General features: G+C 53.2%; 39 protein-coding genes (1 of these 39 running past the window's edge). 20 read left to right on the top strand and 19 right to left on the bottom strand.

Going from position 1 to position 42,914, the window contains the following annotated elements:
* Window positions 1–232: the end of an NAD-dependent epimerase/dehydratase family protein gene (locus QEH53_RS12645; protein ID WP_309023564.1), read on the top strand. The gene continues 815 nt to the left of window position 1, outside the view; 232 of the gene's 1,047 nt are visible here — the last part of the coding sequence; its start codon lies beyond the left edge, outside the window; the stop codon is at window positions 230–232.
* Here QEH53_RS12645 and QEH53_RS12650 read toward each other — a convergent pair.
* From QEH53_RS12650 to QEH53_RS12670, 5 genes are all read right to left on the bottom strand, one after another.
* The gene (locus QEH53_RS12650; protein ID WP_309023565.1) at window positions 202–1,362 is read right to left on the bottom strand and encodes a glycosyltransferase; all 1,161 of its coding nucleotides are present in this window, start codon (window positions 1,360–1,362) and stop codon (window positions 202–204) included. The genes QEH53_RS12645 and QEH53_RS12650 overlap by 31 nt on opposite strands.
* 98 nt (window positions 1,363–1,460) lie before the next feature.
* The gene (locus QEH53_RS12655) at window positions 1,461–2,513 is read right to left on the bottom strand and encodes a hypothetical protein (protein ID WP_309023566.1); all 1,053 of its coding nucleotides are present in this window, start codon (window positions 2,511–2,513) and stop codon (window positions 1,461–1,463) included.
* 25 nt (window positions 2,514–2,538) lie between these two features.
* On the bottom strand, window positions 2,539–2,910 hold the full coding sequence (locus tag QEH53_RS12660; protein ID WP_309023567.1) for a hypothetical protein: 372 nt from the start codon (window positions 2,908–2,910) through the stop codon (window positions 2,539–2,541).
* 182 nt (window positions 2,911–3,092) lie between these two features.
* Complete coding sequence (locus QEH53_RS12665) at window positions 3,093–5,150, bottom strand: class I SAM-dependent methyltransferase (protein ID WP_309023568.1); 2,058 nt, start codon at window positions 5,148–5,150, stop codon at window positions 3,093–3,095.
* Between the two features lie 8 nt (window positions 5,151–5,158).
* Window positions 5,159–8,143 (bottom strand): hypothetical protein, encoded by a 2,985-nt coding sequence (locus QEH53_RS12670; RefSeq protein ID WP_309023569.1) that lies wholly within the window; start codon window positions 8,141–8,143, stop codon window positions 5,159–5,161.
* Window positions 8,144–8,488: 345 nt separating this feature from the next.
* On the opposite strand from QEH53_RS12670, the gene QEH53_RS12675 reads away from it, so the two are divergent.
* Window positions 8,489–9,961 carry a hypothetical protein gene (locus QEH53_RS12675; protein ID WP_309023570.1) on the top strand — a complete coding sequence of 491 codons (1,473 nt, stop codon included), beginning with the start codon at window positions 8,489–8,491 and terminating at the stop codon, window positions 9,959–9,961.
* Window positions 9,962–10,019: 58 nt separating this feature from the next.
* Here QEH53_RS12675 and QEH53_RS12680 read toward each other — a convergent pair whose 3' ends face one another.
* Window positions 10,020–10,157, bottom strand: a complete 138-nt coding sequence (locus tag QEH53_RS12680) for a hypothetical protein (protein WP_309023571.1) — start codon at window positions 10,155–10,157, stop codon at window positions 10,020–10,022.
* Window positions 10,158–10,269: 112 nt separating this feature from the next.
* Here QEH53_RS12680 and QEH53_RS12685 point away from each other — a divergent pair, with 112 nt between their 5' ends.
* The 6 genes from QEH53_RS12685 to QEH53_RS12710 all read left to right on the top strand — a co-directional run bounded on the left by QEH53_RS12685 (window position 10,270) and on the right by QEH53_RS12710 (window position 15,411).
* A complete protein-coding gene (locus QEH53_RS12685) occupies window positions 10,270–10,917 on the top strand; it encodes a hypothetical protein (RefSeq protein WP_309023572.1) in 648 nt (215 codons plus the stop codon).
* A gap of 40 nt (window positions 10,918–10,957) precedes the next feature.
* Window positions 10,958–11,893 (top strand): STELLO glycosyltransferase family protein, encoded by a 936-nt coding sequence (locus QEH53_RS12690; protein WP_309023573.1) that lies wholly within the window; start codon window positions 10,958–10,960, stop codon window positions 11,891–11,893.
* A 331-nt stretch (window positions 11,894–12,224) separates the two neighbouring features.
* Window positions 12,225–12,800: a hypothetical protein gene (locus QEH53_RS12695; RefSeq protein WP_309023574.1), complete on the top strand. Its 576-nt coding sequence runs from the start codon at window positions 12,225–12,227 to the stop codon at window positions 12,798–12,800.
* A gap of 124 nt (window positions 12,801–12,924) precedes the next feature.
* Entirely contained in the window at window positions 12,925–13,707 is a 783-nt protein-coding gene (locus tag QEH53_RS12700; RefSeq protein WP_309023575.1) for a hypothetical protein, read from the top strand.
* Window positions 13,707–14,996, top strand: a complete 1,290-nt coding sequence (locus tag QEH53_RS12705) for a tetratricopeptide repeat protein (RefSeq protein WP_309023576.1) — start codon at window positions 13,707–13,709, stop codon at window positions 14,994–14,996. The genes QEH53_RS12700 and QEH53_RS12705 overlap by 1 nt, the downstream gene beginning before the upstream one ends.
* 25 nt (window positions 14,997–15,021) lie before the next feature.
* Window positions 15,022–15,411, top strand: a complete 390-nt coding sequence (locus QEH53_RS12710) for a hypothetical protein (RefSeq protein ID WP_309023577.1) — start codon at window positions 15,022–15,024, stop codon at window positions 15,409–15,411.
* Window positions 15,412–15,447: 36 nt separating this feature from the next.
* Here the strand turns inward: QEH53_RS12710 and QEH53_RS12715 are convergent, their stop codons facing one another.
* The 10 genes from QEH53_RS12715 to QEH53_RS12760 all read right to left on the bottom strand — a co-directional run bounded on the left by QEH53_RS12715 (window position 15,448) and on the right by QEH53_RS12760 (window position 25,564).
* Entirely contained in the window at window positions 15,448–17,205 is a 1,758-nt protein-coding gene (locus tag QEH53_RS12715; protein ID WP_309023578.1) for a SpoIIE family protein phosphatase, read from the bottom strand.
* A 200-nt stretch (window positions 17,206–17,405) separates the two neighbouring features.
* Window positions 17,406–17,774, bottom strand: a complete 369-nt coding sequence (locus QEH53_RS12720) for a response regulator (protein WP_309023579.1) — start codon at window positions 17,772–17,774, stop codon at window positions 17,406–17,408.
* Window positions 17,775–17,938: 164 nt separating this feature from the next.
* Window positions 17,939–18,625, bottom strand: coding sequence for a response regulator (locus QEH53_RS12725; protein WP_309023580.1), 687 nt, complete (start codon window positions 18,623–18,625; stop codon window positions 17,939–17,941).
* A gap of 1 nt (window position 18,626) precedes the next feature.
* Window positions 18,627–19,142, bottom strand: coding sequence for a hypothetical protein (locus QEH53_RS12730; protein WP_309023581.1), 516 nt, complete (start codon window positions 19,140–19,142; stop codon window positions 18,627–18,629).
* Between the two features lie 158 nt (window positions 19,143–19,300).
* A complete protein-coding gene (locus QEH53_RS12735; protein WP_309023582.1) occupies window positions 19,301–20,143 on the bottom strand; it encodes an HDOD domain-containing protein in 843 nt (280 codons plus the stop codon).
* Window positions 20,144–20,145: 2 nt separating this feature from the next.
* Complete coding sequence (locus tag QEH53_RS12740) at window positions 20,146–20,667, bottom strand: chemotaxis protein CheD (protein WP_309023583.1); 522 nt, start codon at window positions 20,665–20,667, stop codon at window positions 20,146–20,148.
* 166 nt (window positions 20,668–20,833) lie between these two features.
* On the bottom strand, window positions 20,834–21,337 hold the full coding sequence (locus tag QEH53_RS12745; protein ID WP_309023584.1) for a chemotaxis protein CheW: 504 nt from the start codon (window positions 21,335–21,337) through the stop codon (window positions 20,834–20,836).
* A 222-nt stretch (window positions 21,338–21,559) separates the two neighbouring features.
* Window positions 21,560–22,828, bottom strand: coding sequence for an HD domain-containing phosphohydrolase (locus tag QEH53_RS12750; RefSeq protein WP_309023585.1), 1,269 nt, complete (start codon window positions 22,826–22,828; stop codon window positions 21,560–21,562).
* A 52-nt stretch (window positions 22,829–22,880) separates the two neighbouring features.
* On the bottom strand, window positions 22,881–24,473 hold the full coding sequence (locus tag QEH53_RS12755; protein WP_309023586.1) for a HAMP domain-containing sensor histidine kinase: 1,593 nt from the start codon (window positions 24,471–24,473) through the stop codon (window positions 22,881–22,883).
* A 164-nt stretch (window positions 24,474–24,637) separates the two neighbouring features.
* Window positions 24,638–25,564: a protein-glutamate O-methyltransferase CheR gene (locus QEH53_RS12760; RefSeq protein WP_309023587.1), complete on the bottom strand. Its 927-nt coding sequence runs from the start codon at window positions 25,562–25,564 to the stop codon at window positions 24,638–24,640.
* 216 nt (window positions 25,565–25,780) lie between these two features.
* Here QEH53_RS12760 and metH point away from each other — a divergent pair, with 216 nt between their 5' ends.
* Window positions 25,781–29,509, top strand: coding sequence for a methionine synthase (metH, locus tag QEH53_RS12765; RefSeq protein ID WP_309023588.1), 3,729 nt, complete (start codon window positions 25,781–25,783; stop codon window positions 29,507–29,509).
* A 296-nt stretch (window positions 29,510–29,805) separates the two neighbouring features.
* Here the strand turns inward: metH and QEH53_RS12770 are convergent, their stop codons facing one another.
* The gene (locus QEH53_RS12770; RefSeq protein ID WP_309023589.1) at window positions 29,806–30,699 is read right to left on the bottom strand and encodes a LysR substrate-binding domain-containing protein; all 894 of its coding nucleotides are present in this window, start codon (window positions 30,697–30,699) and stop codon (window positions 29,806–29,808) included.
* A gap of 72 nt (window positions 30,700–30,771) precedes the next feature.
* On the opposite strand from QEH53_RS12770, the gene QEH53_RS12775 reads away from it, so the two are divergent.
* The 9 genes from QEH53_RS12775 (at window position 30,772) to folK (ending at window position 37,946) form a co-directional block, all read left to right on the top strand.
* Window positions 30,772–31,476, top strand: a complete 705-nt coding sequence (locus QEH53_RS12775) for a YggS family pyridoxal phosphate-dependent enzyme (RefSeq protein WP_309023590.1) — start codon at window positions 30,772–30,774, stop codon at window positions 31,474–31,476.
* A 28-nt stretch (window positions 31,477–31,504) separates the two neighbouring features.
* Window positions 31,505–32,605 (top strand): Gfo/Idh/MocA family oxidoreductase, encoded by a 1,101-nt coding sequence (locus QEH53_RS12780; RefSeq protein ID WP_309023591.1) that lies wholly within the window; start codon window positions 31,505–31,507, stop codon window positions 32,603–32,605.
* A gap of 80 nt (window positions 32,606–32,685) precedes the next feature.
* A complete protein-coding gene (locus tag QEH53_RS12785) occupies window positions 32,686–33,201 on the top strand; it encodes an NUDIX domain-containing protein (RefSeq protein WP_309023592.1) in 516 nt (171 codons plus the stop codon).
* 5 nt (window positions 33,202–33,206) lie between these two features.
* Window positions 33,207–33,776, top strand: coding sequence for an aminodeoxychorismate/anthranilate synthase component II (locus tag QEH53_RS12790; protein WP_309023593.1), 570 nt, complete (start codon window positions 33,207–33,209; stop codon window positions 33,774–33,776).
* The gene (gene pabB, locus QEH53_RS12795) at window positions 33,773–35,080 is read left to right on the top strand and encodes an aminodeoxychorismate synthase component I (protein WP_309023594.1); all 1,308 of its coding nucleotides are present in this window, start codon (window positions 33,773–33,775) and stop codon (window positions 35,078–35,080) included. The genes QEH53_RS12790 and pabB overlap by 4 nt, the downstream gene beginning before the upstream one ends.
* Window positions 35,073–35,909, top strand: a complete 837-nt coding sequence (locus QEH53_RS12800; RefSeq protein WP_309023595.1) for an aminotransferase class IV — start codon at window positions 35,073–35,075, stop codon at window positions 35,907–35,909. The genes pabB and QEH53_RS12800 overlap by 8 nt, the downstream gene beginning before the upstream one ends.
* Window positions 35,902–36,750 (top strand): dihydropteroate synthase, encoded by an 849-nt coding sequence (gene folP, locus QEH53_RS12805; RefSeq protein WP_309023596.1) that lies wholly within the window; start codon window positions 35,902–35,904, stop codon window positions 36,748–36,750. Before QEH53_RS12800 ends, folP begins: the two co-directional genes overlap by 8 nt.
* Entirely contained in the window at window positions 36,743–37,120 is a 378-nt protein-coding gene (gene folB / locus QEH53_RS12810; protein WP_309023597.1) for a dihydroneopterin aldolase, read from the top strand. Before folP ends, folB begins: the two co-directional genes overlap by 8 nt.
* Window positions 37,113–37,946, top strand: a complete 834-nt coding sequence (gene folK / locus QEH53_RS12815) for a 2-amino-4-hydroxy-6-hydroxymethyldihydropteridine diphosphokinase (protein WP_309023598.1) — start codon at window positions 37,113–37,115, stop codon at window positions 37,944–37,946. The genes folB and folK overlap by 8 nt, the downstream gene beginning before the upstream one ends.
* Window positions 37,947–37,950: 4 nt before the next feature.
* Here the strand turns inward: folK and QEH53_RS12820 are convergent, their stop codons facing one another.
* Entirely contained in the window at window positions 37,951–38,421 is a 471-nt protein-coding gene (locus tag QEH53_RS12820) for a type II secretion system protein (protein WP_309023599.1), read from the bottom strand.
* A gap of 202 nt (window positions 38,422–38,623) precedes the next feature.
* The gene (locus QEH53_RS12825; protein ID WP_309023600.1) at window positions 38,624–40,477 is read right to left on the bottom strand and encodes an ATP-binding cassette domain-containing protein; all 1,854 of its coding nucleotides are present in this window, start codon (window positions 40,475–40,477) and stop codon (window positions 38,624–38,626) included.
* A gap of 163 nt (window positions 40,478–40,640) precedes the next feature.
* On the opposite strand from QEH53_RS12825, the gene QEH53_RS12830 reads away from it, so the two are divergent.
* Window positions 40,641–42,557 carry an AMP-binding protein gene (locus QEH53_RS12830; protein WP_309023601.1) on the top strand — a complete coding sequence of 639 codons (1,917 nt, stop codon included), beginning with the start codon at window positions 40,641–40,643 and terminating at the stop codon, window positions 42,555–42,557.
* Window positions 42,558–42,729: 172 nt separating this feature from the next.
* Window positions 42,730–42,914: hypothetical protein (locus QEH53_RS12835; protein WP_309023602.1), on the top strand; the 185-nt coding region annotated here is incomplete at its 3' end.

A 42,914-nucleotide genomic window follows, 5' to 3' on the forward strand; every position in this document is an offset into this window, starting at 1 on the left:
CATCGGGGGCGGCAAAGCTAACAGTTGCTCTATCTTGGAAGCTTTTGCTCTCGTAGAGAAATTTTCGGGTAGAGCGATGAAGAGGCGTTATTCTGACGAGAACCGAATCGGCGACCATATCTGTTATTACAGTGATCTTAGCAAAATGCGGAGGGACTATCCGAGTTGGGACATTTCCGTCTCGTTGGAGGAAACGGTTCGTCAGATCGTTGATGCTTGGGGCGAACGCTGAGCGGGTTTTTTCAAGCGCGTCCGCGCTTCTTCGAATTCTCTGAGCAACGTTCTTAGATAATCGGGCTGGGCGAATTCCCGAACTGCGAGGTTGCGGGCGTTTTCGGAGCAGCTCTGGCGAAACTCTTGGTCGTTTAGGAATTCGAACAAGCGTTTGCGCGCGGTCCCGATTTCTTCTACAGCGATCGATATGCCGATTTGGTTTTCTTGAACGAAACGAGCTGTTTCTGTTTCTTTGGTACCAAGGCAAAGCACGGGTAGGCCGGCGGCGCAGTATTCAGTAAGTTTGGACGGAAGCGAATAAAGGCTGTAGTCTTTGTGGTAGGTATATTCGTCTTCGGGTCTTGTGTAAGGTCTTTGATTGAAAGGCAGCACCGCGAGATCCGCATCGGACAGTAGTTTTGCTAGTTTCGATGCACGGGCGAAACCTTTGAACCGGATGGCGGAGTCGAGCGGGACGCTCGCAACGGACTGTCGGGCGAAGGTATTGCTATACCAATCGATTGGCGGAAGGCCGAGAATGCGATCCTGAGCCAATTGCCAAAGCCTTACTGTCTCGCACACCATCTCTGGTAGCCAAACATTGCCAGTTAGTATCGGCTTCGAAGGACAGATTGTTTGTCCGCGACCCGGTTTGAAGAATTCGATGTCGCAGGAGAAAAGCGGGAAGTGTCGGGTTGGACGTCCGACGATTTCGTCTATGCAGGGTACAAGACCTTTAGCGAGTGACCATACCTCGGTGAGGCGGTGCTCCAGTCTTCGCAGCGACTGCTCTATGGCGGGACGTTGGTACAGCGGATGGAAATCCAAGAAATGCTGAACGACAGGTATTTCGGGTGGTAGGTAGCTTAAGACATCCTCTAGTAGCCAGAGCCCGTTTATATCGCAAGCGGTGCTGTAAACGACATCTGGCTGGAAACGTGTCACCGCCGCTTGGATACTGCTCCTACTCGCGATTGATTTGCCGGAGGCTAGGTTGGCTTGTCTTCCGATTGAGCGAACTTTTGCTTTCCACTTGTATAGCGATCGCCGGAAGGCTGGATACTCGTGTCTAGGGCCGATAGATAGCTTGCTCGCTTGCAGGTAATTATCGAAGCTTGGCTCTCCGAGATCGCACCAAAAGAGATTCATGAGATGCTCTTGCGGGTAGCTTGCTAGGTTTCGGCAGAGGCAAGCTCCTGTACCATGGTATGGGTTTAGCCCCGAATCAGATAGAAGCAGGATTTTCACTATGTTTCACGTAGAGCCCAATTGAGGCACTTGTTTAGTTCGGTTTCTGCTTCTAAGAGGTTCTGGAGGTCGTTGACAGAGTCTCGTACATGTTCGGCGCCCATCTTGCGGAATCCGGCCCATTCAACGACTGGGAAAGTGAGGGTGGGGTGGCGTAGCCTCGGGTTGAGGCAGTACAGTGGTTTTCTGGTTGAAAAGGCGATCGCATCCAGCATCCCGCTGCGTAGACCAATACTTTTTTGCGCAAGAGTAGATACTGCTACAGATTCGAGGAAAGATTTATGACCGATAGTCTTGTATTTCGGCGACTCTGGAATGAGCGGTTCCTGGGTGTTGTCGAGAATCGTATATCCCTCTTCGATGAGGTTGAGAGCTAGCTTCTTCCAGAAACGTTCAGAGAAGCTACCTGAATGTACGGATTTAGCTGCCCGGAAAAGGCAAATGAATGGGGTGTCTGGAATGGACTCTTTAGCTTTATGTATCCAAAAGCTAGGTACGATGAGTCGAGGGTATATTTTCTTGTCATCTCTTAATCCGGCGAGTTTGTGCTGCATGGCGTAGAGATGGGTGCGCACGAGGTATTGATCGCACCAGTTTGTCGGTTGGCAGATTATGAGTTGGTCCTGGTCAGGGCAGAGGACGGAGCAAATTTCGCGAATTTCTTGATAACTGAGCTTCCAGATGTCCTTTTCTTTGTAAGGACTAGGAAAGGTGGAAATTTTATCATAGTCTGGGTTCAGCAGTCCTCCCTCTTTGAACTTTGGGTGGGTTACTAGCGTTATTTCGCTTTCGGGATACTGGATTTTGAGTTTGGCCGTGATACCTGAGTTCATGGCGATATCGCCAAAGGACCCTGAAATATAGATCGTGATCTTGGGGACGGTTTTGTTATTGGTGAAGTAGATGCGGCTCGGACGCAGTCGAGTCTTATGAAGTGTCCAATTGAATCGATTGCGACCGGTGATGCGAAACGAGCCTAGAGGATGCCCTGGATCCCTTGTGGCACGGTACAGCCTTTGCAGGATGGTCGGTGAGAATTCGTAGCGATTCATGAAAGGCGCCGTGCGGGGACTATTGTCAGAGGACTATTATCGCCGCGACAACCGCTGCGAGTAGGGCGATGGTTGCGAAGACTCCCCATTTAAACGAAGAGGGGACTTCGTAGTTGCCTAGGATTATGTCGTAGTCCGCGACTTCTATTTTCTTTTGATCGATACCAAGTTCTACAAGCTGTTGGAAAATCTGGGGGGCGTATTGGCTCGCTATAAGTATTCCGTCGAAATTTCCCTCGGCTAGGCTCACGGGAGACATGATCTTCTTACCCAAAAACATTTCACCCTGTCTGTTGGGATTGTTATCTGCGAATGCGATGACTTTATCGCCTCGGCGAAGGCATTGGTTTGCTCGTCGGCCTCCCAGCCCTGCTCCGAATATGATGATTTTTCTCATGCTATTGTGAGATTGATCAATCTTGGACTCGTTTTGATCAATCGTGAATTCTGATTAGGTCCGACTGCTTTTGCGAGTGTGTGGCTTGGAGGCTTGTTTCGTTCAACGAGGATACCTTCAATCCAAGGATTTTGTCTGATAGGAGGGTCATGTCTGGTCTGCTTGGGCGACCGATTGATCCATCAATCTAGATGAATGAAGCGATCTGGATGAAACTGGGAATTTGGATGGTTTTTAACGGACTGATCAAGGGAGGCACGGGTTAGGCCTAAAGCCCCACGATATTGTTCAGCCGCAACGAGAGTGACTTTATCCAGTCTTCGAATTTCGTCGAAAGATGCAAGCCAGGCCGGGGAGTCTTGCTTCCATGCGAAACATAGGTGATTCGCAGTGTTACAGATCGCAGCTTGCCATCCTTGGGCCAACAGGAGAACAAGGGCATCCCTCACGTCCGGTATCCAAAGGTCGTGCAGGGCGATGACGGCACCTGAGGAGAGTTTTGGGAGAATGCCGATGACATCTTTGCTCGGTTGTCCTGCCTGATGCCAACCGTCGATGAAGGCAAAGTCGACTGAAGGGGGGAAATCAGGCCTGTCGTAGGCGGAGGGTGTTGATTCGCTGATCAGCTTGAATTTATGGTCGAGCCCTGCAGCGTTCATGTTTGAAAGAAAACGTGAGCGAACGCTGTGCTCCGGAGTCGATAACGGATGCTCGTCGTCGAGGAAGGGATCGATGCAGACTATGGGATTCTTCGAGGGTGATGCTATATGAGCGCTGCTCCATCCGATGTAGGAACCGACTTCTACGATGGTTTGGGGCTTGGCGATCGTAACGAATGCTTCGAGGAGATAAGCTTCCGCACAGGTGCAGGTCAGTGGCCCACGAAATTCTGTATCTTGAAAATGGATATCAGTTATGCCGGAGTAACCAGGATGCGGGAGCAGGTTATTGAAGGATTTGACTAATTTGCAACTCGTCGGGAAGTTTGCTTGCAGGTTGAGTTTCGCGGGACCTAACGACGAATCTAGAGTTTTTCCAAAGAGACTGTCATGAGTACCTGGATATTGAGAAGCGTTGCTGTTCGCTGATTGGTGTATTGCGAGCTCCGGTTTACCTAAGCGATGTAGGCAGTTGCTCAATCTGACAGCATTCATGGCGAACGCAGTGTTTGGAATTTCGAGATAGTCGAGTAGTTCCAGCGCCATTTCTTTCTGGTTTGTTTCGACCCTGTAGCAAAAGATTAAATAGAGGACCCTCTGGTCGAGGCCGCCAAATTTCGAGATGGAGTTGAACTGAAATTCTGATTCGGAAAATCTACTCGCCAAGTACAAGGCGTGAGCGATCTCAGCTGTGTTGGATGGACTACGGGGCAATTTCCTCACCATCAATTCTGCAGACTTCGCAATTGAACCCCAATTTTGAGTGAGTACCAGAAGGTCCAAGTATCGTTGTATCCATCCTGCGGATGCTTGGTCTGTGAATATATCGCGCTCGAAAAGTTCTGTTGCTTCTTTGAATCGCTTGAGTCGCATGCTCATATCGGCTAGCCAGCAAAACGCGTCGAAGGTTCCCGGCTCATCCTGATACACTCTGGACATTGCTTCGACGGCACTTTGCGTGTCGCCTTTGGCGTGGAACATCAGGCTGCTCAGCCGGAGGTACGCATAATTCGAGATTTGCTCGACTGGGTTAGGTAGTTCCTCGCTGTGGAGTCTGAGAAGGATCTGAATCCCCCAATTGTCGGGCTGTATCGCTGCGAGAGCCCTTAACGTCTGTAAGGCGGCCCCAGGTTCGTTTAGGCGAAATACGATAGATTCGGCGAGGGCAAGGAGCTCGTCATCAGAGTTTGATCTATGTTGACCCGCCTCGGTCAGGAGGGTCTCTAGACGATTTGTCGGAGGCTTAAGAGCGGCCAGACGTTCGTACTGTAGTCTGAGAATGAATCCGACTGGGTCGTTTGGATCCGGGTCCGCTTTGGAATCCCTCGATCGGTAGACTTCTAAACACTTTTTCAATGTGGTGGCGGATGCGACGTGATCCGCGAGTCTTTCCACGAGCTGTTCAGCGTCTGCCAGTCGCGGGTCCCCCTGGTGCTTCCAAACAGCGTTTGCGAATTCGAGGGCCAGTTCGCATTTGGAACTGACTCCTTCCAATCCGATTGGATTGTTTGGAATCGTGCTGCACCCTAGCTGCCGAAGTAGGGTTGCCAGCTTACGCATGCGTTCAGTGCGTGACTGCATTTTGTTGGTCACTGATGGGAGTTCGGGTAACCGAGAGATTTGTAGAATTTTGCGTCAGCTTCCCGCTCATCGGCGCTGGGGTAGTCGAAGAAAGGGATCGATTCTCGCATATTGTCCGATCCACCTGTTTCAAACCGATCCAAGAGTGGTAGATACGGGGTCGCTGGCGAGTTTGAGTATTCATTTTCGATGAGGTTTCGGAGCTCGTGGTAGGAGCTCTCGGCCCCTGTCGCTTTGGAAATGCCGGCAAGCCAAAAGAGCGACATAACGTCTGCTTCCGGGCGGTAGAAATAGTCAGGGTTTATGGACTTGAGGTAAGTTAGGGCTTCCTTAGCTTTTTCTTCCCTATCGATTAACAGCCCGAGTCCTGCGTAGCACAGAAGCCAATTGGAGTTGTCGACAAACTGCCAAACGAAGAGGTCGAAAAAGTGTTGGGCATCCTTTTCTCTACCGAGAATAACCATGTCGAACGAATGGTAAAGGCATGCTCCCTGATCGCCGGTGGGAAGGCGGGTGGAATTTGCATAATAAAGGGCTGCTAGAGCACTGTCTCCTTGGTACAGGTAGCACCGCGAGAGGGAATGTGTCTCGAAATAGCCCAAGTTTCTTTCGCGACTCTGTTTTTCAATCCATTGCTTCAGATAGGCAGTCTTTTGCAGCGAGGCTTGGGTATTGTCCGGATTCAGAGTTTCCTCTTGTATGCTGGCGAGGATACGGAAAGTCAAATCTCCGGAAGCTGTAATTTTTTCTTCGAAATTGAGAGGTTCGCTTCGTCGCTCGTATTCTGAAAGAGTGGACGGCAGATCGCCGAGGGATCTGTAGTGTGAAGCGCAATACAACGGAAGGTCTAAATAGGAAGGTAGGATTTCCGCGTCCAGAACTTGTGTTGAATCTTCTAGGGATACTCCTTCCTCAAGCATGCAGGCTGCGACCCTATATCTTGAAGGTCGCAAATTGAGTGGTTCAGACGGCTTGAAAATTTCCAGCGTTTGTTCTATGGATCGATGCTGTTGCCAGTGCAGACATGCTGCTGTATCCAAACCTTCCTGACTCAATCTACCGGCGTTGAAGTCTTTTAGGAGCTGGGCTAGCGCTAGGTCTTTTCTTTGCTTTTGAATAAGGTGTAGAGCGCTTAAGTAGCGTCCGTCTCGCGCTGCTTCGAATTTTTGGTAGGTTTCCAGAAGCACCGTCTCCTGTTTCTCAAGTTCGCCGATTTGCAAATGGAGGTGGGCTTGGAAGATGAGATGGTCTGCTTTTGATTTACCGACATCGTAATCGGCTTGATGAAGTTCTAGTACTTCCTTCGCGAGCTCGGTCCTTGAAGTTATGTCATAAGTCCTGGCGAGGTTCCATGTGTAGTGGGCGATCGCAACTTCACCAAACAGACCAGATTGTTCGGGGTGATTTTTGTAGCAAAGTTTGATCGTCTCTTTTGCCGTTTCGGTGTCGCCCAATGCGCATCGGGCAATCGCTTTTGCCAGTAGCGCTTCCGGCTTGGTGCTGATGGCGACCGCTTTCTCGGCATAGTCTGAGGCGAGCTTGGCTTGGGATTCGAACCTAAGTGCTGAAAGCGAAGCTCCTTGCATTACACCGAACAAAATGCCTCCAACGATTGTGTTGCAGATCTCCTTTAAGCACCGTTGGTCTACAGGACTTTGACGAGCGCTGTAGCTGAGTTCGTCGCTCCACACGCTTACAAACTCTGGCTCGAGGCGGTGTATGCGCTGTACTTGTAGAAACCAATCAGGGTTCGGAGCGTAGCGCAGGAGATTGAGCGCGAGCGTCTTCAGTAGGTCTTGATAGAGACGGCTCGAGCGTGCGTCCTCCATTTTTCCAGAGAGTGCCGCGACGATGCTAGAATAGAGTCGGCTGTGGCTCTCAGCTCTATCCAGATTGTTGTAAAGTTGTGCGGGCAGGCTGCTGTTTTTAGCTGTGTATGCTCCGTGTTGGTAGTCTTTGAGGCCCATCCAAGTGTGAGACGGGGCTGGGAAGGAGTTGCTGAAGTTGAGTTGGCATTCGAGCTTGAGCGTGTCCTCGTCAAGGATGGGGAGCTCGCTCGGCTTGAGTCGGCGTTCCAGGCAAGCTAAAGCGTCTTTTGGGTCACATGTTGGTACGAGACTTTGTAATAAGGAGTAGAGCTCGTCCAAACTGTCCAGTTTGCCTTGGCTCCATTCTACGAGACGGATTGCTTTGGGGCGGATCCTGTCCTTGTAAAACGGATGCTCTTCGAGTTTTTCCAATGCCTCTTGGAGCCGCAAGTTACCGATAGGGACAGTTTGTTCGATATCTTTCGAAAGCTCAGTGGGAATCGCTTTGATACCTGCGTTGTTGGCTGAGGTGGCGAACGAGGTTCTTCGTTCGTCTGCTTCGATATGATACAAAAGATGAGTTGATGGGAGAAGTTTCGTAACCAGTTCTTCGCTGTCTTCTGTAGGCTCCGAAGTAATGGAAAATCGAGTTATAGGATATTCTTTAGGAATCAGCTTTTGGATACGCTGGATAGGATTTTCCCGAGAGGAGTTTGTGTTTAGGACCACGAAGCGCGGCGACGAACTGGGACGTGATCGAGGCTCGTTCGTCGGTGGCCAATAGAGGGGGGGGCAGTGCGTGTTAAACCTACTTTTGAAGAAATTTTCGAAATTTGGTGGATTCGATGCTAGGTAGCAATCGATGTTCGATTCCTTGGGGACAGGTTCTTTGTGAGTCGCCAACACGTAGTATGCGCAACGAGTGAAGCGAGTCGCGCGATCGAGGCCGATCTCGATATCTGGCTGCAAATGTCGGGCTTCATCCTTGTCGACAAGCTCAATGGCGAGTCCCTCGCTACCTAGGATGCGTTGGAGTTTGTTTCGATGTTCTTTCTCCAGCTCTGAGGGGATAAAGAGGTGCGAGTTTGGTGACGAGGCGGCTAGTAGCAGCGCTGCTCGCCATTGAATCATGCGAGGAACAAGGAGCAGTTTAGCATCGATTGCGTAGGAGAAGTGTTCGGGCATGAGGTCAGGTACGCGATCGGTAGGTTCGATGTTCTTCGGGCCTAAGGCAGATTGAATTTGGCTTGGTCCTTAACAATTGATGAGGTCTGTTGCAAAGGGATTGAGCGAAACCTTCGCTGGACTTCGCGAGCTTACCGAACAGCTTCATTCTTTCAAGGGGGTTGCCCACATCGAACCGAGTGCTAGTTTCATGAAGACTCAAGTCAAAGCATATTTGGGACATTGAACTCAGCGCGAAAGAGTCGGTGCGTCAGAAGGCCTTGTGTCTAAATTTTCTCTTGTGTCGGTCATGCTGCTAGTGAGACTTATTCTCGCGGCCCGATGTCAAATCAAGAGCGCTGTAGTATGAATATAATCGATACAAAAAAGACTCGGCTAGTTATATTCGGGACCGGATCGACTGCTTTGAGGGCATTGGAAGGACTGAAATCTCTAAGTGAAATCGAGTTGGTGGCCTTCTGCGACAACTCCACTGACAGGCAGGGTACGAAATTCGAAAATGTTCCCGTACTTTCTGCTGATGAGTTGCTCAAGAACGACTGGGATCTCGTGCTTCTGGCGAGCCAATTCGCGGTAGATATTGAAAGGCAGCTTTTAAGCCTTGGTATCCCTAAGGAGCGAATACTGTCTCCTGCTCTTAATCGTATGTCTGATGCGTTGCTAGAGTATCTTGAAGATCGGGAATCGCGGCAAAGTCTTATTTTGGAAGAAGGAGAAGAGGTGCGTTTCCAAGATGTGCCGAAGATCCTGATACTAACTTCCGAGACTCTGAACAACGGTCACGGTACTGGAGTGCTAATACAACGCTACTTTTCCGGCTACCCGAAGGAAAATTTGTTCAGTATTTCTAGCTTGGGTACGGGAAAGCCTTGGCTCAAGCGAAGTGTTTGTATCAAGGACGGGACGCCTCGGAAAATTGAGGCAGTTTTGACGGAAGAGGGATTCGAGCCGAATATCGTCTACGCAACAGCAATTAACGAGCTCGATATTTTTTTGCTGTCCTCGGTTCTGCAGGTTTTGCCGGAATCGGTGAAGGTTGTTCAGCACTTTATGGATTTCATGCCTCACGACGAGACTCTATTCCTGAATCGTTTGAATCCTCTGCTGCCGAGGATATCAGAGGTATGGGCGTTAACTGATTCGTTGAGTACAGCTCTGGGAGGAAAGATTGGACGCCCCGTAGAGCATGTCTCAGCGTTGTTTCAAAACGTGTCGGATTTGCCACGAGTCGAGTCTATGGGGCCTGGTCGATTGGTGATGCTCGGAAATGTTTGGAATCCTAAAACCGTTGGCTTTTTGGAATCAGTTTGGAGCTACTGCAAGAAAGAGGTTCCTGATCTTGGGCCTATCGATTGGTACGTGCATCCCAATCGAATCCAGAGCCTCGTCGAGATGGGCGTCGAGTTAGGGGACGCAATTCACTGGAAGGGTTTTTCTACAGGCGAGCTTTTGCTCTCGAGACTGGCTCGCTATGATGCCGCGTTGATCGGGTTTAACTTTGATGCAAAAGCGGAAGACGGCTATGCAAGGTATTCTCTACCCTCTCGGTTAACTGAGATCTCGATGGCTGGTCTTCCTCTGTTTGCGGTGGCTAGCCCAGATACGGAGCTTGCTCGATTTGTAGGCGAGGAAAAGGTTGGTGCTGTCGCAAGTGGACCGAATCCGATAGAGGTTGGCAAAAAATTGTCAGGCTTTTTGAGTGATCGGAAAGGATTGGAAGAAGCAGGTCGGAAGACCCGTGCCTTAGCGGAAACACGCTTTGACTTGCGCCAATTCAGGCCCCGCTTTCTCAGGCGAATAATTTCTATGGCTCTTTAAAGAGGCTCAACCGACTGAACCGTTGGACCAAGTGTCCGGTTTCCCACCAAGCTTAGGGCTAGCTTCCCTGCTGGGCCTCGAGTAGCTTTTCTTGCCAAGGATCGTAATTTCTTTGCTGCTTAGTCTGCAAATCAAGCCTCAGCTCTCGCCGGGTTTCGCGAATGATGTTGAGCGGAGAGATTGACAGTGGAATCATGTGAGTGGGTTGCCACATTAAGGAACTTTGTGCGTGACATGGGTATCAGTTCGATCCATCAGACAGCTCTGACTTCGTTGCGATTCGCATGCGATTGATTATCAGTGTGCTTATGGAAAATCCCCAAGAAACACCGAACCCGGGTGATGGTTACTTTTTGAACGTGCACAGGCTGTCCATCGAGTTTTTGGACAAGCTGGCTTTGCCTAAGGAGCCTTATCCTATCGATGTAATTTCAAACGAACTACGACTTAAGCTCGAGGATCGGAAGGATGTTTTTACCTCCTCGCTGCGCGACTATTCACCGCTTCGTGTTGAAGCGAGACTGCGAGATGATGTTCCCGTCGGTATGAATACAGTCGGCATGCTGGCTGATCGTTGGACGATATTGATTCTGAAGGAGTGGTGCTTGCGAAACAAGCTCGGCAAAACTGAGGCCGCTACCGAGCTGGTGGAAAAGCAGACCACTGAAATTCTCGCTGCTCTTCGCGTGGCCGTGCCTGGCAACTCGTCGCTGAATTCGAAACTCACCCATCTAGGCGGATACTCCAAGGCTGACAACTGGGAGGAGGCTTTCGCAGGCCTTTTCACAATTAATATTCTGCTTTGGGAATCACAGGAGACCTTGTATCAGCGGGACTTGGAGGTTTTGCCGGGTGAGGAGTTGAGGAAGTACATCCAGTTTTTCTCGAGGGGCAACGTCGAGCGCAACGAGTATATAGAGCTTTGTGAATCACGCTATTGGACTGCATATGAGTAAGGCTGTTGTTATCACCACTATAAATTCGTGCTCTGCTTCGATGATATCGACGGCTTCTCTGTGCGAATCATCAGGCTTTGGCCTCTATCTCGCAGGGGACAAAAAAGGGCCGGCTTCGGTGGATGTATCTCCGAGCCATTTCATTTCTTTCGCGAAACAGGAGGAGATGTTTCCGGGCTTTGCCGCGCTTTGCCCTGCGAATCATTATGCCCGGAAGAATTTTGGATATCTAGCCGCAATGCATGCTGGCGCCACCGTTATTTGCGATCTAGACGACGATAATACCCCATCAGAGGCTTTTTTTAACGCAGTTCTAGGGGTGGAATCCGTGTCTTTTGTGAAGACCGATGGTTGGCTGAATATCTACAACGAGTTCTCAGAAGAGAACGTCTGGCCGCGCGGATATCCTCTGGCTGAGATTCAGCGCGAGCGTGAGGTTTCGCGTGGGACCGCAGAGCTCGATTGCCCGGTCGTGCAGTTTCTGGCGGACGGTGACCCTGATGTCGACGCGATTTATCGGTTCGTTGGCAAGATTCCGATTTACTTCGGTGAAGGGAAGCTCGCTCTGGAAGTGGGTACTTGGTGCCCGTTCAACAGCCAGTGCACGCACTGGGATAGCAGAGTTTTTGCTTTGCTGTACCTGCCTTCCTTCTGCCCGTTTCGCATGACGGATATCTGGCGAAGCTTTATCGCACAACGCTTGTTGTGGGAAAACGGTATGCGTCTGGCGTTCCAATCTCCAGGGGTTTTTCAAGATCGAAACGAGCATGACCTACTAGTCGATTTCAAGGACGAGCAGCTAGGGTATTTGTACAATGCAGAGATTTGCCAAAAACTCATGAGGATGCCCTTTAAAGGAGGGCTTTCCAATTTAGGAGACGATATGATTTCTGGGTATGAAGCGTTTGTAGATGCCTCTTTGATTGACCGGAAGGAGTTGACGCTTTTGGAGGCTTGGCTTGAGGCTCTTCCATGATTCGAGCGAATGTTCTCGGGTGAGGGATTCAGAGCGGTGAGACTGTAGATTTCGGATGGGGTGCTGGGGCTGGATCGGTCGCTAGCGAGGCCGACATTTCCGGTGTCGCTGATCCCAATCATTAGCTAAGTTTGAAGAGGAAGCTTTTGCCGGAACATTTGGCGACTTACAGAATCTTCGTTGTAAGGTGTTTTTAGATAACGGCTTGAATTCTCGATTATATGGGTTGGCCCGGCGTTTGCTTTGTTGAGAGGTCGTTTTGCAAAATCTCAACTGTCGCATCTATTTTCCGCATGCCCCGGCAATTCCTGCCTAGGGCGGCTTTTCGTCTATGTACGTCGTTGGTTCCATAATCGCTCGTTTGGGCAGCAAGAGGCTGGCCTATAAGAATCTGCTTCCGTTTGCGGGCAGGCCGTTGGTAGGGCTGGGGGTGGAGATTCTGCGTCGGGCGAAGCTCGTGGACGAGATTGTGGTTTCCACGGAGAGCGAGTTGATTGCTCGTGTGGCATTGGATTTTGGGGCGACGGTTTTGCGGCGTCCCGTTGAGTTGGCGGGGGACGAGGTCCCGTCGGTACCCGTTTTTCAGCACATCGTGGAGAATCACCCGTGTGACGTGCATGTGAATTTCAATATCAATTTCCCGATGTGCGATCCGGCGGTGATCGACCGGGCTGTGGATTTGGCCTACCGCGATGGGGAATCGCTTTCAAAGCCGTTTGCGGTATGGGCTCAGACGGTCGATCGCTTGGCCAATTACGAGGATGTTTACAAGATTACCTCCGCCATGGATAGCCTTTTTGACGACGATCGGGCGGGTCCGCTCGATGTGCACACGGAGCAGGACTTGCTCGATACATACCGTGCTGCCCAAGGTATTGAACCGGAGGGACTTCCGAAGGGATTCTAAATGAGTGAAGTTACTCAAGAAGGCCGTGTCTACTACCGATACAAAAGGGTGGGGTTGCTCTCGCTCCTGACCCTACCATGAGACTGAAAAAATGACTCTGAATACCCTTTTTAAATCGCTTCTAATGACTCTCGTTTTCGTGAGCTTATGTGGCCCTGCTAGTGCCGCGTCTCTCGAGCTAGGCCACGTGCGGGCGAAACGTCGCGGTTGGGCCGAAGTGGAAAACTCTGCTCCTTCAAAAACGACCAAAGAGTTGGCGGCGTTCGAAGAGGTGGAGGTGGAGATGACCGAAGATACTTTTCAGGAGGAAGAGGAGGAAGTGCACGCCCATGAGCTGACGGAATTTGACGAGCCCCCTAGTGAATCGAACATGACCGTTAAGGCCCGTTTGAAAAGGGTCCGCAGTTCGGTGAAGCGATTAGGCGGGTTGGTCTTGATAGGACGTGGAACTGAAAAGAAGCCAACCTTGCGAGAGGGATACCTGGCGGTGGACGCGCCGCCCGCCCTTAGATTTTCCGATATAGACCCTGTCAATGATCGCCCGCCCTCGCCGGCTCTTCCCGAGTTCAACTTCGTCGCTAGCGAGTATATGCCTTACCTGATCGAAAGCGGATTGTCGGAAGACGAGCTCAATAACGCTGCCATGTTGTCGGAAATCGTTATTGAGATGGCTCCGCACGAGATCGTTTCAGGCAAGATTGAAACGCGGAGCAGAGCGCAGGAAGAAATGGTCGAACATTTCGACTTGGATGAGCAACGTTCGTCCGTTTTGAGACCTGAAGAAGTCCTGATCTACTTCGAGACGGATACCAACGGGGGAAAAACTGGTGCGATGGTTCCCTTCTCTCCGGCAACTCCTTCGACCAATACGATCAAGAGCTCTGCGACCCTGACTAAAGAAAAGTGATGAAAACCATACGATGTTTCATACCCTCAGCCTTGGCCTGTTTTATCACGTCGCTGCTTTTCGCTTCCTCTCCGGCCCCTGAGTTAACGGCTGATGCTTCCTCGGGACATGGAGGTGGGGCTAAGAAGGGCGCGGACGTACACGAGGACGGTAAGCCTGCTTTCGATCCGCACCGGATAGTAATCGTGGAGCCGAAGCGTGAGTTGGATCCGGAATTAGCTTCCGAGCAGGTGCTTCGCTACTACGAAGCTGCGATCACCGAGTGGAAAGGTGGAGAGGTCGAGTTCGCAGAGCGCTACTTCGCTGCAGCTCTCGGAGTGCCGACAGAAGTTCCGGAGAAGGAGCTGGTGCTTTCGAAGATGGGCGAACTCTATCGCGAGGCTGGAATGTTTCCTAAGTCGGCGGCGATTTTCGAACGGCTTGCCACTGAGTTTCCCGATAGCCGCCGTTTGCCGGAAGTCTACATGGACCTAGGGAATATCTATCGCGAGATGGGTGCCCAGGAGTTGGCGATTTCACGTTACTACAAGGTTTTGAATTCGTCACTGAACGTTTCATTCGATCAGCTGGAAAAGTACCGCCAAGTTTCGTTGAACGCGAAGCTTGCGATTGCTGAGACGCACAAGGAGCGGGAGGAGTATCAGGAGTCCTATCGGCTTTATGAAGCCCTTTTCCGCCTAGAGCTCAGGCCTGTCGAGCGACTCCGAGTGCACTACCGCATGTGCTACCTTTTGTATGAGCTCTCCAACTACCAGCGTGCCGTGTCCCATCTGAAACACTTCTTGGATGAGTATCCAGAAAGTCCCCACAATCCAGAGCTGCGATATCTTTTGGCTAAGTCCTACGAGCATCTCAATCGAAAGCCGGAGGCCCTTCGCGAGGTAGTTAACATTTTGCAGTCCCAAACGAACATGGAAGCGGGCTACGTAAGTGATGCGGACTACTGGAAGCGTCGCACAGGCAATGAATTGGCAAACGAGTTTTACGAGAACGGAGATTTCCGAAGTGCATTGACCATCTATCAAGCTCTTGCCCGCTATAGCGCAGCTCCGGCTTGGCGCTGGCCGGCAATCCATCAAATCGGGCTTTGCTTCGAGCGTCTTGGTTTGCCGGAGAAGGCGAAGCTTGCCTACGAGGAGATTCTGGATCCCGAAGATGCGCAGTTGGTAGCTGACGTAAATCTAGGCGAGAATCTGCGGTCCCTAAAGGAAATGGCCCAATGGAGGCTTGAACACTTGAATTGGGAAGATGATCTTGTGGCCCGCCTTCAACTTTTGAAGGCACAGTAAGATTAATATCTCGAGTCCGATTTTAATGAACCCAGCCAAGACCGAAGCGATTTTGCGCGAACACGTACGTTTGTGCTCAGACCTGCACGAACTCTTCATCGAGGAAGGGCAGCTCATGCGCTCGACGGGTGAACCTCCTAGCGAGGAGTTTTTGGAAAAGAAAAAGAAGTTCGTGGGCGTTTTGGACAAGGGTCTGGAGTTACTGCGGATGATTAACGAGTCGGGTGAACCTGTATCGCCGATTTTGTCTCCTTTGGTTAAGGAGTGCCGGGACAAGATCATGAAACTCATGATTGTGGACCGTGAAAATGAGCGCTTGCTGCTCAAGTGTTCGTTACCGCCTCGCATGAAGGAGGCTTATTCCAAGGTCGCCCCCGGTCAAGTGGCTCGTGCCTACGCTAAGTTCGCGAAGTAGTGAGGCGGCAATCCTTTCCCTGAAACGTGCCGTGCTTTAGGCGTTGGGAGTCAGTTTCAGGGCTACGACGCAGATGTCGTCGCTGGAGGGTCTTCCCTCGAGAGCGGTCGACAAAGAGGTTTTAACTTGCTCGAGCTGGTCGCCGATATTGCGGCTTGTGGCGAGCCCTAGAGCATGTATGAGCCCGTCTTTTCCGAAGTCTTGGCCGCTGGATGTACATTGCTCGATAATGCCGTCAGTAAAGAGAAAAAGTTCGGACTCGCTACCGAACGAGAATTTTGTGTCGCCGAAAGGTTCACCTCCTAGGAGCCCGAGAGCGGGGCCGACTATGTCGCAGGGACACTCTAGGAAATCGCTTTCGGTGTTTTTTAAGATGGGGCAGGGGTGGCCTCCGTTTGCCATTATCGCTTCACCATGTTCGAGGTCTACGATAAGGTATGCGGCAGTAACGAAACGCGGGAATTCTTCGTCTTCCGCGAGCGAAAGGATGGTCTCGTTGAGGTGTTGAAGGACCTTAGACGGGTGGCCTAAGATGTCAGGAATCTCCGTCATGAGGCCGCGAATCAGCATAGTGACGAGGGCAGCTTTGACGCCGTGTCCCATGACGTCGCACACGAGCACGCCGATTCGGTTTTCGTCGACTGGGATCAAATAGAAGAAGTCGCCCGCAAGGTGATGGCTTGGCTTGTATATGTAGCAGGCGCGGAAACTCCAGTTGTCGCCATCCTTCGAATACATTCGGCTCTGGTTGAAGCCCATCGACATGAGCTGCTCCTGAAGCTGGCGAGCGACGAGGAGTTCTTCCTCGTACTGTTCGTTCTTGGCTTGGAGCGCTTCCTTCGCATTGCGGGCAAGCTCCTCAGCCTTTTTCTGCTCAGTTATGTCGAGCGACATGCCGACGATACCTTCGATGGTGTCGGACTGGGTCCGCAGGGGGACTTTTGAGGTGAGCACCCAGCGATTGCCGGCGAGTATGCTTTTGTCGTACTCGAGCTTATTGTTGATAGCTTCTCCGGATTCGACGACTTGTAGGTCTTCTGCCAATACGCGGTCCGCCCGGGGGTCGTTGATGACGTCGGTTAGCAGTTTGCCAGTGATGTCTAGGTCGTTTGGAATTCCGACAACTTTTCGGTACTCTTGATTTACGAGGATGAATTTGCCTTCACGGTCGCGGAGAAAGAGGCGACAAGGAAGGATTTGGACGATTGTTTCGAGCAAGCGACGCTGGCGAAATACTTCGCGCTCGGCGTTTTTCTGTTTCGTGATGTCGCGTGAGAGACCGAAGGTGCCGCAGATTTTTCCGTTGGGATCGTAGAGTGGAAGTTTGGAGGATATGACCCAGCGTTCTTTTTTACCTTCATGGATGGAGAGCTCTTCCTTGAAGCTCCATCCGTTTCCGGTGCGGATGATTTCCTGCTCGTCCTCGAACTTGGCGCGGGCGGAGTCGGACTCAAAGAAGTCGAAGTCAGACTTTCCTACGATTGCCGAAGGCTCGCCTACTCCGTGGTAAGTGGCCATCGACCGGTTTACGCAGATGAATCGGCTCTGTAAGTCCTTGAAGTAGACATGGTCTGGCAAGGACTCCATCAACTGCTGGAAGAGTTGCGTGCCCATGTCCTCCTCTTCGTGGAACAGGCTCTTTTTTCCCTCTTTGATGCCGAGGTTATACGCTTCTTCGAGCATACAATCGACCTCGGCTTGCGTGAGCTTGATCTCCCGGTGCTCGTCTCTCTCGGTCGAAGTGAGGCCGATGCGAGCGAGTGTATCTTCAAGGATGGAGTCGGCGGGGTTCATCGAGGTGGGAAATCCAAAGGTTGAAAGATACGTGCGAAGTCCCAATTGGCAAATGTAGAGTGAACCCTTCCGAATAATGCAGTCTTGAATTAGTGCTTTTTGCTTAAGTTCAACATTCCATTCCCGCGACCTGGACGCAAAAAAGCGATTCGGAAGTATCCGAACCGCTGATACGGCGAAAATTGCCTGTCTGCGAATCTCTAGCTGATCGCGACCTTGTCTTGCGAGGTTTCTACGATGCGGACCAGTTCCTTGATATTGAAGGGCTTTGCGAGCGTGGCGACCAAGTTCGGGTATTTGAAGTGGCGTGCCTCGTCGTGGAACCCGGAGATGATGATGAACTTAGTCTTGATGTTCTGCCAACCGGATAGGAATTCGAGCACCATCTCGCCAGAGAGGCGTGGCATCTTAAGGTCGAGCAGCACTACGTCGAACTGGTGGTTGGGGTCGGAAAGTACGGATACTGCGTTATGGCCGTCGCACAGGACAGATACGTCGTGTTCCTCGCCAAATACGGTGAAAAGCAGGAGTCGGATTGCGGGATCGTCGTCTACGATTAGAATTTTCATTTTCCGGAAGCTGAGTGGCTTTTAATAGGGTGAGCGGTGATGAACTCGGTTCAGCGTGGGATGCTCAGCCAAGTTTAGAGTGTTTCTATAAATCGACTTTTGGGAATTTTTCTGAGGCGTTTTTTTTACGTTTTTACCTGAATTAGCCGCTTTGTTACGACGGCTCAGTTATTCCCTGAGAGGTGTGGCTTCTTGGTGTTTCTGATGAGCGGAGAGTTGAAACCTCCGGCATCGAATAGGGTGTTATTGATCTTACCGTAAAAGCTCTGGATTTCGTTTTCCATGCAACGTGCGGCTTCGCGTATAGTGGATATGTCACTGGGCTCTATCCAGTATTTTTCGGTAACGGATTGAAGGAATTCTAGTTTTTCCGCCAAGGCGGCTACTGTGCTGAGGGAGTCCGCGAACATTTCGGTTTCAGTAGGAGCAAGCTGTGGCTGGACGAACGGCTTCGGAGCGACGGGGACCTCAGTCACCTCGGAGGGCGAGCTCGCGCTGAGGGTCAGATTTCGCACGACCTCAAGGAGTGCTCTGTAGTTGAAGGGCTTCGGAAATATCTTGCTGGCGCCGAGCTGGTTGAACTGGGCTTCGGAATCGGGGTTGAGGAAGCCAGTTAGAACGATAACTGGAACGTTCGGATGCGCTGCCTTTACGGCTTCGATGACTTGGAGGCCGTCTTTCTTGGGAAGGTGGTAGTCGAGGATGATGAGATCGTTGGTGTCGGAGAGGCCCTTGTGGATACCGTCGTCACCGTTGTCTGCTTCGTCGACGTCGAACTCGTCCTTGAGGACTTCGCGCATGACCATGCGCAGGGCTGGATCGTCTTCTACGAGTAGTACATTCTTCTTCATCTTAGTTGTCTCCGGTGCCTTGTTGGGTGGTTTGGTAATGCTCTGCCACGAGCTTGATCTGCTGGGAGGGAGGGACCTCGTGGCCTGCGAAAATGATTGCTAGGGGGTGTCCGAGAATGGACCGGATCGGGAATTTCGATCCGTGCAGCCACGTTTTTCCCCACGAAAGGGTAATGAGCTCGCGGGTTTCGAAAAGCGGACGTTGGCGGCTCGCTACGTAGTTGTCTGCAGCCTGGAGATTTGGATCGTCTTCCAGCCAAAAGATAGGCGGGGCAGATTGGGCTTTGCGTTCGAAGCTCGGTTGCTTTTGGCGAAGTAACTCGCGACCTTTTTGGTTTAGATAAAAGACGTCATCTCGAGCGAAGTAGGCGAATACGCAGCAATTGAGAGGTTCTAGCGAGCTGACATCAGCCTGCAGAAGTTGCTTTGGGATGTCGAAGGCTCCGTCGAGATTCTCGATCGCGCTTTGCAGGGCGTCGGGAAGATTGGCTTGGAGGAGCTTGTCGTAGTTTTGCATTTGCTATCGCGCGGTCTCTTTGGGAGGTTACTCAATGGCTACCATCGTCCTAAATATTCTTAGCTTTAGCGGAAACTACTCAACGGCTGCCAACTTTTGCTAGAGCTATGTACTCAGGCTCGCGAGCAGTTCGGCGAGTGCGGGTATCGCCGGTTGGCTCAGTTGGCTCCTACTTCGAGAGCGTGGCGTGCCTTCTCGAGCTTTTCTCGGGCGTTAAGGATGGCGAGCTCGAGCTGGCTTTGATCGATTTCGAAAGCACCTTCGATCATATCGAGGGCCCAGCTGTCGCGTCCATCGTTGCAACCGATAACAGCTGCTCCCCAGTTGGCGACGTGTAGCGCTCCGGCGAGCTTTCTATGTTCTTCCGGCGCTTCGGTCGGATTGTATTGGTAGCGAATGGGAATGTAGACCTCCTCTGGGAAGGACCACTCTTCCAGCATCTTGGAACCTGCGAGGGCGTGGTCGAATCCGAGCGTCTGGCTCTCTGCTTTGTCGAGGCTGAGGCGCTCGGTTTCCACTTTCTTGAAAATGTTTACGTATTGCTCGCCGCAACCGAGGTGCATGCCGAGTTTTCCGATGTCGTGTAGTAGCCCCAGTGTATATGGGAGGCCTTCCATGTCGGTGGCTTCCTTGGCGATCTGGTCCATGATGAGCGCCACGGCGAGGGAGTGGGCCCAGAGGCTTCCTTTGCCGATATCCATGCTGGGAAGCGCTCCATCAAGGTAGTCGCCACTGGAGACGAGGTTCACGATGCGATAGACTTCCTTGATGCCGAGCATGGCTACGGCGTCTTGCAAGTCTGTGACTGGGGAAGCAGGTGAGTAAGCTCCAGAGTTGGTGAGCTTGAGAACGCCCGCCATGATCGCCGCATCCGTGGAGATGAGCTGCACGATGTCGCTCGCGTCCGTGTCAGGATCTTTCATGATCTTGACGAGCTTCGGGAGTACTTCAGGAGCTGGCGGCAGAGTGTCCGTATTCTTGATAAGTTCTTCTACTGTCATGGCTAGGCGAGGCTGAATTTCGATGTTCCGAGGGGGGTCTTTAGTGTCACTTCACCGGTGCCGACGTTGAGATGGATGGTGCGGTTGTTGACGCCGCCGACATCTGCTTTCACGACTTGGATGCCGAGTGCGTTGATGAGTTTCTTCACGGCGAGAATATTGCGCTCGCCAATCTTGAACATGTCTGAGCCCGATATCACGGAGGCGCCTCCTGCTACGAAAGCACGCATGCGGCGGCGTTCCGCCCGGAGTCCGCAGAGGTTGCGAAACATGATAGGCATGCCTGTATCGGCAAACATGGCGGGTTGTTTCTGGGCTTTTTCGGGCGAGAGGGTGGAGTCTGGCAGCATGATATGGATCAGGCCGCCTACTTTGGCTTCTTTGTCGTAGACGATGATACCGACACAGGAACCCAGTGCGAACGTACTGAGGTTCACGTTCGCGTTGTTGGATACTGCCAGATCACCGACGCCGACGACGACGCGTTGCTGAAAAAGGGATGGGAGAGATGGGGCTCCGCTCATTAGGTCAAATGTCTGTCTGTGCTCGTTCTAGGTGATGCGTTTAGCGTGGTAGAGGACTGCGGTTTGGGGGGGCTAAGCATACGGGATGTCAGGGATGGGAAAATAAAACAGGCCTTCGTGATGGGCGAGGGACTGAGAGTTGTTGAGGGCTTCTGGAATTAATCCGCTAGAAGCCGAGGGCGTCTTCGAGTTCGCTGGAGACGACTTTCTCTATGTCGAGGAGAGTCTTGACGCTGTCTTTGATTTTGGCGATGCCGAGGCAGCATTCGGTGCTGAGGCGGGTTCCGAAATCGGGGGATGGCTTCACGTCTCCTTCGGTAACGTTGAGAACTTCTTCGACGGCATCGACGACCAATCCGAGGAGTTGGTTGACGCCTTGTCCGCCGTCTACATCTACGACGATAATGCAGGTACGCTCGGTAGCCTCACCTGCATGGAGATTGAATTTTACGCGGAGATCGACCACGGGGATTACCTTGCCGCGCAGGTTGATGACGCCTTTCACGTGTTCCGGCATTTGCGGTACAGGCGTGATCTTCTGCATGCGAATGATTTCTCGTATTTTGAGCACCTCGACTCCGTAGCACTCTTCGGCCAGGGTGAAGGTGAGGAATTTGCCGGATGAAAAAGAGGTGTTAGTAGTAGTGTCGTCGAATGAGAGGTTGCTCATAATTATTCCGCGGTGGAGTTGTGGGAATGCTATTAATTATGAGCTAGATCGGTATCGCGGCAGCTTTTCTTAAGGACAAAATAGAGGCTGGTACACTCATGAGGGTAGATTCCCCCGTCTTAATCCCGATTCGAGCCGAGACTCATTGAGGCTCGCGTAAAAGATTTACGTATAACCCCGTTTGAGTGCGGAGGTTGTAAGGAACGTGGTGGACTCGGGCGTCTAGCGAAAAACCATCAGACGCTGGGTCAGCGGGTTGGCGAAATCGTGTTCCTTGATCTTTGAAATGATGCCGCCCGTGAGGCGTTTGTCCTCTGGGATTAGCAAGAGCCCCGAAGGGCTGTAAATTCCTTTTGCCAACACCATGCCTGGCTCCAGTTCCGCCAGAGTGATCTCGCGTACCTTCTTAGGTAGGTTGGTGAGGTTCGAGCTCTTCATGAAAAGACGCACCGCCTCGGGATGATAGGCTCGGCCGGATTCGCGGATGATGAACTCGAGGGCTTGGTCTCTTGGCAGGTTGCACTCCACGAAGCCAATAGCCACCGCGAGGTGGCGGGCAGGGACGGGGATACTCTCGCGGCTGAGCTGGTCGGGGTAGCCGAGCCCGTCGAAACGTTCGCGGTGGTAGCGGATGGCTAGGCCTACTTCGTTTAGGTTCTCGACGAAGGAAGCGAGGGTCTGCCCGTAGACCGGATAGTGGCGCATGAGTGTCTCTTCTGTCTCGTCGAGGCTTTGAGCATCGTTGAGGCTTTTGGAGACAAGATCGCGGGGTAAGCCGATGCGGCCGAGATTGTAGAGCCAGGATGCCACTTTGAGAACTTCAGCCTCGCGTGGTTCGAGTAGCTCGGACTTGGCTATTTCGGAGCAAATGGAGACGACCGACTTGGTTTGCTGGCCTAGGATTGGATGGAAGGCTTCGATGAGGCGGAAGCAGATTTCCAGGGAGTGCTTGAAGTTTCTCTCCAAGGCTTGGTTGGCCTCGTCGAGCATGATGGTTTGCTCCTGCAGTTGGCGGACCTTATCCTCCAGCGTCGTATTGCTAGCTACGAGCTTCTCGTTGAGGTCGAGGGTGTCAGCTTGCAGTTTCTCGTTGGTCTCAACGAGCGCGTAGCGTTGGACTGCGTTTTCGACGGTAGCGAGTAGCTCCTCTCGGATCCATGGCTTGGCTAGGAACCGGAAGATTTCGCCCTTGTTTACTGCCTCGACGACGGTGTTGAGCGTGAGCACTCCGGTTATGAGTATGCGAGACGCGTTGGGTTGCTTTTGTTTGCAGAGGTCGAGGAATTCTAGCCCCGTCATTTCCGGCATGCGATGGTCGGAAATGATGGTGGAGAAGCGGTTGGCTTCGACCGCCTTGATTGCCTCGTTTGGGCTGGTGAAGGCGGTTACTAGATAGCCCTCTCGTTCGAGGGTTTCCTTCATGGCGAGGAGGACTATGTCGTCGTCGTCTAATACGAGGATGTTGCTGGATCTCGGCTCGGAGAATCTCATGGGTGCGTTCGGGAAGGTCGGTGGGCCATGCTTTGCCAGCTGAGAGGGGGACTCAGTTGAAGTAGCTGGCCATCTTGTTGAGCAAGGCGGAAGGTTTTGATGAGCCGGAGGCTACCATTCCGCAAATTCTTTTTGCAGAAACCGATAGGGCGTCGACGCTTTCTCCCAGAGCGACCAGGGCAACCTTCTCGCAGTTGCGGGCGTGACCCAACTCGGAAATGAGAGGCTCGGCTTTTTCGTCTAGGGCACTCTTGAATACGATCACACCGTCGAGTTGTTCGCCATCTTGCAAAAGATCTAGTAGAAGCTGCCCGGGCTCAAGGTGGATCCGAGTATCCCAGCCCGCCTTGTGCATGGCGATAAGTAGCGGATGCCGAGTGATGTCCTCCCACGTGTAGACGAGCACTTTCGGGGGACTTTTGGGTAAGCTTGGCTGCGTAGTGGCCGGAGCTTGTCGCGTTGCGGCGGCGGGGACAGTGGCGATATTTTCGGTTTCGGGAGGCGTCAGTTTTTCTTCTCGCTCGAGAAGCGGGAGGACGATGCGAATGTTCGCCCCTTTGTCCGGATTGTTGCCCAGCTTGAGGCTGCCTCCAAGTTCGGTGGCGAAATTGTATGCGATGCTCAAGCCAAGTCCTGGGTGATTGTCACTGCCTTTGGTCGTGTAGAACGCGGTAGTCGCGTTCTCGAGGTCCTCTGATTTGAATCCAGGTCCGTTGTCGGAAAACTCGATAACTCCGCAGGCACGACCGTCCGAGGTAGTTTGGGAAACGTGGATCTGTATCGCAGCGTCTTCCCCGCAAGCGTCGGCTGCGTTGCTGGTCAGGTGCAGGATGATTTGGCGGAAGCGATTGGCATCGATTTGGATGGGATGTTCCCCACTTTCGACTTTGATCGCGATAACGGTGCCTTTCGGGAGAAGTGCCTCCATGTACTCTTTTTGTTCCTCCACTAAAGATCCTAGGTCGAAATAGCTTTTTTGACCGGCCTCCAGAGTGGTGAGGTGGCGGATCCTTTTGGTCAGGTCTTGAGCCCGCACCGAGCAGTCGCGAATGTGGCCCATGGCCTCCGCGGTGGACTTCGGGTCGGAGCCCGGTTCGGCATAGAGCTCGCTGAGCGAATAGATGCCGGCGATAGTGTTGTTGAAATCGTGCAGGTAACGCCGGGTCATGCTGGTGGCGATTTCCTTCCAGGACCGGCGGGCTAAGGCGTCGAAGGCGACGCTGCGGAAGGAGTCGTCGACGAGGCGGCCAGCAACACCGACCGCTTGGCCAGACTCGTTGCGTATGAGGGTACGGTAGTCGACCACTGGGAGGGTTCCACCGCGGCGATTTAGGCGGATGCGATAGCGAGCCTCGGTCTCGAACTGGTCAAGGGATACGGCCTGCCGGTACGCTTCGCGATGATCTTCCACCACGATTTCGTCCCAGGTCGTCGCCGCATCCAGCAGTTTGTAGAAGGCGGGCGGAAAGGCGGTTTCGCTCTGAGAGAAGTAGTGTGGCTCTCTATCCGGCAACTTGAGAAGGTAAAGGACTCCGGGTCCAAGAGCGGCGACGTTAGTCTCGCCGCCTACAGTACCCGCGAGGTCGCGGATGGAGGTGGAAAGGTCGTTGGCAGACACGGGTGAGCTGATGGTTAGGGGATTCACAGTCGAGCGTTGTCTAGACGCTTGAGCCTGAATCCGTCACTGGCAACTCGGCTTTGGGCGAATCAATAGCAATTAGCGGTTTTTTTACGCGATCATTCTGCCTAGGCGCATCGTGAATTAGTTCGTTTGCGTTCGAAAGGAACGCCGTGGGGACCGCTACCTGACTATGCTGGCAGCTGATAAATGGCGGGCTTGATGGATGTATACGGGTGTCTGATGCCAGCTAGGCTCTCAGCGTGCCCGATAAGCAAATAACCACCGGGTACGAGGTGTCGGGCAAGGCGTCCAACCAGTTCTTGCTGCGTTTCGCGGTCGAAATAGATCATCACGTTACGGCAGAAAATGACTTGGAACTTTTGGTTCCAGGGGAACTGCGGCGCGAAGAGATTGAGCCGTTGAAAATTGAGTTTACGCGAGATTTCTGGCCGCACGCGGAAGTAGCCGTCCATCTGCTTTTCGCCTTTTTGGAAGTAGCGTTTCAGCCACTCGTCTTTGACATTTTTGAGGCGGTCGCGGTCGTAGATGCCCTTGGAGGCGAAGTCGAGAACGCGATTGGAGATGTCGCTGCATTGGATCGACCAGTCGTGGCCTTGGCTCTTCCCGAGAAATTCCTCCAGGGCGATTGCGAGCGAGTAGGGTTCCTCTCCAGTGGAACACGCGCAGCTCCAGATCTTGAGTTCCTTGCCTGCTCCGAGCTGGCCGTTAACGAAGCTCGGAAGGATATGGCTGTTCAGATAGTTGAAGTGGTTGATCTCGCGGAAAAAGAAGGTGTGGTTCGTCGAGATCGCGTCGATCAAGTGGTAGAGCTCCCCGCTGTTGGGCTTCGACTGCAGCATCTGGCAGTAGTCGGTATAGCTTCCCATATCGTTGGCACGAAGACGCTTGCCAAGGCGTGCACTCACTAGTTCGCGTTTGCTGTCCCCGAGATTGATGCGTGTCTCCTTGTAGATGAGGTCGCGAATGAAGGAGTAGTCCTGGTCGGTTATTTTTCCCTTCGGGGTCATTCCAAATGGTAGTTTCTGGATTGTGGTTGGTGCTGCAGCGGTCGCGATTGACTTGTGAGTGATAATCTTGGGAAGGCGTAAGCTCATGCGTAGCGGTGAGTAGGCGTGCTTAGTTGAGTAGTCTTAGATCGCGCGTTTTGGGAAAAACTTGAGCCCCAGCGCCTAAAACTATCGGTAATAACTTGCGCGATCTAGGTGGCCTCAGGACTCGATCGAAGAAGATCCCAGGCCAGCTCAGTCGGAGCTTGAGCAAAACGCAGCTACACCCATGGTTTGCTCGTTCCAAAAAATCACAGTTTTACGATGCCCACTTTAGATCAGCATTCTCTTCCGCTTTCCAAAACCTACGAACGCCTCCGCCACTTGCTGGGCGAGCGTATCCTTTTCTTGGATGGGGCCATGGGGACAATGATCCAGCGCCATAAGCTTGAAGAAGCTGACTTTCGTAAGGGACATTTCGAAGACCATGCCAGTGACCTCAAGGGCAACAACGAGCTGCTGACATTGACCCGGCCGGATGTTATCAAGGGAATCCATAAAGCCTTTCTGGAGGCGGGATCTGATATCATCGAGACGAACACTTTTTCCGCTACGGTGATCGGCCAAGCGGATTACAGCCTGCAGCACGCTGTCGACGACCTTAACACTGCCTCTGTTCGCATCGCCAAAGAGTCGATAGAGGAGTTCGTGGCTGAAAATCCTGGACGCGAGTGTTTCGTCGCGGGAGCGATCGGCCCGACCAACCGTACTGCTTCGCTTTCGCCTGATGTGAATCGTCCGGAGTATCGCGCCGTTACCTTCGACGACCTCCGCCTTGCTTACCTGCAGCAGATCCGTGCCCTCGGCGCAGCTGGCGCGGATATCTTTCTTCCAGAAACCACGTTCGATACCCTGAACCTCAAGGCCTGCATTTTCGCCCTCGAGGAGTACTTCGACGAGCGTGGCGAACGGATGCCAGTGATGCTCAGCGTCACGATAACGGACGCATCGGGCCGCACGCTTTCGGGCCAAACGATCGAAGCGTTTTGGAATTCTGTGGCCCACGCTCGACCGCTCAGCGTCGGCATCAACTGCGCATTGGGTGCCCAAGACATGCGCCCCTATATAGAGACGCTCGCGAAAAGCGCTGATTGCTTCATCTCCTGTTATCCGAACGCTGGCCTGCCCAACCCGTTAAGCGAGACGGGCTACGACGAGCTTCCTGCGGACACGGCCAGATTCTTGGAAGACTTTGCCCAGAACAAATTCGTCAACTTGATCGGCGGTTGCTGCGGTACGACGCCCGAGCATATCAAGGCCATCGCCGACAAAGCTCGCTCTTATCCGCCGCGTCCTATCCCCGAAATCGAGAAAGCCTTGCGCCTATCCGGCTTGGAGCCCTTCGAGGTAAAAGGCGAGAAGGCACCGTTCGTAATGGTGGGCGAGCGCACCAACGTGACCGGCTCGCCGCGTTTCAAGAAGCTCATCAAGGAGGAGAAGTTCGACGACGCCCTTGCAGTCGCCCGCCAGCAAGTCGAGAACGGGGCTAATATCATCGATATCAACTTCGACGAAGGCATGCTCGATGGCGAAGCCTGCATGACGAAGTTCCTCAACCTCGTGGCCAGCGAGCCGGATATTTCGCGCGTGCCCATCATGATCGACTCCTCTAAGTGGTCGGTTATCGAAGCCGGACTCAAGTGCGTGCAAGGCAAGTGCGTCGTCAATTCGATCAGCCTCAAGGAAGGCGAGGAAAAGTTCCTCGAGTCCGCGTCCTTGGTTCGTCGATACGGAGCCGCCGTGATCGTGATGGCCTTCGACGAAGAAGGGCAAGCGGCGACTCGTGAAGACAAGGTTCGAATCTGCAAGCGTGCCTACGATCTATTGGTCGAGAAGCTCAATTTCCCTCCTGAAGATATCATCTTCGACCCGAACATCCTCACGGTCGGCACCGGCATGGAAGAGCATGCCAACTACGCGGTCGACTTCATTGAAGCGACGCGAGAGATCAAGCAAGTCTGCCCCTATGCTCGCGTGAGCGGAGGCGTATCCAATATTTCATTCTCCTTCCGCGGCAACAATCCCGTGCGAGAGGCGATTCACGCCGCTTTCTTGTACCACGCTATCCAAGCGGGTCTCGACATGGGAATCGTCAACGCGGGTATGCTCGCGGTTTACGACGAGGTCGAGCCGCCTCTGCTCGAAGCGGTGGAAGATGTACTGCTAAATCGCAACGCGGAGGCGACGGAACGACTCATCGACATGGCCGAAGCCGTCAAAGCAAATGCCTCGGGCAAGAAGGTCGAGGAAAAGGTCGACGAATGGCGTTCTTACTCGGTTGAAGAGAGACTCTCCCATTCTCTCGTGAAGGGAATCTCCACTTTTGTCGACGAAGACGTGGAGGAAGCGCGCCAGCAGCTGCCGCGTCCCTTGGACGTGATCGAGGGACCGCTGATGGATGGGATGAAAATCGTGGGCAAGCTTTTCGGCGAAGGGAAGATGTTCCTTCCGCAGGTGGTGAAATCGGCCCGCGTGATGAAGAAGGCGGTCGCTTACCTGTTTCCGTTCATGGAAGCGGCGAAAGCGGACAACGCCAGTTCTTCGCGTGGCAAAATGTTGATTGCTACGGTCAAGGGCGACGTACATGATATCGGCAAGAATATCGTTGGAGTCGTACTCGGCTGTAATAACTACGAGGTCGAAGATCTCGGCGTGATGGTTCCTTGCGATAAGATTTTGGATACAGCCCTAGAAATTGGGGCGGATATAATCGGTCTGAGCGGTTTGATAACCCCTTCGCTCGACGAGATGATCCATGTGGCCAAGGAAATGGAGCGGCGCGGTTTCACCGTGCCGCTCCTGATCGGCGGAGCCACAACGAGCAAGGCCCACACGGCCATCAAGATTGCTCAGCACTACAGTGGTCCGGTCGTTCATGTTGCAGACGCTTCTCTTGTCGTCGGCGTTTGCAATGACCTGCTCAATTCGGAAAAGAAGGCTGCGTTTATCCAGGAATTAGATACAGCCCAAACCGGCCTGCGCGAGCGTCATGCAGCAGGCAACCAGAACCGGGCCAAGGTGCTTTCGCTGGCCGAAGCCCGCTCCAAAGCTTTCGCGACGGATTGGTCAAAAGCGGAGCTCGCCAAGCCCGATTGTTACGGCTTGAAGGTTTGGGAAGACGTGGATCTGGCAATGGTTGCGGAATACATCGATTGGTCTCCCTTCTTTTGGACCTGGGAGCTCAAAGGCGTTTTCCCGAAAATCCTCGAGAGCGAGAAGTACGGCAAGCAAGCGACGGAGCTTTACGAAGATGCCCAGAAACTGCTCAAGCAGATCATCGAAGAGAAGGCCTTTCGCCTTCGCGGAGTGACCGCCCTCTGGCCGGCCAACGCGGATGGCGACGACATTGTGCTTTGGAAAGACGAGTCGGCTGGCGAAGAACTCAGCCGTTTCCACTTCTTGCGTCAGCAAAAAGAGAAGGTAGGCGACGACACGTACTACAGCTTGTCAGATTTTATCGCTCCCAAAGCGAGCGGCCGCGTCGACACGATTGGCGGTTTCGCGGTGACTGCAGGCGAAGAAGTCGAAACGTTTGCGCACACGTTCAAAGACGCGGGCGACGACTATACTGCGATCCTAGCCCAGTCGCTGGGAGATCGATTTGCGGAAGCCCTCGCGGAGTACATTCACCGGCAAACCCGCGAGCAGTGGGGCTTCGGCAAGGACGAGGATCTCACCGTCGAGCAACTGATCAAGGAAGAGTACCAAGGCGTGCGCCCGGCGGCGGGCTATCCGGCTTGTCCCGACCATACGGAAAAGGAAACGCTCTGGGCCTTGCTTTCCGCAGAGGAAAACACCGGAGTTTCCCTAACCGAGAGCTTCGCCATGAACCCGGGCAGTTCCGTTTCCGGCCTCTACTTCGGCAGCGCGGATGCGCGCTACTTCAACGTCGGCAAGGTCGAGCGCGACCAGATCGAGGACTACGCCAAACGCAAGGGTATCACTCTCGAAGTCGCCGAAAAGTGGCTCGCTCCCAACCTCGCGTATAGCTGATTCGGATACAGGAATACTCGCTACTTAGTGGAAACATTTGAGAGGCGGTTGCTCGGATTTGAGCGGCAGCCTTTTAGGGTATTTGCTCAAAGAAGACTTAGATTGAGCCATATTTTGTGTGCGTTCGCTATTGGCGCAAGCGATGCTGTTCGTAGGTCCGTCCCTGGCAACAGGGATTGAGGGAGTGACGCTACTGTCTTTATGGGCAGAAGCAGACAAATCCGGGGCCGGCGTTAGGGGTTATCGTCGGCCCCGAACTCCTTCCGGTTTTCTCGAGTGGAGTGACGTTTAGCGAATTAGTCGCCGAGCAAGTCTTGCCCGGTGAGGATATCGATGAACTTTTTCATCGCGGGCGTGAGCACGCGGCCCTTGCGATGCAGGATGCCGAGCGGCCGGTCAAAGGCTGGGCCCTCGATGGGAATGGCGCAAAGCGTGCCTTGCTTGATTTCCTGAAGGACGGTGGCCTTGGGCACGATCGCGATGCCTGCGTCGATCTCGACGGCGCGCTTCACGGTCTCGATGTTGTCGAACTCCATGACCGGATCGATCTCGATCTTCTGGTCCTTGAAGATCTGGTCGACGGCCTTGCGGGTAGGGATGTCGGGGTCGAAGCTGATGAACTTGTGCTTGGCCAGGGTCTCGAGTTGCAGGCTCGTTTCTTTAGCGAGGGGATTGTTCGGATGGCAAATCGTGATGAGCCGGTCCTTGCGGAAGTCGGTTATCTCGATCTGGCGATTCTTCTGCGGGAATGCGACGAGGCCGAAGTCGACTGAATTGTGCAGGATGTCTTCGTAGACGAGATTGGAACGGCGGTACTCGACACGCACGTTCACGTTTGGAAACTCGGTGAGGAAACTCTTAATGTAAGGTGGCAGCTCGTGGAGGCCGATACTGTAGATGGTGGAAATGCGAATGGTGCCGGATATGACTTTTCGCATTTCCATCAGCTCGCTGAGCAGCTTTTCGTAGCCGTGGAGAATTTCTTTGGCGGATTGGTAGACGCGTTCGCCTTCGCGGGTAAGCTGGAATTGCTTTTGGCTTCGGTCGATGAGTAGGGCTGCGAAATGCTTCTCCATCGATCTCGCCTGCTGGCTCACGGCCGACTGTGTCACACCATTGAGGCGGGCAGCCTTGGAAAAGCTTTTGGTTTCGACTAAGTCGGCGAAGATCTTGAAGTTGTCTATTTGCATTTTGGGAGAGGTTTTTTCTACTAGGTTTATAATCTAGGCTTATTAAGGCAATACTAAACAGTAGGATTTTTAATGCTTATATCGTTCGAGGACTTTCAGGCTAATTTGGCCCAAGTGATGGGGCAGATCGCTGCCGCGTGTCGTAAAGTGGGGAGGAAACCCGAGTCCGTGACGCTACTGCCGGTGACGAAAAACCATCCGGTGGATGTGGCTCGCTATGCTTGGGAGGCAGGATTGAGATCGGTGGGTGAAAACCGAGTGCAAGAGGCGCTGGGCAAGATGGGTGATGTGGATGTCCAGCTTCGTTGGGAGCTCATTGGTCCTTTGCAGAGCAACAAGTCGAAGAAAGTGGCGGAGAGTTTCGCGCGGGTTCAGACGGTAGATCGTGTGAAGATTGCGAAGGCCCTTGATCGTTATGCTGGCGAGGCTGGAAGGACCCTTTCGGTACTCTTGCAGGTTAACGCCGGCCGCGATCCTGCCAAGTCGGGCGTGGAGCTGGAAGAGGCGCCGGCCTTGCTCGAAGCGGCGCTGGCTTGCCCGAACCTGAAGGTGGATGGACTGATGACGATTGCCCCCGTGTCGGACGACCCGGAAGTGGCTCTGAGGACTTTCGCGAGCCTGCGGGAGTGTCGAGATGCTCTAGGCGAACGGTTCGGCGTCGACCTCCCAGAGCTTTCGATGGGGATGAGCGGCGACATGGAGGAAGCGATCGCGGAAGGCAGCACCATGGTTCGGGTGGGAACTGCTCTATATGGACAGCGAAACTACGCTGGCTAGGCGCGGGCAATCTTGAAATTATTTCCTCATGAGCGAAGTCATCAAAATTGGAGTCATTGGTTGTGGAAACATTAGCCCTCAGTATTTCAAAGGGGCTAATCTTTACAGCGAGATTGAGATCGCCGCTTGCGCGGACTTAAACCTCGACTTCGCGAAGGCTCGTGCCGAGGAATTTGGCATTCCCCAGGCTTTGTCGGTGGATGAGCTTTTGGCCGATCCTGAATTGGATATCGTACTCAATTTGACCACCCCGCAATTCCACGCTCCGCTCAACCTGCGCATTTTGGAGGCTGGCAAGCACGCCTATTGCGAAAAGCCATTCGCCACCAACCGCGAGGAGGGCAAGCAGGTACTCGAGCTCGCGACGGCCAAGGGGCTAAGAGTGGGATGCGCCCCTGATACTTTTCTGAGCTCTCCACTGCAGACAGCTCGCAAGCTGGTCGACGAAGGTTTTATTGGAAAGGTATTTGGAGGCACCGCAGTCTTCGCCTGCGCGGGACATGAGCGCTGGCACCCGAATCCAGAATTCTACTACAAGCTGGGCGGCGGACCGGTGCTGGACATGGCGCCTTACTACTTCACGGCCTTGGCGAACCTCATGGGGCCAGTCGTGTCAGTCGTTTCCTCCGGCAAGCAGGTCTTCGCGGAGCGGACGGTTGGCAGCGGTCCTTTGGAGGGAAGTCAGATTGCTGTGGAGACGCTTACCCATAATGTGAGCATTCTCGAGTTCGCTAATGGGGCGACGGTGAGCGCCCTTTTCAGTTTCGACGTGCAGGGCGAGCATGATCTTCCGATGCTGACACTGTATGGAACGGAGGGGAATTTGTCCTTGCCGGACCCGAATCGGTTCGATGGAGACCTTCGGGTATGCAGGTCAAGTGGCAGCTGGGAGTCGCTGTCCTTGCAGCACAACTACGAGGGGGCTCGGGCGTTGGGCTTGGCCGACATGGCCGCAGCGATCAGGAGCGAACGTCCGCACCGGGCAAATGGTGAAATGGCCTTCCACGTTTTCGATGTCATGCTCGCTTGCGAGGAGTCGGCTGCAAGTGGACAGAGAGTTCAAGTGAAGTCGCGTTTTGAGAGGCTTCCGGTGATAGGTGCTTCGGAAGGTGGCTCGCCTCGTTTTTAGGTTCCGATCAGCGCTTTCGGCTATTTGGCTCACAGTAGAAAAGCATTGTCGCCGCAGCGGCGTTTCGCAGGATGCCGCTGGTGTCAGCAACACAGTTCAGTTCAAAAGAGCATGCCAGCAGGTTTCGCATCGGTACCTTGCTGTATTTCAGCGATGAAGCGGACCGCTTGCTGCTGATTCGCCGCAAGCGACCTCCCAACCTCGGTCTCTGGTGTGCTGTCGGGGGAAAGCTGGAAATGCCGACGGGCGAGTCCCCCTACGAGTGCGCTATCCGCGAAGCTGCGGAAGAGGTCGGCGTAAGCTTGCGAGCGAGCGACCTCGGCTTGAGATGTCTCCTGTCAGAAAAAGACTACGAAGAAACGGGGCATTGGTTGATGTTCGTTTACCAAGTAAGGGTTCCTTTGCGGGCGCTGCCGCCTCGAATGGAGGAAGGGGAGTTTCGGTTCTTTGACCGGACGGAATTGGAAGGGGTTGAGATGCCTGCACTGGATCGTCAGATTCTCTTCGGGCGGATCTTAACGGATGATGAAAGCTTGCACTTTCTTCGCTCCGATGGGGATGCGTTGCCGTTGGTGGAGGAGAGTCGAATCGGCTGAGTCTGATGATTTTGCTCATCGATAACTTCGATTCCTTTACCTATAACCTTTCACAGTACCTGAGAATGCTGGGGGAAGAGGTCGTGGTGCGTCGCAATGACGCGATTGATGGAGCTGAGGTTCGTAAGCTCGCTCCTCGTCTCATCGTAATATCGCCGGGGCCAGGTGGACCGGCTGATACGGGTAAGTGTATCGAAATGTTGGATGCTTTCCATCGCGAGATCCCTTTCTTTGGGATATGTTTGGGCATGCAAACGATAGCCGCCTACTTCGGAGGAAGAATTGTCGAAGCCACTGTGCCGGTGCATGGGAAAGTTCGCAGGGTGGTGCACGATGGGAAAGGGGTATTTAATGGATTAGAGAATCCTTTAAATGTGACACGCTACCATTCTCTGATCGTGGAAGAGGGCAGCCTGCCGGATAGTTTGGAAGTGAATGCCCGATCGGAATCGGGTGAGATCATGGGGCTTCAGCACAAGGTGTATCCAATTTTTGGTGTTCAGTTTCACCCTGAAGCCTATCTTACGGAGGGTGGTTTGGCCTTGCTCAGAAACGCGTTGGAGGCGACTCGATGAGGGAAAGAAAACTAGAGGTTCCATTCGATCCGCTGGCTGCTGCAGAGCGAGTTGTAGGGCTTCCCGGAGTAGCATTACTATACAGCGGTCTGCGAGCCTATGGACTCGGACGCTATTCCATTCTCGCGGCGAATCCTGTACGGACGATTGCATCGCGAGGTTTCGCGGCGATCGAGGATGTGCTATCAACCGTGAGAAGTGCGGAATCAGGACGGCTGCCGTTCTATGGAGGACCGATCGGATATTTCTCGTACGATGCGGGCCGCTGCCTGGAGCCTAGACAGCTCACTCCCTCTTCCGGGGAGACGGCTGATGTTCGATTTTCGATGTACGAAGGGGCATTGGTATTTGATCACGAGAAAGGCGAAACCTGGCTGACCACCTCGGAGGAGGAGATTAGCGATAAGCTGGAAGCTTTTTGCTCTGTCGCTTTTTCGGAAGGGAAAAGTGTTATAGAATCCTTCGCTATGCAGACATCTTTAAGGTCGAATTTTAGTCGGACCGATTATTTGGAAGCAGTCGATTCGGTACGAGCTCTGATTCGTCGCGGCGATGTCTATCAGGTGAACCTGTCTCAGCGCTTTACCGCCGAATGTTCGGGCAGCGCCTTCGAACTGTTTTTGCGGTTAGCTAAGAAAAGCCCCGCACCTTACGCAGCGTATCTGGATTTTGGCGACGAGCAAATCGTATCTTCATCGCCCGAGCGCTTTTTGTTGATTGAGAATCGACAGGCAACGACGCGTCCGATCAAGGGGACGCGCTCGGCGGGAGGTTCTAGGGAGGAGGCGGATGCCAATGCCCGGGAGCTTGAGCTGTCCGAAAAGGATCGTTCCGAATTGCTTATGATCGTGGACCTTGAGAGAAACGACTTGGGCCGTGTTTGCGAACCGGGTAGCGTGAGGGTCGACGAACTTTTTCGTTTGGAACGGTACGCAACAGTTATCCATCAAACGGCTGACGTGAGTGGAGTTTTGGAGGCGGGAGTAAGTCCGCTCGATTGCGTGAAAGCGATGTTTCCCGGTGGGTCGATCACGGGAGCTCCCAAGATTCGAGCGATGCAGGTAATCGATGAGCTCGAGCGAGGGGATCGAGGTATCTACACGGGAGCGATTGGCTATTTCGATGCCTCGGGACAAGTAGACCTAAATATTGCGATTAGAACTTTGCGGATTGCAGACGGACGATTGTCTTTTCAAGTTGGAGGAGGTATCGTTTGGGACAGTGATCCGGCGAGTGAATATGAGGAAACGTTGTTGAAGGCTGAGGCAATGGTGAGCGCTTTAGGAGGCAGTCTTGATGGGTAAACTCTTTCTAAATGGAGAGCTGGTCGATGGTGGTTCAGTCACGCAATCGCTCCTGAGCCGGGGGTTCGCGTTTGGTTTTGGCGTTTTCGAAACCATGAAATTTCTGGATAAGTCTCCCTGTTTTTTTGGAGAGCACTTACAGCGTCTCCGGAAGGGATTGGATGGAGCTGGCTTAGCTGTCTCCATTGATGAAACTTCGTTAAGAACTCAAGCAAAGCGACTGTTTGAGGTGGAAGGCGTTAGCGAAGGCGTATTCAAAATAGTGATATCGGACGATGGTGAGCGTCCATTGGTAGCGATGTTTATTCGCTCAAAGGGTGCATCTATCGAACCGGAGCCCAGCCGTTTGGTGATGTCCGCGGTAGTAAAGGCCTCGCAGGCGTTTACAAGTCGCAACAAGAGTTTGAACTACATGGAATCTGTCCTAGAGCTGGATAGGGCGAAGTCGGCGGGATTCAGCGAATGCGTTTTTCGCAATGAGCTTGGCGAGCTAACGGAATGTGCGGTGGCCAACCTCTTCTTTGTGCAGGAAGGAATCTTGAAGACTCCTGCTTTGGATTGCGGGTTACTCAATGGAATAGTCAGGCGAAAGGTAATTGAAATATCTCGAAGCTTGGGGATGACGTTCGAGGAAGGACGTTTTACCGAAGAAGATTTGCTTGCGGCTTCCGAGGTTTTCTTGACGAGCTCTGGAGCGGGACCTTGTTCGGCTGAGAGCTTTCAGTCGAGTTCGGGGCAGCGCGTCCGCTACTCTCAGTCCCTGTTGCCGGGCTTGAGGGAATCGTTTCTAAAACTAGAGCGTGAAGAGGGGCTCTCAGGTCATGATTAAACGTTTGGTTTGGAGTTTGGCGGGCGGAACTCGTCTAGAGCTGGGGGAGAAGTCGCTACTTATGGGAATTCTTAACGTGACACCGGACAGTTTCTCGGATGGAGGCGAGCACTCGAGCCTTGCGGCTGCGGTTGCCCGAGCTGAGTCGATGTTTGCTGCCGGTGCTTGCATCGTGGACGTAGGCGGAGAGTCTACCCGTCCTGGCTTTGAGCCGGTGTCGGAAACCGAAGAAATTGATCGGGTCGTGCCGGTGATTCGAGAGATCCGTTCCCGAAACAGTGACTGTATTCTTTCTGTAGATACGACGAAGTTTGGTGTGGCGGAGGCTGCTTTGGAGGCGGGTGCGAATATAATCAATGACGTCAATGGGTTCTTGCTCGCCCCTGGCCTTGCAGAGTTGGCGGCCAAGCACGAGGCTGGGGTCGTGTTGATGCGAAACGGGCGTGAAGGCTTGATTGACGGATCAGTGTTGGATCGGATTCGTGCAAGCTGGGAAGCTTCACTCGAAATAGCTTTTGAAGCTGGGGTGAAGGAGGCAGCAATCGTGTTGGATCCAGGTATTGGATTTGGGACTACTCGACAGGATGATTTGGAGATCCTGAGAGGCTTGGACGTGTTGCGGACCTTCGGTTTCCCTCTTCTGCTCGGAGCATCGAGAAAGCGGATAACGGCACAGCCCTCCGGCTTGCCAATGGAGTTGAGATTGGAGCCGACGATCGCCACCACTGTTACTGGAATCGCGGCGGGAGTAGAGCTCTTTCGGGTGCACGATGTGGCGGAAAACGCTCGTGCCGCGGGTCTGGCGGATCTGATATACCGAGGAGGTGACTTAAATGAGTAAGAAATTGGATACTGTGTTTTTGGAAGGTGTTGAGCTTTTTGGATACATCGGCGTTTTCGAGGACGAGAAACGCAACGGCCAAACCTTTTACATCGATGTGGAGCTAGGAGTCGATTTAAGGAATGCAGGGCGAAGCGATATATTAGCACAAACTGTGAGCTATGCGGAAGTTTTCGCACTGGCAGAGCAATTGATGGATGAAGCGCGCTGCGACTTGATCGAGTGCTATGCGGAACAATTATCGGAAGAGATATTCAGCTATTTTGATTTGGTGCAGGAGACTAAGATTACGGTGCGAAAGCCAGAGGCCCCAATTGATGGGAAATTTCGAGCAGCGGGGGTCACGATTCGACGTGAGCGGGATGAATAGAGTTTACATTGGTTTTGGATCAAACCTGGGCTGCAAGGTTGGTAATATACGACGAGCGGTGGCTTTGCTGAGCAAGGAAGATAGTATCCAACATATGGAACTATCATCCTTCTATAAGACCGATCCAGTGGGGGGAGTGGAGCAGGACTGGTTCGTCAATGCGGTGGCTCGCTTCGACACGACTCTGGCTGCGGAAGAGCTACTGTCTCTTTGTCTTGAGGTAGAAAGAGAGCTCAAAAGGGTTCGTGTCGAGCGTTGGGGGCCAAGAACCTTGGATATCGATATTCTCTTTTATGGCCTTGAAAAAGTTACCGAGAAGGATTTACAGATTCCTCATCCGAGAATTTGCGAACGTGCGTTTGTATTGGTGCCGCTCCTAGAGCTGGATTCGACTTTGAAGCTGGAGGATCGCGAGCTCAGCGATTGCTTGGTTCGAGTCGCGGATCAAGGGATCGAGCGAATGAAGCCGGTTGTCGCTATTTTAGGAGCGAGCCCGAAACCGGAGCGTTACGCGCACTTGGCTCAGCAGTTGCTGATGGAGACAGGTCACGAACTTGCTCTCGTTGCTCCTAGGGGCGAAGAGATTTTAGGAGTTTCGGTTATTGATAAACTGGGGAAGTGTCAGGAACCAGTGGATACAGTGACCTTGTATATCGGTTCGTCGCGAGTGGATTCAGTCCTCGAGGATTTATTAGAGGCTCGACCACGTCGGGTGATTTTCAATCCGGGCACCGAGAACGATTCAGTTCGCTCTATTTTGGAGCGGGAAGGTATTGAGACTCAGGAAGCCTGTACGCTGGTATTGCTGCGAACGGGCCAGTTCTAGAGAACTATTCTTCGATGACGTAGTAGAAGCGGTCGGAGTCGATCTTTTGAAATAGCCCAGTAGTGAGGTCTCCGTCGTCGATTCGCTTGTCGACGACAGCAAAGATTTCATCGCCGTGAGTTGGGGCGTGGACGCCCACGGCTGAGGTGAAGTCACCAACTCCATCTTGCTCGTAATCCCACTTGCCCCCGAGAGGGCTGCCGAGTTCGAACTTCTTCTTCGAGACGTATCCCTCCAGTTCTGGCGGGAAAACGCCGGAAGCTGAGTCCTGTACCCACCAGCCAGATTCCAGAGCGTATTGTGATCCGGCGCTTGCGAGGATGCGAATGTCACTAGCGAAGGACGCAGCTCGAGCGTTACGGACGTAGTTGCTAAAGAGAGGGACGGCGATGGAAGCGAGAACGCCAAGAATCACCACGGCTATGAGAAGTTCTATGAGGGTGAAACCTTTTCGGGAGTTTTTCGCTTTGTTCATCGAGTTTTGAAGTTGGTTTGGCTCGCTACGTTCGTGCTATCAAATGTGACGTTTCTATTATCGTCCATAATTTCAATCCCTGACCAGTGGAATGTCCTGTTTTGCCGTAAATTGACTGCTAATCGGCTCCACGTTTTTTCCCAAATAGAGGACGCAGCCCGGTATCGATGGAGTGAATACTCCAGTCACTGAGCGCTATCGTCTATGAGGTCGAGTCGGTAAGGGACTCCTTAAGAGTCTCTAATTCCTCCCATCGCTCGAAGGCGGTTTCCAATTCGGACTCGATTTCGCCCATTTCCGACTTGAGGGCGATTATCTTCGATTCGCCATCCTGGTAGGTGGCGGGGTCGGCGAGTTCGTTAACAAGCTTTTCTTTGCGTTCCTCCAGCTCCTCGATGCGTTTGGGAAGGGCTTCGAGTTCGTTTCGCAGCTTGTTGGTAAACTTTGGCTTCTTCTCTTTCCAGCTGCTACGGCTGGTTTTGGCTGCTGCTGCTTGTTTGTTGGCAGCTTGTTGGTTGCGGCGAGCTTGCCAATCGTTGTAGCCCCCGTGGTGCTCCGTCACGACTCCGCCCGTTTGCACGACGAAGAGAGAAGTGACTGTGTTTTCGAGGAATTCGCGGTCGTGGCTAACGAGCATCAGAGTGCCGTCGAACTCGAGGATGCGCTCTTCCAGGAGCTCAAGCGTTTCCGCGTCGAGATCGTTGGTCGGCTCATCGAGCACGAGGAGGTTGGCCGATTGAGTAAAGAGGCGGGCGAGCAGAAGTCGGTTTCGTTCGCCGCCGGAGAGCGTTTTGATGGAAGCTCTGGCGCGGTCTGGCGTGAAGAGGAAGTCTTGCAAGTAGGTCATGACGTGACGTTGCTTTCCGTTGACGGGTACGGTTTCGTTTCCGTCGGCCACGTTTTCGAAAACGGTCTTTTCGTAGTCGAGCTGGTCGCGCATCTGGTCGAAGTAGGCGATCTCGAGCTTGGTGCCGTGCTCGACCTCGCCGGTGGTGGCAGCTAATTTTCCGAGCAAGAGCTTGAGCAAGGTGGTTTTGCCTGAGCCGTTAGGTCCAATGACGCCGATGCGGTCGCCGCGCATTATTTGGGCGTCGAAAGGCTGTAGAACTTGTTTTTCTCCGTAGGATACGGAGGCTTGCTTTACGGTGATGACCTTGGCCCCGGAGTTGTTGCTTTGCTGGAGGGAGAAGTTTGCTGCTCCGGAGCGGTTTCTCCAAGAAGCTCGCTCGTCGCGCATCTTCTTGAGAGCGAGCACGCGGCCTTCGTTGCGAGTGCGGCGGGCTTTGATGCCTTTTCGAAGCCACGCTTCCTCTTGGGAGAGCTTCTTTTCGAAGGCGGCTCGGTTTTTAGCTTCGATCTCGAGAAGTTCCTCTTTGCGGCTTAAGTAGGTTTCGTAGTCGCAACGAAAGCTGTTGAGCTGGGCGAGGTCTACCTCGACGATACGAGTGGCGAGTCGCTTGAGGAAGGAACGGTCGTGGGTGACGAAGAGTAGGGTGAGTTTGCTGCCGATCAGAAAGTCTTCGAGCCAAAGGATGGACTCAATGTCGAGATGGTTGGTTGGCTCGTCGAGTATGAGTACGCTGGGTTCGCAGACGAGTGCTTTTCCGAGTAGGGTGCGGCGTTTGAGTCCGCCGGAAAGTGTTGAGAAGTGTGCGTCGGGGTCGAGCTGGAGGTCTTTTAGAGTCTGTTCGATGCTGGCCTCCATTTGCCATTGGCGTTCTGGGTCGAGATGCGCGTGAGGAAGGTCAGCGTGTAGAGCGAAGAGGGCGTCGCCATCCGCGCCGAAGCCGGAAGTCACGATTTCGCGCACGGAGGCGTCGAGATCTTGAGGAATTTCTTGGGGCAGGGCAGTGGCGACCCCGCCCTCGGGAAAGGTGATGGAGCCGGAGTTCGCTCCGTACTCGCCGGAGATGACTTTCAGCAGTGTGGACTTTCCAGCACCGTTTCTGCCAAGCACGCAGACGCGCTCGCCGCGGTCGATGTGGAGGCTCGCATTTTCTAGCACGGCGGGGCCGCTGAAACTGATCGTCAATTCTGTAACGCTGAGGACTGGCATGGCGTGAATTTTTCTGAGAATCGGTAGGCTTCTCTTGTGTGTTGGCCTGTGGCAATGGGAAAATGTGAAACTCCTCCTTCCTGGCTCGATAAGCCATCCTTCTTGCTTGAAACGGGAAGGAGCTGACGCCACTCATAGTTGCCCCTCCCCATCCCACGACTGAATGAAGTTTCAAGGTATTGCAGCAGACAACCTAGCGGAAATGTACCGCTTAGCAGCGGAACGTTATGGCGACCGGCCAGCTTTTGCCTCTCGTATTCGCAAGGGTGTTTATCAGCCGGTCAGCTACAGAGACCTCTATGATTTTGGACTCTACCTCGGTTCGGCCTTGATCGAGCTCGGCGTGAATGCTCGCGACCATGTAGCTCTACTAGCTGACAATCGCGTCGAATGGAACATCGCGGACTACGCCATTCTCATGTGCGGAGCTGCCGACGTGCCCCGTGGAACGGACCTTACGAATCAAGAAATTGAATACATCTTACAACACTCCGATGCGAAAGTTGCTTTCGTAGAGAGTGCTCGTTTGTTGGAGCGCGTGATTCGCATCATGCCGAAGCTCGACCATGTAGAGCACCTTATCTTGATGGATCCGAAGGCCGAGCCAGCGAGGGGAGTCCTAGGACTTTATGATATGGTGGAGCGGGGCAAGGAACTGCGGACGCAAGGGAATCGACTGATTGAGGAGCGCATGGCTCAAATAAGTCCTGACGACCTCTTTACCTTGATCTACACTTCGGGAACGACAGGCACCCCAAAGGGTGTTCAACTCACGCATGCGAATATGGCATCCCAAGTTCGGAACCTCCCGTTTCCTTTGGAACCAGACGATCGCCTGCTTTCGATCCTGCCTGTCTGGCACAGTTACGAACGCATTTTCCATATGATAGCTGTGAGCAACGGCTGTTGCACCTACTTCACGAGCTTGCGCACGCTCGGCGACGATCTGAAGGCGGTGAAGCCAACGATCATGGCTTCCGCTCCGCGCCTTTGGGAAAACCTCTACCTCAAGATCAAGAAGAATGTTAGCGACTCGCACTGGATTCGTCGTGGCCTGTTCCGCGCAGCTTATTTCAGCTCTCGCATGGTAAAGGGGTCGCTATTCTTCTTCCAACGCAAGGAAATGGATGTCGAGGGGCGTAGTTTTTTCGAGACAGCGACGAAAGCACTCACGGGAGCTCTCAAGATTGTTTTGTTTCTTCCTCCCTACGTCGCATTGAACGCGGTTGTATTGGAAAAATTGAGACAGGTAGTGGGTGGGAGCTTCAAAGGGACCGTCTCAGGCGGGGGTGCGCTGCAACCACATGTAGATGAGTTCTTCAACTACATTGGTATTCCCGTAAAGGAGGGTTATGGTCTGACAGAGACTTCTCCAGTAGCGGCGGTTCGCACGCTCGAGAGACTGGTGATTGGCACCGTTGGCCCTCTTTATCCAGAGACCGAACTTCGTATTATCGATCTCAATACGGGAGACGTTTTATATCCCGACCCCTCCAGGCGAGGAGAGGGGCGGGGGCTCAAAGGTGAAATCCATCTTCGGGGACCGCAGGTTATGAAGGGTTACTACAAAAATCCGGAGGCAACCGCTCGTGTGCTGAAAGAGGGTTGGTTCAACACCGGTGACATTGGGATGTACACCTTTAACGATTGCTTGAAGATAATGGGGCGGTCCAAGGATACCATCGTTTTGCTCAATGGCGAAAACTTGGAGCCGATCCCGATCGAGGCTAAGCTGTGCGAATCTTCGCTCGTGGACCAATGCATGGTTGTCGGACAGGACCGCAAGCACCTCGGTGCTTTGGTGGTGCCTTCGCTCGAGGGCTTTGAAGCAGCCGGGATCAAGGAGGATACGCTGGCAGGGCTTGCGAGCCGCCAAGACGCTATTCGAATGATCCGAGACGAAGCGAAACGGCTCATCTCCTCAGATAACGGATTCAAGAAATTCGAGCACCTGCACGATCTGCGGCTGCTCGACAAAGCTTTTGAAGTAGGTGACGAGATGACTAACACCTTCAAGATCAAGCGCCATGTAGTGGACGAGAAGTACCACCATCTCATAAATGAAATTTTCAAGGGATAGATTGCTGTTGAAACGTATCTAATCTTAGAAATGACCTAGACTTATACCCGAGCGGTTCAGCCCAGTTCCATTCAGTTACAGTTGGATCTTACTAATAACTCTGCTTACCTGACTTAAGCTCGTCTAATGGACTGAGCATCCCCCTTACTGAAGAAACCATCAAATCGACCCGATGAAAGAAGACTCCCCCAATACTCCCTTCCAACTCGACGCGCTTGGCGCGTCCTTCGCGTTCCTGGTGCTGCGCCTGTGGCTGGGCGTGCGCTCGCTCCTGACGGGCCTGGAGAAGTTCGCCGGGGTGGAGACCAAGCAGCGCCCGCTGCTCGACGAGTTCGGCGACCCGGACATCTCCGGGGC

It is taken from the genome of Pelagicoccus sp. SDUM812002 (genome assembly GCF_031127835.1).
Taxonomy (GTDB): Bacteria; Verrucomicrobiota; Verrucomicrobiia; order Opitutales; family Opitutaceae; genus Pelagicoccus.

Coding starts and splice junctions, on each gene's coding strand:
- QEH53_RS12650 (WP_309023565.1), bottom strand. CDS start 1,362: ATGAATCTCTTTTGGTGCGATCTCGGAGAGCCAAGCTTCGATAATTAC.
- QEH53_RS12655 (WP_309023566.1), bottom strand. CDS start 2,513: ATGAATCGCTACGAATTCTCACCGACCATCCTGCAAAGGCTGTACCGT.
- QEH53_RS12660 (WP_309023567.1), bottom strand. CDS start 2,910: ATGAGAAAAATCATCATATTCGGAGCAGGGCTGGGAGGCCGACGAGCA.
- QEH53_RS12665 (WP_309023568.1), bottom strand. CDS start 5,150: ATGCAGTCACGCACTGAACGCATGCGTAAGCTGGCAACCCTACTTCGG.
- QEH53_RS12670 (WP_309023569.1), bottom strand. CDS start 8,143: ATGCCCGAACACTTCTCCTACGCAATCGATGCTAAACTGCTCCTTGTT.
- QEH53_RS12675 (WP_309023570.1), top strand. CDS start 8,489: ATGAATATAATCGATACAAAAAAGACTCGGCTAGTTATATTCGGGACC.
- QEH53_RS12680 (WP_309023571.1), bottom strand. CDS start 10,157: ATGATTCCACTGTCAATCTCTCCGCTCAACATCATTCGCGAAACCCGG.
- QEH53_RS12685 (WP_309023572.1), top strand. CDS start 10,270: ATGGAAAATCCCCAAGAAACACCGAACCCGGGTGATGGTTACTTTTTG.
- QEH53_RS12690 (WP_309023573.1), top strand. CDS start 10,958: ATGATATCGACGGCTTCTCTGTGCGAATCATCAGGCTTTGGCCTCTAT.
- QEH53_RS12695 (WP_309023574.1), top strand. CDS start 12,225: ATGTACGTCGTTGGTTCCATAATCGCTCGTTTGGGCAGCAAGAGGCTG.
- QEH53_RS12700 (WP_309023575.1), top strand. CDS start 12,925: ATGACTCTCGTTTTCGTGAGCTTATGTGGCCCTGCTAGTGCCGCGTCT.
- QEH53_RS12705 (WP_309023576.1), top strand. CDS start 13,707: ATGAAAACCATACGATGTTTCATACCCTCAGCCTTGGCCTGTTTTATC.
- QEH53_RS12710 (WP_309023577.1), top strand. CDS start 15,022: ATGAACCCAGCCAAGACCGAAGCGATTTTGCGCGAACACGTACGTTTG.
- QEH53_RS12715 (WP_309023578.1), bottom strand. CDS start 17,205: ATGAACCCCGCCGACTCCATCCTTGAAGATACACTCGCTCGCATCGGC.
- QEH53_RS12720 (WP_309023579.1), bottom strand. CDS start 17,774: ATGAAAATTCTAATCGTAGACGACGATCCCGCAATCCGACTCCTGCTT.
- QEH53_RS12725 (WP_309023580.1), bottom strand. CDS start 18,625: ATGAAGAAGAATGTACTACTCGTAGAAGACGATCCAGCCCTGCGCATG.
- QEH53_RS12730 (WP_309023581.1), bottom strand. CDS start 19,142: ATGCAAAACTACGACAAGCTCCTCCAAGCCAATCTTCCCGACGCCCTG.
- QEH53_RS12735 (WP_309023582.1), bottom strand. CDS start 20,143: ATGACAGTAGAAGAACTTATCAAGAATACGGACACTCTGCCGCCAGCT.
- QEH53_RS12740 (WP_309023583.1), bottom strand. CDS start 20,667: ATGAGCGGAGCCCCATCTCTCCCATCCCTTTTTCAGCAACGCGTCGTC.
- QEH53_RS12745 (WP_309023584.1), bottom strand. CDS start 21,337: ATGAGCAACCTCTCATTCGACGACACTACTACTAACACCTCTTTTTCA.
- QEH53_RS12750 (WP_309023585.1), bottom strand. CDS start 22,828: ATGAGATTCTCCGAGCCGAGATCCAGCAACATCCTCGTATTAGACGAC.
- QEH53_RS12760 (WP_309023587.1), bottom strand. CDS start 25,564: ATGAGCTTACGCCTTCCCAAGATTATCACTCACAAGTCAATCGCGACC.
- metH (WP_309023588.1), top strand. CDS start 25,781: ATGCCCACTTTAGATCAGCATTCTCTTCCGCTTTCCAAAACCTACGAA.
- QEH53_RS12770 (WP_309023589.1), bottom strand. CDS start 30,699: ATGCAAATAGACAACTTCAAGATCTTCGCCGACTTAGTCGAAACCAAA.
- QEH53_RS12775 (WP_309023590.1), top strand. CDS start 30,772: ATGCTTATATCGTTCGAGGACTTTCAGGCTAATTTGGCCCAAGTGATG.
- QEH53_RS12780 (WP_309023591.1), top strand. CDS start 31,505: ATGAGCGAAGTCATCAAAATTGGAGTCATTGGTTGTGGAAACATTAGC.
- QEH53_RS12790 (WP_309023593.1), top strand. CDS start 33,207: ATGATTTTGCTCATCGATAACTTCGATTCCTTTACCTATAACCTTTCA.
- pabB (WP_309023594.1), top strand. CDS start 33,773: ATGAGGGAAAGAAAACTAGAGGTTCCATTCGATCCGCTGGCTGCTGCA.
- QEH53_RS12800 (WP_309023595.1), top strand. CDS start 35,073: ATGGGTAAACTCTTTCTAAATGGAGAGCTGGTCGATGGTGGTTCAGTC.
- folP (WP_309023596.1), top strand. CDS start 35,902: ATGATTAAACGTTTGGTTTGGAGTTTGGCGGGCGGAACTCGTCTAGAG.
- folB (WP_309023597.1), top strand. CDS start 36,743: ATGAGTAAGAAATTGGATACTGTGTTTTTGGAAGGTGTTGAGCTTTTT.
- folK (WP_309023598.1), top strand. CDS start 37,113: ATGAATAGAGTTTACATTGGTTTTGGATCAAACCTGGGCTGCAAGGTT.
- QEH53_RS12820 (WP_309023599.1), bottom strand. CDS start 38,421: ATGAACAAAGCGAAAAACTCCCGAAAAGGTTTCACCCTCATAGAACTT.
- QEH53_RS12825 (WP_309023600.1), bottom strand. CDS start 40,477: ATGCCAGTCCTCAGCGTTACAGAATTGACGATCAGTTTCAGCGGCCCC.
- QEH53_RS12830 (WP_309023601.1), top strand. CDS start 40,641: ATGAAGTTTCAAGGTATTGCAGCAGACAACCTAGCGGAAATGTACCGC.